The following is a 55,642-nucleotide window of genomic DNA, read 5'->3' as shown; positions in this document are numbered from 1 at the left end:
ACTTTGATATAGAAAAGTATAAAATTGATGAGTAAACCTCGATATCGCAGATTTGCAATCCGTGATTTAAATTTTTATATTGTATAAGCGTAGATTGGAAATTTTTTGAATGAGGTTCTTTGGTAGGGAATGTCACGGATTATAAACTCGATGTCGCGGATTTGCAATCCGTGACTTTAATTTTCATATTGTAAAAGCATAGATTGAAAATTTTCATGAACGAAGTTCTTTGTTAGGGAAATGTCACGGATTAGAAATCCGCGACATCGGTGTTTTAAACTAGTCATAGTTGATTACATATTCCATTCCCAGCTCTTCTACATCTATTTTTAAATTCAATGGTGATGGGATCAGTTTTAAAGTGCTTTCATTCATATTGGTTCCGGAAATTACACCTAAATTATTCTCCAGAGCAATTTCTATAAATGTACAAAAGTCTGAGAAATAATTATCCGTCTCTACATCCGCAGAATAGATGTTCTCTTTATCCAGCCACAAAAGCTGTAAATCTTCATTCGTTACCCAATTGATCAGTCCATTACAATTGGAATAGGAGGAATAAAATATACTTCCCAATCCGTTATTGGTAAAGTTGTCCATAATTTCTTCTGCCGTGGAATTGGGTGTTGCCATTACACAATCTGTGAATATGGTTCTCCCCAATATCAGATGAGGATTAAATGCAGCACATTCAGAAAAAATGATGAGAGTAAGAAGGGAATTGATGCTTTCGATAATCTCTCCATTAGCATTCTCAAAATCTCTTTCATCCTGAAAACGTTTTTCAATAAAATCTGTATACGATTCGTTGATGCTTTTTTCTCGGGTCATAATCTCGTACAGGGCTTCATGAAGTTTAAAGTCTTTATCTAAAAACCTGCTGAATTTTATTATTTCTGCAATTTCCTTATCAATTGTATCCTCGCGTCTGTAAAGTATTCTTTTTGCAAATTTCGAATTAAAATATTTATGGAGCAATTGTCCGTCGTTTTTAAGATCGGGCACAATTTCCGAGTAGAATTTTCTGTCGTCGAAATGATGTAAAGTATTCCATGATCCCATATTTTTTTGGATAATTAGATTAATCTTTAAAGTAAGTGGTAAATCCTGCCAAGATTATTTTTTATGAGAAATTGATCTTTTCATCCGATTTGATGAACAGATGTTTTCAAAATTCACAGTTAAATTATGACTGCGGAATATGCGGAAAATTAAAATCTGTTGAGGGTGAGTGTTTTTCAGCTCAAAAGTTCCGTTATTTCTTTATGTTCGCGGTTTTGCGCCAACAGGAGAGCGGTATAATCTTCTGCAACAATACTTTTATCTGCACCATTTTCCAGAAGTAATGTTACAATTTCCTTATGTCCCATTTCAGATGCTCGGTGTAAAGCGGTAAAACCACGGTCGTCTTTTGCGTTCACATCAGCTCCGAAATGTAACAGCATCTTTAAATGTTCTATTTTGTTGGATTGACTGGCATTCATGATCGGAGTTGCCCCCTGAATTGTTCTCGCATTTGGATCTGCACCAAGCTCCAATAACTTCCGTAAAGATTCTGTATTTTCCGGTGCAGTTGCCCAATGTAAAGGCGAAAGTCCGTCGCCGGCTAAAGAATTGATGTTTGTCCCATTATTGATCTGGATTTCAATTTCCTGTATGTTGGATTGTGCAACAGCAATATGCAGTAAAGAATGGGTGCGGAGCATTCCTCTGGGAGAGGCGGTAAAGTTCTCGTCAAAAGTTCCTACATGTGCTTTATTTCCATAACTAGAAAATGCCCAAAGTCCTGCCTTATATGTGTCGGATAAGAGTGTTTCAGGCAGAGGAGCCGGAGCAATTTCTTCCAGAACATGGCTTATAAGAAGAAAGTTTAAAAAAGTATTTGTAAAAGCTTCAGTTTCTCCTTCCGTAAATTCCCCGATAATCTGTTCGATGATTAGCTGATTATTCTTTTGCGAAGTTTTAGCAATAACAAAAACCTCTCTCAGCCAGCTTCTAACAAATATCAGATATTCTCCGTCGAAATAAATTGCCCATTTGTGCTCCATTGTTTCGGGTTTAAACAATACTCCCGGAGCCAAAGAACCATCAATTATAAATTTTAAACCTGATTCTACGGTTCTGCTGTTCTTAGGATTTATATTCCAAAAAGTTCTGCCATCCTCCGTACCGTAAGAAATAGCATTAGCAGCCATCTGCTGATTTTGAGAGGTTGAAATCATGGTCTGGCTTAAAGGTCTTAAGTCCAGAAGTTTTATATTCCATGGGTTATCGGCAGGTTCTATCCATGGCAGGATTTCTTCAGAACGTTGTGGTTCCGGCTGTTGTTTTTTGCCAAAAAGCTTTTTAAAGAATGACATGATCTTATGTTTTAATGAGAATAGTTTGAATTTCCTGTCACCCATTGGCTCATCAGGAGAATTTGAATAAATTTATACAATCTTGACACAAGAAAGTTATGATTTGTTGAACGAATAATACGTCACATAAGTCCAGTATACAGAAAGGGGAGTGATATCGTTTTTTATCTCCTGAAGCCAGTATATATCTTTAAAATCAAATACATTTTCAGGTTTTTTCTCCAGAATTTCGTCGATGTCTTTAGAGATATTGATGATTTCGTTGTAGAGTGCGTCGTTTTGCTCTTCCAGAGGATACATATCTCCAATAAGATCATAAACTTCTCCGCCTTCCATAAAAAACAGATCCAGCTCTCTTTCCGGATATTTTTCAAAGAAATCTTTTGTTTCCTGTCTGTATGATTTTATTGCTTCGGCATCAAGATGAGGCTGTGTCTGAAGGTAATCCAGAAAATCGTAAAATTTATTCAGCCCTTTTTGAAAGTTTGCTGTAATAACGATGGGAAGCTCAAAGTTCCATATTTTTGAAGTCGACGTTCCGGTTTCGGAACCCAAAACGATTTTATAGAACAGCGGAATTTCATTCGCCCATTCTGAAACATCACGAAATTTGTTTAATTCTTTGTTTGCACTGTATAAGTACGTTCTATTTGCCATTGATTATTAGTTTTTTTATTAGCTTATCCGTATTCTTTCAAAAGTATGTATTACTGGAATCTTATGCAAATAAAGTTTTAGCTATTACTCCGAATAAAGATTTTTAGAAATAGAAAATGCCACGGATTTCAAATCCGCGACATCTGATTATTTTTTCATTGGTTTTATTTCAGAAAATAATTATTGAACTGTGTAATAAAGCGGCAACATAATAAACTCCCGCCAATACAAATTTATATTTTATCAATAATCATATTATTTTTCATCTGAACAGGCATGCCAACAACGGTTTTGGCAGTCGTGCCAACATTTCATTTCATGATCATCTCTTGCAATTTCTTCATTGAAGGTTTCTAGATAGCGATCTTTTGTTTTATAGAAAGAATTTTTAAGATCTATTGCATCTTGCTCACCACGCATACCGAAGTACGGAAAATGGTGTAAATAATATCCAAAAACGGTGTCGCAATCCTGATGATAAGCTCTTGTATCTAATATGTGATAATGCCAAAACTTATCCATAATTTTATTTGGGACGATTCCTCTGCCATATTTTTTGCACAGATGAAGATATCTTTTGTATTCAATTTCAGCGCTGTCGCATTGCTCGTAAGTCCAGTTTTCACCTTCTTCCGGTTCCCGGAGTTTCATCTTAACCATTTCAAGGTCGAGATTGGCAATTACAGGATCAATGTTTTTTTCGTTAATTAGATAAGAAATTCTTTCTGTAGAGATTGGATTTGGATAAATTAAAACTGTTTTTTCCATTTTGTAATATTTTTTTTGATTTATGAATTGTGTGCTGTTAACCAAAATCTTTTCAGGAAACGATCTTTGCTTCCTTCAATTGGGGTTCTTCCGTGAAAAATTCTATGATTGTCTACAATAAGAATATCCCTTTCTTTTAAGTTTAGTTTAATAGGTTCGGTTTTTTTAATCAGTCGTTGAAATTCTAGCATTGCAGGGTTTTGCTTATCTTCATTTCTTACAAGCCAGAAAGAATAATAAAATTTTCTGTTTCCTTTTTCATCTGTTGCAACGAAAGGATAGCTTTCTTTGTCGTCAGGAAAAATTTTATGTTCAAAAAGTTCTATAGATTTAAGTTGTTGTTTACTGTCTTCCGAAAGCTGCTGATAAATTTTTTCTGCATCCATCAAAATACTGTCACCGCCTAAGTCCGTCTGTTTGTAGCAATACCAAATAATATATTTAGCTTTATGATGGTCGGTATGAAAATCAAGCCCATTGGAGGAAGTAACCATTCCTTTACTTTCAGGCTTTACAACAACGTCGGTTGTAAAAATTACTTGTCCTAAAGAGTTGATTAGTTCGTTTAACTGTTCTTCGCTTTGGTCGGTGAGATGAAGGAAGCCATTGTCTGAAATTTTTTTAATCATATTATACTATTTTGTGTTATTTTTTGTCAACTAATCCGGAAAGGGTAAATTTTCACTTTGAAAAGAGGCGGGAATTGTAATTTCTTGCGTATTTCTTTTCTTTAAAAGATAGAAAGATCGAAGTTTCGTGTTTTTAAATAGACATCGGAGATTCAGAATTCAAAATAATTTTAAAGGATAAAGGGATTGAATTGATCTCTCCTGAAACATTAGAAAATTGCCAAATTCTTTATTTACACCGCATAATAGTGTTTTGTTTGTCATTGATTATTAGTTTTTTGTAGTATTTCAAATGTATGTATTACGAAAATATCCTGCAAATAAATTTTCAAAAATCAGCGACTATAAATCTGTAAAATCATTTTTACAATTTATCCACCGTAATGATAATTTTGTTTTTCTTCTGCTGAATATTCACCATTTTTCCTTCTCCGAAGCCTATTTCATCAAGCCATTTTCCTCTGAGGCGGATTTCCGGAACGATGATAAGTTTGTTGCTGCTTTTCTGAAATCTTGAATAAATTTTAAGTTTTCTTGAATTCGTCATGGTGTTTAGTTATCTGATAAATTTGGTTTTGGTTATTTGTTTTTACATTTTTCTGGCTGTACAGGAGGAAGTTGTAAAAATTTATGAACTTCCTGCCTATACAAACCAAGGGTATATGATAAATTGTGTTTTTAATCTCTAAATAATCAATTTATTACGCGCTTTCATTAGCTTTCTGTTTATCGTCTTATATGCTAAAAATTACCAGTTTTCGAATCGAGATTCTGAGCAATAGCTTTTTATATTCTTTGAAGTATCGCAAAGGTATTTTTAGCGTAACTTGTTTTACAAATATAAAACAATTCTTGAAATATGTACTATAGTACATAATTTTTTTTAATGTTTTTCATTCACTTTGACTTATGAATGAATCATTAGACGAAATAGAAAGATTTGTTATAAAACGTATAAAAGAAATACGTGAAACAAAAGGTATTACTCAAGAAGAGTTATCTCTTTCGATTGGTAAGAACATAGGATTCATTTCACAAATTGAGGCTCCTTCTAAAAAAGCTAAATATAACTTAATTCATTTAAATTTAATCGCCATTGCATTAGGTTGTTCTATTAAAGATTTCTTTCCCAATGAACCAATTAAAGAGAAGAAATACGATATTAAAGAAATTAAAACGAATAAGTCCTGATGAAGTTTGAAACTTTTAAATTACTCGATATCGCGGATTTGTAATCTGTGATTTTAATTTTTATATTGTATAAGCATAGATTGCAGATTTTTTGAACGAGGTTCTTTGGTAGGGAATGTCATGGATTTAAAATCCGCGCTATCGGTCAGTTCTTTAATCATCCACCGTAATAATAATTTTATTTTTCTTCTGCTGAATATTCACCATTTTTCCTTCTCCGAAGCCTATTTCATCAAGCCATTTTCCTCTGAGGCGGATTTCTGGAACGATGATCAGTCGGTTGCTGCTTTTCTGAAATCTTGAATAAATTTTAAGTTTTCTTGAATTCGTCATGGTGTTTAGTTATCTGATAAATTTGGTTTTGGTTATTTGTTTTTACATTTTTCTGGCTGTACAGGAGGAAGTTGTAAAAATGCCTGAGCTTCCTGCCTATACAAACCAAGGGTATATGATAAATTGTGTTTTTAATCTCTAAATAGACAATTGATTTTATATTAAATGCTTTTATTCGACAAATATAACAAAAAATCACAATACTGGCATATATCCCAATAATATTTATTTTTTATAAATGCAATTTAGTTGAAAACATAGTATTAATGGATTTTCACAAAGACCTGCAAATTTTGATAGGAAAGCGTATTTCTGAAATTAGAATGAAAAATAACCAAACTCAACAAGATTTAGAATTTCTAACAGGTATTGATTCGGCAGAAGTAAGTAAATATGAAAAAGGAAAAAGAAATCTAACTTTGAAAACTATGATAAAGTTTGCCGTAGCATTACAAATTCATCCAAAAGAATTATTTGATTTTGACTTTGATATAGAAAAGTATAAAATTGATGAGTAAACCTCGATATCGCAGATTTGCAATCCGTGATTTAAATTTTTATATTGTATAAGCGTAGATTGGGAATTTTTACGAATGAGGTTCTTTGGTAGGGAAATGTCACGGATTAGAAATCCGCGACATCTGAGTGCATTGTAAAAGCTTTTTTTCGCCAAAACGTTAATTTTTTTATGGCTAAATTATTTTATTTATTGAAAAACTTCTTTAATCATGTTTTTAATAGTTAAGTTTTCTAATTTATTTGTAATAGGTGTAACATTGTCTATATTGTCTTTCCAATGCATTCCTTCATTATATACAATTCCCAATAAATAATGAGTTTCCGGTGAAAGAATTCCTATAGACAAAGCATAATCTAATTTTTCCCTAGTTTTCCATGTGTCCAAAAATGTCTGTTGAAATATTGGAGAAGTTATTTTATTAAATGCTATTTCTTCAATTTTTATTCTTACAGCGCCACAAATCGCAAATGGGCAATATTCTCTGTCATTTAAATAATTTGAGACTTCTTGATCCAAAAATAATTGAAAATTATTATTTTCTCCCCATAATTCACTCAATCCTAAACTTCTAAATTCTGATCTTTTCGTTATATGATTGGGATGATAATGCAAGAGATACTTTGAAACATCATCTTTAATTAAGATATCGTTTCTTTTACGTAAAAGATTAATTAGGTTTGGATTAATTGTGGCAGTTGATTTATTAAGAAAATATATTTTTTGATCACTAAAAGCATAATTTTTAAAATAAAGAGGATTTAAATGGGTTAAAATTATAGGGTAAATTCTTTTATTTGAATTCTTAAATTCTTTTATAAATAAAGTTATATAGTATTGGGCAGCGATTAAGTTAGCATCATCTAAATAATCAAATACTTCGTCAATTATTAAAATATTTGACATTTTTTTTAAGCTTCTTTGAGCTTTAAAAAGCATAGAAACAAATGTTAGTATATCTCTTTGTCCATTTGATATATCAATAGCTTTGGGAAACTTTATAACTAATTGTCCATTAGTTTGACTACTTCTAATTCCTTTCCATGTGCAGTTTAATTGTGATAATGTGGTGTCAAATCTTGATTTTTCTAAAAGGTAGTTTGAATACTTACAAGCATTTTTAAAAAGCTCTATATTTTCATTAAATAACCAAATGCATTGTATCGCTAACAAATATGATTTTATTTCTGAATGATTCCCTAGTCCTAAATCAAAATCATTTATTATAGATGCAATTGTGTTTAAATGTGGTATTTGTTGTAGGTTAGATAGCAAACTAGAATCAATCCAATTTAATAATTTGTCCACAGTCATAGTTGTAGGGTTTTCATTAATTTGACTGATAACATTATTAATTTTGTTTTGAAATGTTAATCCATTTGCTCTTTCTAATATCAAATAATTTTCACTAATCTTTTCAATTAAAATTTTATTTTGAAATAGTACTGTAGCATTTGGTAATATTTTTGAGTTTACACCAAATTTTTGTTTGTAGTTTCTATGATGATATTGAAAAGGAATATTAGGTGGTATACTATCAATCAATACTATATTATTAATATCTAAAACAGCGGTTGCTCTTCCTCCATATTGACTTCCAATACCTCTTGGTTTTAGTTGATTATTTATTACAAAATAATCAAGATGTGGATATATTGTATTTGTGCTTGCTGTCGCTTCTAAATTAAGTATTGTTCCGTCTATGGTTTGATACTCAATTAAAATTTTTGGTTGTAATGATATATTGTTCTCATGTAAATCATCTTCATTCAATTTTATTCTTCGCTGATTCATGGATTTAAATGCAATAGCAAAAGAACTTTTCCCAAATCCATTTGGTGCAACAAGAATGCTAGGTTTATTGGGTGTAATATTCAAATCAAAAGTTTTATTTGAAATACCCTTGATATTCTCAATTGTAATTTTTTTTATCATGGTTAATTAGTTGTATAATATTATAATAGATTTAAGTAGTTTTTCTTGCAAATAATTCTTTTTCAATGAGTGTTTTATATATGTCAGAAGATCAAAAATATATAAATTTTTATTAAAATTGATATGTATAATATTGGTTCTGTATAATAAAATGTATATTATTTATAATTAGTCACTAAATTAAAATATCGCTATAATATTTTCTTACGGAAAACCATAATTCAAACAAAAAACCGCTCTGAAAATCAGAACGGTTTTATATATAAATTGTCTCAGCGACACACTGTTACATCATTCCCGGCATTCCGCCACCCATTGGCATTGCTGGTTCGTCTTTTTTCACTTCTGTGATTACACATTCAGTTGTTAAAAGCATTCCTGAAACAGAAGCTGCGTTTTCAAGGGCAACTCTTGTTACTTTTGTAGGATCGATGATCCCTGCTTCAAGCATGTTTACATACTCGTCTGTTTTCGCATTGTACCCGAAATCTCCGCTTCCTTCTGCTACTTTAGCAACGATTACAGAACCTTCTCCTCCTGCGTTAGCAACGATTTGTCTCAATGGCTCTTCGATCGCTCTTTTTACGATCTTGATCCCTGTGTTTTCGTCTGCATTTGCACCGGAAAGGCTTTCTAGAGAAGCGATTGCTCTTACCAAAGCAACACCACCACCTGCAACAATACCTTCTTCTACAGCAGCTCTTGTTGCGTGAAGCGCATCGTCCACTCTGTCTTTTTTCTCCTTCATTTCCACTTCAGAAGCAGCACCTACGTAAAGTACAGCAACACCTCCTGCTAATTTAGCTAGTCTTTCCTGAAGTTTCTCTCTGTCGTAGTCAGAAGTAGTCGTTTCCATCTGAGCTTTGATCTGTGCAACTCTTCCTTTGATTTTGCTGTCGTCACCACCACCGTTTACAATCGTAGTGTTGTCTTTGTCGATAGAAACTTTTTCAGCAGTTCCCAACATATCCAAAGAAATGTTTTCCATTGTGAAACCTTGCTCCTCAGAAATTACCTGTCCTCCGGTTAAGATTGCGATATCTTCCAACATTGCTTTTCTTCTGTCTCCGAATCCAGGCGCTTTTACCGCAGCAATTTTAAGAGAACCTCTTAATTTGTTTACCACTAAAGTTGCCAAAGCTTCTCCTTCAACTTCTTCAGAGATAATTAATAAAGATTTTCCTCCCTGAGCGATTGGTTCAAGAACAGGAAGCAATTCTTTCATGGAAGAGATTTTTTTCTCAACCAAAAGGATGTATGGGTTTTCAAGTTCAGCCAACATTTTTTCAGGATTCGTTACGAAATACGGCGACTGATACCCTCTGTCGAACTGCATCCCTTCTACAACGTCTACGGTTGTATCGATTCCTTTAGCTTCTTCTACAGTGATAACTCCTTCTTTACCTACTTTTCCGAACGCTTCAGCGATTAAAGCACCGATAGTTTCGTCGTTGTTCGCAGAAACAGAAGCTACCTGCTTTACTTTATCTGTAGAATCTCCAACTTCCTGAGACTGAGCTTTTAAGTTCTCAACTACTGTTGCAACCGCTTTGTCGATTCCTCTTTTCAAATCCATTGGGTTTGCACCTGCAGCTACGTTTTTAAGACCTTCTCTTACGATAGCCTGTGCCAGAACAGTAGCGGTAGTAGTACCGTCTCCTGCGATATCATTGGTTTTGGAAGCCACTTCTTTTACCATTTGCGCTCCCATGTTTTCTACTCTGTCTTCAAGTTCGATTTCTTTTGCAACTGAAACCCCGTCTTTGGTAACGTGAGGTGCACCGAAAGATTTTTCGATCACCACGTTTCTCCCTTTTGGTCCTAAAGTTACTTTTACTGCATTAGCCAATGCATCAACACCTCTTTTTAAAGCGTCTCTTGATTCGATATCGAATTTTATTTCTTTTGCCATTGTTTTAAGCTTTTGGCGATTTGCTTTTAGCTTTTGGCTTTAGCAATTCGCGGTTTATTTTTTATAATTTGATTTTAATTTCCGTTAAGCCTGTTCCAAAGCGTGACAAGCTTCTTTTTTAGCAGGGTTAATTATTCTGAAAGATTTTGGTATTCATTTTCCTGAATGTAATCTAAATCTTTAGCAAGAATTAATTGGTTTTCTGCTTCGTTGGATGATTTCAGCGCAATATTGATGAAATTAGCAAACTTTTTATCTGAATTTCTTCCGCTTCCTTCCGAAATATTATATCCGATAGAAGCAAATGATCTCCTGACTTGAGAGGTCAACCCAAACATTTCTTCCTTTGGAAAATTTTTGGTTGAGGTATACATTTTTAAAGTCAGTTGATGGCTTAATTGCCAAACTTCAAATTTTTTGAAATCTCTCATTTACTATTTTCAATGCTGGAAAGCCATCTGCCAGAAGCAAAAAGCTATTAGCCAATTATTCCTAGTAAATCTCCCTCTTTTACAATTAAATAATCTTTTCCTTCTAATTTCAATTCAGAACCTGAATATTTCCCGTAAAGAACTTTGTCACCCACTTTTACAGTTGTAGGCTCATCTTTTTTGCCCGGGCCAACTGCCACAACAGTACCTTCCTGAGGTTTTTCTTTTGCGGTGTCCGGGATAATAATACCTGAAGCTGTTTTAGTTTCTGCAGCGATCGGCTCGATCAAAACTCTGTCTGCTAATGGTTTAAAGTTTACTGACATAATATATTTAATTTTTTAATTATTTCTGTGTTGTAATTCTCTAATTGTATGCCAACAGAGACAAAAGAAAATTTTGGCAGACTAATTTTTGCCGAGCGGAAATTTTGGCAGAAAAAAAAGCTTGCCGTTAGACAAACTTTTAATGAATTATTTCACAGATTCCATAACCATTTTTCTTCCGTCGGAATCTATTTCCTGTTTTAAAACCTTCCTTGTTGAAGAATCAATATAATACGTGACTACAGACTTTCTGTCCAGAATATCATCTGTTATTTTTACGATCCAGACTTTATCACCGTTAAGATCTCCTTTGGTTATATTTTCCACATATGCTTTTATAACGCCTTTTTTAGCAGCCGGATTATAATCGAAAATCGGCATTTCTGCGGATATATTTTCTTTTAAAGGCATAAATCTTATGATTGCGGGATAGGCATTGCTGTCGAAATATTCAGTAGAAATTTTTTCGTCGATAATGTCTTTTTTCTGTGCTTTTTTATCGAAATAATATCCTGTTGCTTTATTTTTTTCAAATTTAATCACCATGTCTCTCATCATATTGTATGAGGAATGATATATCGGCTGAAAATCTGAAATTCTAACCACCGTAGAATCCGTCCATGGTTTGTCCGGAGCCTGATTCATCTTTACCGTAGTTTTAAGAAGAAGTCTGTTTTTGTCTAACTTTTTTACCTCAGAGGTTATTTTCCCGATTTCCATTTTCTGATCACCTTTTTCGGCGTACCATACTGCATCGGAAATTTCATCTTTAATGTATTGCGATTCGAGTTTTACATTACTTGGAACAATGGTTTTCTGAGCAAAAAATTGGGCACTGCTCATTATTAAAAGGATCAGAAATAGTCTCATGATTTTTTAATAATAAGTAGTGCCCTTTATGTAAAAGTTACAGAACTTTTCGGCTTATTTTTTCCCTGCAGCCTGCATCGGGTTTACTCTTCCGTTAGAAGCGCCTCTTGCATTTCCTGCTTCTTTCTGTTTAAAGAGATCGAATTTGGAAACCTGTGCCGTTCCGCCGTCGTTGCTCCAGAAATTGTTGGAAGTATCAATATCGGCAGTTTCTCTCATCGGATCAAGCTGAACAGATTTTAATTTCTTTTCAAAATAATACGTTTTAGAAACTTTCTGCTCGTTCATTCTCCAGATCTGTGCAGAAGATTTGTCGGTAAGTTTTGTTCCGTCCTCAAAAGTAAATTCTAAAATAATCGGCATTACCAAACCTCCTTTGTTCACGAAATCGATCTGATAAGCGGTAAGATTTTTAAATTTATCTTTTTCTTTCTGCGTTAAAGGTTCAGTACCGTCGAATTTAGAAGTGTATTCTTTGTTGTTATCCACTTTTTCCTGACCTCTGTCGTATCTGTAATAGAAATCCTGTGCTTCCTTGTCTTTGTCTACGTAGAAAGTAATGTTTTTATCTTCTCTGTTTCTGATTTTTGAAATGTCTTCAAATTCGTTCAGGGCAGGTTTATCAACTTTATATTTATTTTCTTTGGCTTCTCTTGGAGCAGTATTCAGATCCGGAGCTGCAATCGTCACTTTATCAATCGCGATATCTACGGGATCAGTTCCATAGAACCATCCTCTCCAGAACCAGTCCAGATCTTCACCGCTTGCGTCTTCCATCGTTCTGAAAAAATCTGCAGGTTCAGGATGTCTGAAAGCCCATCTTTTCGCATAGGTTTTAAAAGCTTTATCAAAAAGTTCTCTTCCCATGATCGTTTCACGAAGAATATTTAATCCTGTTGCCGGTTTGGAATACGCATTCGGACCAAACTGAATAATATTTTCAGAATTGCTCATAATCGGCTCTAGTTGATCTTTCGGAAGTTTCATGTAATCCACAATCGTCCACGCCGGACCTCTTTTTGAAGGGAATTTATTATCCCATTTTTCTTCGGTAAGATATTCCACGAAAGTGTTTAATCCTTCGTCCATCCAGCTCCATTGTCTTTCGTCCGAATTAATAATCATCGGGAAGAAGTTATGTCCCACCTCGTGAATCACAACGCCCAACATTCCGTTTTTAATTCCCTCAGAATAGGTTCCGTCTTTTTCCGTTCTTCCGTAGTTGAAACAGATCATCGGATATTCCATTCCGTTTGCCGCTTCTACAGACTGCGCAACAGGATATGGATAAGGAATAGTAAATTCTGAATAGGTTTTGATCGTATGCGCAACCGCTTTGGTTGAATATTTTCTGTATAATCCATAAGCTTCTTTCGGATAAAAGCTCATTGCCATTACTTTATTGTTGTTTTCAGGAATCGTAACGCCCATTCCGTCCCACACAAATTTTCTTGAAGAAGTCCATGCGAAATCTCTCACGTCATTCGCTTCAAACGTCCATGTTTTTCTCTGCTTTGAATGATTTTTCTCCGCTTTTTTAGCTTCATCCAGAGTCACGATTTCTACAGGTTCAGTAGAAGTTTTAGACTTGTTGTATCTTGCTAATTGCTCAGATGTTAAAACCTGATCGTAGTTTTTACATTCTCCTGTTCCACCCACAACATGATCTGCAGGAACATTCATTGAAACTTTAAAATTTCCGAAAACCAGGGCAAATTCTCCTCTTCCTGTAAACTGATGATTCTGCCATCCGTGGAAATCGCTGTATACACACATTCTCGGATACCATTGCGTCATGGTGTAAAGATCGTTTCCTTCTTCAGGGAAGTTTTCGTAACCGCCACGACCGCCCATTTTCATTCGGTTTGGGATATTGTAGTTCCAGTCTACTTTGAAAACCAGTTTTTCTCCTTTTTTCAGAACTTTAGGAAGATCAATACGCATCATGGTTTTATTGACGGTATATTTCAAAGGATTTCCTGAAGCATCTGTTACTTTTTCAAGATTTACTCCATAACCATTATCGATTGCCGGAACTTCAGAAGCTTTCAACTGTTGGTCTGTTGCCGCTTTCGGAAGGGTAGAAGAGAAAGGGAAGTCCGCTTTCTTTACCGTTGACTGTTGATTCTCATCAAGCTGAAGCCAGATATAATCCAGATCATCCGGAGAATTGTTGTAATACGTAATGGTTTCAGAACCTTTTAAATTTCTTTTGTCTTCGTCCAGATATGCATTGATCTCGTAATCGGCTCTGTTTTGCCAATAGCCGTGACCGGGAGCTCCGGAAGCGGTTCTGTAGATATTGGGCGTAGGAAGAATGGTTCCTAACTGTTCGAATTTATTTCCGTGGTTGCTTCCCGGATTATTCTGAATATTTTGTGCGGTGAAACCTGTATACGCAAATACAGAAAGAGAAAGTATGGCAACTTTTAGTTTCATAACCGAAATTGTTTTAAAGATTTTCAAATATAATAATAAGTAGCTGAAAATTTGAAAATGTTTCAGCGTTAAAAAGGAATTCTTTCTAATGTCATTTTTAAGGATAAAGCAAATACGCCGGAAGAGACAAAAAGAATCCAGTCTTTCTGGTTCACTTTGAATAGTTTAAGCAAAATAAAGAGCAGCATTAAAATCCCGAAAACAATGGCAATCTGTCCCAATTCCAACCCAATATTAAACCCTAAAAGAGGAACGGCAATACTCTGGCTTTTGGCAATCATCACTCTTGCGGTATTCGCAAAGCCCATTCCGTGGATCAATCCAAAAATTAAGGCTAAATAATAATTGGCGTTATTCTGAGACTGTTTTTTATTTCGGATGAGAATATTATTCAGCGAAGTTAAAACAATCGTTAGCGGAATGAGAAATTCTATCCAGTCTGAATTGATTCTTATAATGTCAAAAGTGCTTAATGCCAAAGTAATGGAATGTCCTATGGTGAAAGCGGTGACAAGAATTAAAACTTTCTTTAGATCGTTAAAAGAATACACTGCAATTAAAGCCAGAACAAAAAGCTGATGATCGAGTGCATCCAAAGAAATAATGTGTTCCCAGCCGAGGTTCAGATAGAATAAAAAATCCTGCATTTTTCCAATATTATTTTTGAAACGCGATGATACAAAATTTATTTTAACTTTGTTATAAAATTCAATGGTATGCTTGTTAATATAGAATTAGAAAATGCTGAAGATTTTGTCTTTATCAAACAACTTTTAGAGAAAATAAAAGGAGTGAAATCTGTTTCTGTAAAAGAAGAGGAAGAATTTTATGAAGACGGAACACCAAAATGGTTTATTGATAAACTGGCAGATTATGCAGATCGTCTGGAAGATAAAGACATGGTTTCAGAAGAGGAGTTTTTTTCATATGCAAGAAAAAAAGCGTGCGAATTATATTCTCGAAAGTAGCTAGCCGGAGTTATGAAAATATTCTTGAGTTTCTCTCCCAAACGTGGACTGAGAAAGAGATCGGTATTTTTATAGATGAAGCAGAAAAAGTAACAAATCAATTGAAGGAAGGTAAATTCCTACTTTTTCAAAAATATTCTAAAGACATCCGTTCAGCATTAATCGGCAAAAAACACGTAAGAATGTTCTTCCGAAAAGAAAGCGAGACTAAAATTAAAGTTCTACTGTTCTTCGATATGCGACAAGATCCACAAAAAATACTTGAATTGTTACAATAATAATTTATTTTAACTTTGTGTAAAATCAATACAATGAACCTTACCATAGAAATAGATAATAAAGAAGATTATTTTTTCGTTAAGCAGCTTTTAGAAAGACTGAAAGGAGTAAGAATTGTAGAAAATAATTATGAAATGGTTGAAGGTCTGCCTTCTCATATTTTTGAAGAGATTGAAAAATATGGGGAATCTATGAAAGATGAAGACATGATCTCGAAAAAGGATTTCTTTAAGTTTATTGATGAAGAAATATGCAGATTGAATTCTCAGAAATAGCAAAAAAAACTTTAGCCGAAAATATCGAATTTCTTAAGAGAGTTTGGACCAATCGTGAAGTTGTTATTTTCTTAGAAGATGTGAAAAGAATAACAAATGATCTTGAAAATGGAAAATATTCTCAGTTTCAAAGTTCCTTTCACAAGACGAAAAGTGTTTTAATCGGCAAAAAACACGTAAGAATGTTTTTCCGAAAAGAAAGCGAGACTAAAATTAAAGTTCTTCTGTTCTTCGATATGCGACAAGACCCACAAAAAATCCTTGATTTATTACAATGAAAAAACTGTTTTTCTTCTTTTCCGTCTTAATAATATTTTTCTCTTTTACAAAGGCAAAACATCCTTATCATGTAGGTTCTGTAGAAATTAATTACAATCAGAAATCCAAAACGTTTGAAATTACAGGACGTTTTTTTCTGGATGATCTGGAAAACGGACTGAATAATAAATACAGCAAATCACTTCATTTCAACGATCCGAAATTCAAAGCACAGCTCAACGAATCTCTTAAAAATTATTCTGCGGAATATTTTAAGTTAAAAGGCAATAATAAATTTCTGAACGTTAATTATGTAGGCTACGAAGAAGATCACGAATCCGTTAATGTTTACCTTGAATCTGAAAAAATAGACAATCCTAAAAAAGTAGAAGCAGCGGTAAGTTTTCTGTATAATTTGTTTGACGATCAGATCAATATTGTTCACATCATTGTTAACGGAAACCGAAAAAGTGAAAAATTAACTTATCCGAACCGTTATTTGTTTCAGCAGTTTTAAAAATTAATTTTCGAGCTGTAAAAGCGCATTGATTCCTTTGGCGTGTTCTGATAAATCAGAAAAAAAATCATCATAACATTCCTGAAGAAAATCTTTATTTTTTAAAAAAGCTTCGTGAACGGGAATATCAATGTTTAAATATTTTGCTTTGTTCAGAACGTTTCTCATGCTGTAGCCGATGTTTTTATCGCAGCGGTAATTGTAAAGCCAATCGCCTTCTTCCATTTTTTCAAGCATGATTCTGAAATTTTCGGGAAGAAATTCATAATTTTCATTCAAAACACGGTAAACTTTTTGGGAATGATTTTTCCAGCCTTCCAAAGAGTTCAGACTTAAATCATTCGCTACAAAATAATCCATCGCAACATCCACAAAAGCTCCGGCATACAATCTTACCAAAGGCGCAAAAACTTTTTTAGCTTCGTGAATGGCGGGATGACCATCTGTAAACGTATCTATGGCGCGGTGTAAAGTAATGCCATCCTGAATATCTTTCGGAAAAGAATAACGGTCTCTGTTTCGGATAAAATCTTCCAGAAACTGACCGACAATCTGTCCGTCTGTAAAGGTAAGGAAGGAGTGCGCCAAATAATTCATAAACGAATATAGAAATTTTTAGCCAGAATTTCACCGTTGCGGTGTGTTTCTGCCCAAACTCCTTTTTCAGTTTCAGAATAGCTGAAATCGATGGGATGGATAATAATTTTTTCTTGGGAAAAAAGACTTACCAAAAGTTCGCCATCACCGACGGAACATTGTAACTGAACAGGAAAGGAAAACGGATTCTGAAGCTGCAGATCTTTATAACCGTAAACTACGGTACAGTCTGAACCTAAAGGTGTAAAACGCTCATGATCCTTATAAATATCTATGGAATGCGGATATCTTTCAATGATTTTTAAACCTGACTGTAATGCTAAAAAGTATAAAATTGAAGAAAACTGACAAATTCCGCCTCCAAAATCACTCGAAATATGATCTTTAATTAAATTTCTTCCTTCTTTAAAGCCATTACTTTTACTAGGCTTTCCGGTCAGTTTCCAGAAAGAAAAGACTTCGTTGGGATGAATAATGAGATGGTTGGTTTTTTCTCCGACAATCTTCAGATTATGAAGTTTGTTCTCATAAAATTCTCCTTTTTTTATGACCTGCCGAAGCTCAATTTTATATTCTCCGATGTTTTCGGAACTGTAGTCTTTTGAATAAACATATTTTGTTTTTCGTTCACCGAAATACCGCTGCAATAATTTCAACTGCAATTTCCAATGATGGGGAATCCATTTTTTTATCTGCTGTTTCATCGTTTTTCTAAAACAGCAATTTGATAGGAAGCCCAGTTTTTCAGAACGGTTTTACACAGAAAAATATCCAGAGACAGAAAATATCTTCTCAGTTTTTTCGGAATCCTGTGAATTGGGAACAGTAAAACTCCGGCTGTATTTTTAATTTTCCATCGTTTTCCGGATAATTCAGAAATTTCTTTGGGTGTAAAACTGTTTCCTGCGTGCCAATCTTCCTGTGGAGAAACAACTTTTCGTCTGTTTTTCGTAGGATAATCGAAAATTAAAGTTCCGTTTTTGATTAATTTCGAAAAGCATTCATCTAAAAAAGCTTCCGTTTCCTTTCTGTTTTGATGCATGATGACATGGAAACAGAAAATACAGTCAAATTCATCCACAAAAGGGATTTTTGAAATTTCTCCTTTCGTTAAAATTTTTTCAGGATATTTTTGTCGTGCAATATTCAGCATTTCTTCACTGAAATCTGCGCCGTGAGTGGCAAAATTCAGTAATCTTCCTGTTCCGCAACCTAAATCCAGAATTTTTAAGTAGTTTTTATTTTTAAAAAAGGAATTTAAAAAAGCTCTTTCCTGTTCATCGATGTATTTTCCGTAGGAATTCCCGAAACGGTTTTCGTCATAGGTTTTTGCAAGATGATTATAGTAATTGAGAATGTTGGTTTTCATCATTTAATATTTTGTGTTTTTAATTAAAATAATCTTTCATGAAAATCCTCAATTTTGCTTACTTCTTCTATTTTAATCCCAAATTTTTTCTTCGGTAATTTGTTCAGATTAGAAATGAAAATCTTTTCGTAGCCCAATTTCTCCGCTTCGGTAATTCTCTGTTCCGCCTGTGCAATCGGACGGATTTCGCCACTTAAACCAATTTCTCCCGCAAAACAGTAATGCTCGGAAATTGCAATATCTTCATTCGATGAAAGAATGGAAGCGACAACCGCTAAATCTAAAGCCGGATCATCGGTTTTTATTCCTCCGGTAATATTTAAGAAAACGTCTTTTGCTCCGAGTTGGAAACCTGCTCTTTTTTCGAGAACCGCGAGAAGCATATTTAATCTTTTGGCATCAAAACCAGTGGAACTTCTCTGCGGTGTTCCGTAAACTGCAGTGCTTACCAAAGCCTGAATTTCCAACAGCATCGGACGGTTTCCTTCCAAAGTTACAGCTACAGAATTTCCGGAAAGTTCTTCAAATTTTTTGGTGATTAAGATTTCCGATGGATTTTTAATTTCCTTTAAACCCTGAGAAATCATTTCATAAATCCCGATCTCGGAAGTCGATCCGAAACGGTTTTTGTTGGCTCTCAATAATCTGAAAAGATGATTTCTGTCGCCGTCGAAATTCAAAACCACATCCACCATGTGTTCCAGAACTTTCGGACCTGCAATTTGTCCGTCTTTCGTGATGTGACCTACCAAAAATACAGGAACATTGTTTTCTTTGGCGTATTTAATAATCTCATTGGAGCATTCGCGGATCTGGGAAACCGTTCCCGGCGAACTTTCAATCAGTTGTGACTGCAATGTCTGAATGGAATCGATAATCACAAAGTCGGGCTCCAGTTTTTTAGCTTCATGAAGAATTTTTTCCAGATTGGTTTCTGTAAACAAAAAGCAGTTGGGATTTTGGATATCAGTCAAACGGTCGGCTCTCATTTTAATTTGAGAAGCACTTTCTTCCCCCGAAACATAGAAAACTTTTTTCTTCATTTTCAAAGCCAATTGAAGGAGCAGGGTAGACTTACCGATTCCCGGTTCTCCACCGATCAGCGTAACAGATCCTAAAACAATTCCGCCTCCCAAAACCCGGTTGAGCTCTTCGGAAGGTGTTTTTATTCTCGGTTCTTCATTGGTTTCAACTTCTACGATATTGATGACGTGCTGTTTTGTTTTTGAAAAAGGCGGAGTCTTGTGTGAAGTTGTTTTTTCCACTACTTCTTCCACCAAGGTATTCCATTGTCCGCAGTTTTTGCACTGTCCCATCCATTGGGAATACTGGGTTCCGCAGTTCTGACAGAAATATGCTGTTTTGAGTTTTGCCATACTGCGAAGTTCAAAATTTTTTTTGAATTTTTCTTTCGAATTTTAATTAATTTTCGGCTATGAAAAATATCTTGCTGAAAAGTGCCCAGATTTTCGTGTTGATGACTTTTATAAACTTCATATTGAGTGTATTGATTTTATACATTTTCACATTATCTGGAGGAAGTTTTGGAATGCATTCTTTTTTAATACTTATAGAATGTGGTTTTGTTTCGGGTGTGTCATTTATAACAGTTATCATCTTTAAAAGAAATTATCATTCTGTCTTAAGTATGGCACTTCTGTTTGAAATTATTTATCTTATTTGTTTGATTTTGTCAGGCTTCAATCCTTTCGGAACAAAAGAGGAGCATATCTTCAGCTTATTAATTTATTTAAATTCATTGATTACATTTGGTGTAATCTGTCTTTTTAATTTTCTTTATTTAAAAATAATTACATCTGATTTAAAAAAATAAAATATATCAATAGTACGTTGTTATAAGCAACTTACCTTTGTACAGGAATTAATTCAAAATATTATATAATGAAAAAATTACTTTTAACTGTTGTATTTACATTACTCGGTGTTTTCAGTTTTGCACAGACAGACTGGGCTGTAGATCCGATGCATTCTTCTGCTAATTTCAACATCAAACATATGGGAATCAGCTTTGTGCAGGGAAGATTTGATAAGTTTGACGGGAAGGCTTCCACAAAGGGCAATACTTTAGAAAATGCAGACCTGAATTTTACAGTTGAGGTAAATACCATTAATACAGGGGTTGAAATGAGAGATAAGCATTTGAAAAGCGAAGATTTTTTTAGTGCGGAAAAATATCCGACGATGAGTTTTTCAACCATTTCTCTTACCAAAGATAAAAACAATACGTATACTTTAAAAGGAAAACTGACGATTAAAGATGTTACGAGAGATATTACAGTACCGGTAACTTTTGGCGGTGTTACAAAAAACCAGCAGGGAAAAGAAGTGATGGGAATTCAGGCAGCATTTAAAGTAAATCGTCTGGATTACGATATCAAATACGATCCTACCGGAGCAGGTATGGCTAAAGATGTCGATGTTAATTTGTATTTTGAGTTAACGAAGATATAGTTTTCATATATATCATTTGGTTTAGAAAAGGTTTTCAATTTATTGGGAGCCTTTTTTTTCTTATAATGCTTGTCCAATAAGAGTGTTATCATTAAAATCGAAATCTTTTATAATTGTGCAGTTTTTAATAATTACATCGCGAATATAAGCTTTTACAGATTTAGGTTTATTATCGGAAATTCTTGCATTATTTTTAAAAACTATAACTTCACAATGAGGATACATACACTCTGTAGGAGAATGAATGATTTTAAATGTAAATTGATCTACAGAGCCTTCAGGTGTAAAAGATTGTGATAAAATGTAATTTGAATTTATGCTAACTATTCCAAAATTAAAAAAATGGTCATCACAATTTTTAGCATTAACATTATACAGAACATCAATTGGACTAGAATATTTTTCTCTATTACATGAGTCATCTTTTATTGGAAAAATAATTGCTGAAATTTCTCTCTCATTAATTTTATTTTGATCTATTGGTATCCTGACTCTTCTATATAAGTTTTCATTTTCAAAATTTTCATCAATCGGTTTTCCCTCCCAATGTAAATTGTTTGGAATACAAATTTCATCGCATTTACTCATTCTTGATTATTGTATTTTTTTCTATGACTTGTAATAAATTAATAATTTGATCTTTTGTAAAATCCCATGCTTTTCGACTATTATTCTCATTATTACGAATCAATAAAACAATATCATTATCATGAAAAAACTCGATTAAAAAATAATTTTCTTGGTATAAAAATTCAATAAGATAACTTTCATTTGTTTCTTTGTGTTTAATTTTTTGAATATTTAAGTTTAAGAGATTAAGATATTTACTTGTAAATTTTGCACTAGCTAAAGCTTTATCTTCTTTTTGATCTTCTCTAATAATTTCATTATTATAAAATCTAATCATACTTGAGCTATTACTTCTAGGGAATATTCTTTTGCTTTTTCTTTTTTTGCCAAAAATTATTTTATTAAAATCAGATTTTCTTGCTTTTGCTATAATCATTCTAAAATTACTAATTCCATAGTATCCGTTATAAATAGGAATGTATAATTCTCTTATTTGGGAGTAAAGAGGCTTGTGGGTATTTTTAGAATTTTCTATAGATTTATTAATGTGTTCTTTATCTATTATTGACATTTTAATTTAACTGATAATCAATAGTAAATATAATGAATTATTTTATTGTGACAAAAAATTGACTTGTATCTCTTTTTCCCCTAACTTTGCACAAACCTAATCTAATGAGTAAAAAGAATACTAAGTACATCTTTGTGACAGGAGGTGTAACTTCATCTTTGGGAAAGGGAATCGTTTCAGCTTCTCTTGGACTTCTACTAAAATCGCGTGGCTTCAATGTAACTATTCAAAAGCTTGATCCTTATATCAATATCGATCCGGGAACTTTGAATCCTTACGAACACGGAGAATGCTATGTAACCGAAGATGGTGCGGAGACGGATCTGGATTTAGGTCACTACGAGCGTTACCTTGATGCTCCTACTTCCCAAAACAATAACGTTACGACAGGAAAAATCTACCAGACGGTAATCGAAAAGGAAAGAAAAGGAGATTTCCTTGGAAAAACTGTTCAGGTAATTCCTCATATTACGAACGAAATTAAACGCAGAATTAAAATCTTATCCAAACAGAACTACGATATCATTATCACAGAGATCGGGGGAACGGTAGGGGATATTGAATCTTTACCTTACATTGAAACAGTTCGTCAGTTGAAATGGGAACTGGGTGAGAAAAATTCTATGGTAATTCACCTTACTTTGTTGCCTTATCTGGCTTCCAGCGGAGAATTAAAAACAAAACCTTCTCAGCATTCCGTTCGTCAGTTGATGGAGAGCGGAATTATGGCGGATGTTTTGGTTTGCCGTACAGAACATAAGATCCCGAAAGATCAGAGAGCAAAACTGGCTCAGTTCTGTAATGTTCCTTTGGATAACGTGATCGAATGTAAAGATCTGGAAACGATCTATGAAGTTCCGATGTATCTTCAGAAACAGAATTTTGATGATGTGGTTCTTAAGGAATTAGATCTGAAAAGTGATAAAGAAGCGGATCTTAAGGACTGGAAATCATTCCTTAAAAAATTCCAGAATCCTAAAAAATCTGTCGAAATTGCGTTGGTTGGAAAATATGTTTCTCTTCAGGATTCATACATCTCAATTGCAGAAGCTTTCAAACATGCCGGAGCAGATCTTGAAACGGAAGTGAAAGTAAGATGGGTTTATAGTGGAGATTTAACTTCTGAAAATATTAAAGAAACTTTATCCGGAGTTAGCGGAATTTTGGTTGCACCGGGTTTTGGCGACAGAGGAATTGAAGGAAAAGTTCTTACGGCTCAATACGCAAGAGAAAATAAAATTCCGATGTTGGGAATTTGTTTGGGAATGCAAATCATGACGATTGAATTTGCAAGAAATGTTTTAGGGTACACTAAAGCGAACTCTATGGAATTCGATACTTCTACGGAGCATCCTGTAATTTCTTTAATGGAAGAACAGAAAAATGTTGTAGACAAAGGGGGAACAATGCGTCTTGGAGCATGGAAGTGTTCCCTGAAAAACGGTTCTAAATTAAACGAAATCTACGGGGCGAAAAATATTACGGAAAGACACCGTCACAGATATGAATTCAACAGCGATTACATTGGAGAATTCGAGAAAAACGGTTTCTTAGCAACGGGAACAAACCCTGAAACAGGATTGGTGGAAGCGTTGGAAATGCCGGATCATCCGTTTTATGTAGGCGTTCAGTATCACCCTGAATACAAAAGTACGGTGGCTACACCGCATCCTTTATTCAGAGCTTTTATTAAAGCATGTACTTCAAAATAAAGTAATTTAAAAATTACAAACGTCATAAATAAACTCAGACTGATTATTCTCAGCCTGAGTTTATTATATAGTAATGCATTAAAGAATAGAGTTTTGATAAAAAAACAGTATTTTTGTCGACTCGAAAATGTATAGCGTTTACTATATATTATTTAATAGGTAAAAATTTTAATTAAAGATAAAATGCAACAGAACAACGGACTCGATAAAAGTCAGATTATTAGTTTTGCGGTTTTATGCTTAGTTCTTTTCGGTTTCATGTTTTATTTCCAAAACAAACAATCGAAAGAAGATGCAGTAAAAGCTCAGCAGCAGAAAACTGAACAGGCTAAAAATGCCGTAAAACAGACTCAGGCAACCAATATCAATCCAAATGTAACTCCCGGTTCAATTCAGACGGCAACTCTGGCGAATAATGAATTGAAAATTGAATTCAACAGTTTAGGAGGGCAGGTTTCTAAAGTGGAACTTGCAAAATACAAGGCATACGATCATAAAACAGATAACGCAGATCTTCCGCTTTATCTGATTACAAAAAATAACTCCAACTACGGTTTTCAGTTTAAAGACAAAACAGGGAAAATTATCAATACTAAAGATTTAGTTTTTGCTCCTGTTGTCAATGGAAATGTTGCGACTTTAACGGCAAATTATAATGGTGCTGTTATTCAGTTTGTATATTCATTAAACAATAATCCAAAAGCAGAACTGAAAGATCAGTATGCTTTAGATTTCAAAGTAAGAACACAGGGACTGGCAAAAATTACGTCTGATAATAAAGCAGATTTTATCTGGGATTACAGTGTAAGAAACCTTGAGAAGGGTAGAGCGCAGGAACAGTCTCACTCAGAATTCTCGTATGCTTTCAATAATTATAAAGATTATGATTACGATGGAAGAACAACGATGGAAGAAGACAAAGAAACGCTTAACTGGATCGGGGTTAAACAGCAGTTCTTCGCTTCTGTAATTGAATCTAAAACAGGTTTTACCCAAAGCAAAGGAAATCAGGAAGCCATTGAAGAAGGGGAGTATCTGAAAAAATTAAACTATGAAGGTTTTGTTCAGATGACGGGAAGTGAACTGAATCAGGATTTCACGTGGTACTTTATGCCTTTGGATTTACCATTATTAAAAACATATGATAAAAACTTTGATGAAATTCTTCCTTTAGGATGGTCTTTCATCGGATGGATGAACCGTTATTTCTTTATGTGGCTTTACAGTGTAATTGCTGGATGGGGATTATCTGCAGGTTGGGTGATTTTCTTAATGACAATTATTGTGAAACTAATCTTATCGCCAATTATGTATAAACAGCACAAATTAAGCGCGATGATGAGAGTGATCCGTCCGGAAATTGATGAGGTAAATGCCAAATTCAAGGATGCAGATCCGATGAAAAAGCAGCAGGCTACGATGGAGGTTTATCGAAAAGCGGGAGTTAATCAGATGGCGGGATGTTTGCCGGCGTTGGTTCAGATTCCTATTTTCTATGCATTATTCCGTTTCTTTCCAAACTTTATTGATCTTAGAGGTAAAGGATTCTGGTTTGCAAAAGATTTAACGGCTTATGATGATTTGATAAAATTGCCTTTTAAAGTTCCTTTCCTTGGAGACCATTTAAGTGTTTTCGCTTTGGCCTGTACCGTGGTGATCTTAATTTACACCGTAATGACTTCAGGAAATATGCAGCAGCCACAACAGGAAGGTATGCCAAATATGAAGGTCCTAATGTACATCTTCCCGGTTACCTTCTTATTCTTCCTGAATACTTCAGCATCCGGTCTTTCCTGGTATTATTTCGTATCAAATGCCATTAACATCTTAATAATCCTTGTTATTAAATATGTAATTCTGGATGAGAAGAAAATCCATGCGCAGATTCAGGCAAATAAAGAAAAGCCTAAAACGGAAGGGAAATTCCAGAAACGTATGAGAGAGATGATGGAGAAAGCTCAGGAACAACAGAAATCTCAGGAGCAGCAAAGAAAAAAGAAATAGAATTTCTGAAAATATGAAAAAGAGAGGTAAATTTAATTTTGCCTCTCTTTTTTACTTCAAATATTCAATATTAGTCATATTTCAGTCTGAAAGACTGTCTGTGATATTTAGTCGGTCCGAATTTTATCAGAGCTTCCTGATGTTTTTTAGTAGCATAGCCAAAATTTGTGTTCCAGCCATATTCGGGATGCTCTTCATGAAGTTCGATCATTAATTTGTCTCTGTAATTTTTTGCTAAAATAGAAGCAGCAGCAATAGACAAGACTTTAGAATCTCCTTTGATAATACATTCATGAGGAATAAAATTGTAAGGATGAAATCTGTTTCCGTCTACTAAAATCAATTCAGGTCTTATTATTAATTTATCCAAAGCCTGATGCATGGCATGGATGCTTGCATTCAGTATATTATGCTGATCTATAAATGCGGGAGAAAGTTCTGCAACTGCGTAATCTTTAACATTATCTTTGATGTAGCTGTCAAGATCCATTCTTGTCTTAAAATTTAACTTTTTGGAATCGTTAACCAAATTTTGGTTAAAATTCTCATCTAAAATTACTGCAGCAGCTACCACAGGTCCGGATAAACAGCCTCGACCCACTTCATCACAACCTGCTTCAACATAAAAAATCGACCATTTTTTTATTAAATCCATAATTTTCGCTATTTCACCAAGGTAAAATCATGCAATATTAAAGATTTTTAACAAAATATTTGGTTACTTTAAGAAAGTTTTACATATTTGCAAATAATAAAAAATAATCAATTTAAATATGAAGAAATTAACAGCAAGTGTTCTACTTGTAGTTTTATCATCCTCTTTTGCTATGGTAAAAGCGCAAAATGGTGATACTCTAAGAACACAGAAAATTGAAGAAGTAGTTGTTACTGGCGCATTGGGTATTAAAAAGAGAGCAGATGAATTTACTGCTAGTAATAAAGTTGTTGGTTCTGCGGAACTTAATCAAGCAGCTAACCCTAATGCTGCTCAAGCTCTAATTGGTAAAGTTGGTGGTTTACAGATTAACACAACAAATAATTCAGTAGACTCTTCAACTAGAATAGTTTTAAGAGGTCCAAGATCTATAACGGGTAATAATCAAGCTTTAATTGTAATTGATAACGTAATATCAAGTTCAGCAGTATTCCAGCAGTTACCTCCGGAAATAATTGAAAATGTAAACGTTATAAAAGGTCCAGCAGGATCTGCTTTATACGGTGAAAAAGGTTCAAATGGGGTGATAATTGTTACCACTAAGCGTGGGGCAAAATCTGAGAAAATTCAGTTTAATATAACATCTTCTGTAGATATTTCTTCTGTATATAAATTACCTATTACACAAAATAGATATGGTAATGGAATTCAAGATGCAACCTACGGAAGTCAAGATTATGGAGGAACCAATTATGTTCCGTGGGAAAATACTTCTTGGGGACCTGCATTTTCTTCCTCTTTAGGTGGACAAATGGTTGCTTCCGGACTGCCAAATGCAGATGGTACTTTTGTAATGACTCCTTATCAATATAATAAAGATAACATAGGAAAGTTTTTTAAGAATGGGGTTATTATGCAGAATGGTGTTTCAATGAATGTTGGAGGTCCTGATTCTTATGCGTTCTTATCCATCAACAGAACTGAAAATGATTTCATGGTTGAAGGCGATAAACTTAAAAGAAATTCAATCCTTTTTAAGGGTGGAAAGAAGTTTGGGAAATTACGAATTGATGGGAATTTTAACTTAATTGATCAAAGAACAACACAAACTGATTCTAATTTATACGATGATTTAATTCAAACACCTAATACTGTTAATGTGAGAGATTTTAGGGATAGGGGGCTTGAAGGACATTGGACAGCATATGCACAGAATCCATATTGGACTATAGCGAATGTTAGGGATAACAGACAATCTACTTATTTTAATGCTATTATAGGTGTTGAATATGCATTTACAGATCATATTAGCTTATCATATAATGGTAACCTTAATACTTCCGCTTCTACAGGTACAAGTTATAATAATGGATTTGCTTTTGAAACCATTTATGATAATACTGGTACTGGTATAGACGGTTTAGGGTTACATGATTTTGGTCAAACGGATATAAGATCAAATTTTTTCCAAAGTACTAGCAGAACAAGAAATTATTATGGAGACTTAATGTTGAACTTCAATTATGAGTTATCAAGTGATTTTGGTTTAAAGGCTAATTTAGGAAATAATATTCAGGATAACTATAATACATATAATCAAGTTGGAGGATATGATCTTCAGACTCCTGGCTTCTATAATATTAATAATGTGTTAACTCCTGAGAAATTTTATAATTTATCAAACGGATTCATTAGAAATAGATCTTTTGCTGTTTTCGCTAACGTGGATTTATCATTCAGAGATTATTTATTTTTAAATGCAACTTACAGATATGAAAAAAGTTCTGTAACTTCAGATTATAAAATTCCAGATAATAATAAAGGATATTCTTATTATTCAGCTGGACTATCATTCATTGCTACCAAAGCATTCCCATCAATTAAAAATGATATACTTAACTATGCTAAATTGACGGGAGCCTATACAAGAACAGGAAATACATCAAATGTTGCTCCTTACGCAATTGATCAAATAGGAGTTTTCCCTACAGGTTACCCTTTTAACTCCTTATCTTCGTATATATTTGCAACATCGAAAACGTCAAGAGATGTAAAACCTGAATACCCTGAAACTTTTGAAGCAGGATTAAATTTAGGCTTATTTAAAGACAGGATCACTATTGAGGCTTCAGCTTATCATACTAAAACAGCTGATCTAATCACATTCGGAAATGTTTCTAATGCGTCTGGTATCGCAAGATTACAAGATAATGTTGGAGATATGACTAACAGAGGGTTTGATGTTGACTTGGGTTTAATTCCGATTAAAACTTCTGATTTCGAATGGAGATTGGGAGGATCATTTACCACTTATAAAACAAAAGTTACTGATTTGGGAGAAGGAATTGACGAGGTTAACTTGCTAAGCTATTCATCCCCGGCTGTAGGTATTTTTGCGATAAAGGGACAAGAAAGCCAAATGATTAAAGGTACAAAATATCAAAGAGATCCAAATGGAAATATAATTGTTGGTGCAAATGGAGTACCTTTAACAACTTCTACTTTTGAAGTATTAGGAAAAGTAAATCCTGATTACATTATTGGAATGACTACTTCAATTCGGTATAAAGGCTTTACATTATCTGGTGTAGCTGATTACAGAACTGGTAATAGTTTTGTTTCCATTACAAAAAGATTATTAGGCTTTACTGGTGGATTAGAGAAAACAGCAGAATTTGACAGATCGCAAGGATATATAGTTCCAGGTTCTGTTCAAAACACTGGTACTGCTGCAAACCCTATTTATACACCTAATAGTACACCTGTTTTAGGTCTTAATAATTATACTGGAGTTACTAACTATTTTACAGGTGCATATCTTTCAACAGGTGAGGAATTTGTAGTAGACGGAACAGCATTGAAAGTAAGAGAAATTGCACTTAGCTATAAAATTCCTTCTTCAGTGCTAAGTAATACATTTATTAACAGTATGACATTGGGAGTTTACGCAAGAAATCCTTTTGTTATATATGCAAAAGATAATAGAAATTATGCAGATCCAGAAACTTCAAGTACAACAGGAAATGCTGCTGGTGTAGCACTTACAGGACAGTATCCGACTGCGAGAAACTTTGGTTTCAACATTAATGTAACTTTTTAAAAAAAATTGAAAATGAAAAAATTTAAGATAATTGTATCCTTATTGTTAATAGGCGCAATGACGACATCTTGTAATGATTACTTAGATGTAAACGAAAATCCTAACCAAATTCACGAAGATGCACTTTCTCCTCAGTTAGTATTTCCGGGAGCCGTTTCACAGATTTACAGAACGCAGGCAAATACTATGATGCAATTCGGTAATGTGATGATGAATAGCTGGGCAGGTAATTCTTATGTTTTTGGTAGCCCATTTGCGAAAGAATATACACTGAGTGCTGTTGATAACTCTTTTTACAATGGTATTTGGAATGGAATTTATCTAAATGTTAATAACTTTGTATATATAGAAAATATTGCTAATGCTGATCATAAATATGATAATTATGTCGCTATGGCAAAAATTATGAAAGCGTATTACTTACAAACAATAGTAGATTTGTATGGAGATATACCATATTCAGAAGCTTTCAAAGGACAAGATAATCTTACTCCGAAATATGATAATGACGAGACAGTTTATCAAAGTTTATATAAAAATTTAGAAGAAGCTACTACATTAATACAAGCAGGGAACCCTGCAGCTTTGGTGCCTACTTCGGATGATATTGTTTTTCAAGGTAATATGACCAATTGGAATTCATTTGCTAATAGTGTTAAATTAAGAATGTTGCTAAGAATGAGTAAAGTAACAGGCACAATGGCAACATTTAGAGATCAAAAGTTAGCTGCTTTGAGTTCTGCAATTAATTCAGGACAAAGTTTTATATCGGTTGACGTATTGGAGAATCCAGGTTATTCACCTTCTTCAGATGATAATATGAATCCATTTTTCTTAACTTGGAGAATAAATTCAGCTTCAAGTGCGCCTCAAAACTATAGCTTAATTACAGTTTCTGAGCATATGGCTGTATCTTTAAATGGTAATCCAAATTCATTTTCCGAGTCTTATTATCAGAAATTCAATGCTCTTCCAGATCCAAGAAGATCTAGATTATTTACTACAGTTGCTTATACAGGTTTACCAGCAGGATCTTTGAAAGGTGTAAGACAAGGTGCAACACCTGGACAACCTGGAGCTCCTTCAGATCTTACAACAGTATCTAGATTGGCGAGTGGTAACTTTTCAGGTGCAGCTGCATTGTCGCTTACTTCTGGTAATAGAGGAGGAGTTATAATGTCTTTAGCAGAGAGTAAATTTTTACAAGCGGAAGCAGCACTTAGATATCCTTCATTATTTTCAGGTGCTCAAACAGCATTCAATGCAGGAATTAACGCTTCAGCTGTATGGCTAGGTCTTACGGCTACTAGTATGACTTCATATATTAATAATGCCAATACAAGACCAGGGCTTGGTTGGACTGGTACTGATGCTCAAAAACTTGAAGCCATAATGACGCAAAAGTGGATAGCATTAACTAACGTTAACCCTACAGAGATGTTTATAGAATATAATAGAACAGGCTTCCCAATTACACCATTGGCTACCAGTGCTTCTATGCCAAATAAACCTTATAGATTAATTTATCCTGTTTCTGAATATGTAGGAAATTCAGCAAATGTTCCAAACATTTCTAGCGCAGAGGCATTTACTAAGAATTCTAAGACTCCATTCTGGAATCAAAACTAATTTTTGCTAAGCAAATTTTAATACAAAACCGCCTTCGGGCGGTTTTTTTTACTTCCAAGTGTTAAAATTTATTTTTTCTGAAAAATAAATATATGTCACGCATTATATTTATTTATTATTTTAATAGATATTTTTTTAATTAATATTCTAAATGATTCATTATCAGTTATTAAAGGTATTTTTTTTATAAAGTTTTTTAATTTACTTAATATCACTTCTTTTTTTAATAAATAATAAAATTTGATGTAATTATTGTTAATGATATTTGTTAATTTGATTGGTTTTAACTTTTTTTATTAAATTATTTTGATTTATTAATGAGATTATTTGACTGAATGTTAAATTTAGCTAATTTTATTTTGTACTGAATGTAAAATTTCACATATTTGTGATTAGCAAATATAATTTGATATGAAGAAATTAACAGCAGGAATACTAATACTGGTATTATCCTCATCTCTAGCTGTGTCAAATGCTCAGCAAAAGAAGAATGATACGGTAAGAACACAAGAAATTGAAGGTGTGGTCGTAACTGCACTCGGTATTAAAAGAGATAAAAAATCATTAGGCTATTCTACTCAGCAAATCAAAGCTGATGCGATTACCGACGGTGTCAATACAGGTAATATTGCCAATCAGCTAGTTGGTAAAGCAGCAGGTCTGAATGTTTCAACAACAACCAACTTTGGAGGTTCTGCCAATATTGTAATCAGAGGTAATAAATCAATTGTCTCTAATAATCAGGCATTGATCGTTATTGATGGGGTTCCTATTGACAACAGAAATAACTTTAGCGAGAGGTATGACTATGGTAATAACCTTTCCGACATCAATCAGGCAGATATCGAAAGTGTTAACGTTTTGAAAGGTGCTGCAGCTTCGGCACTTTATGGTGAGCGTGCAGGAAATGGAGTTATCTTAATTACAACTAAAAAAGGGCGATCAAGAAACGGAAGAGTAGGGATTACGCTTTCTTCTGAAATTCAGGTGGGTTCGATCGATAAAAATACCTTTGCAAAATATCAGGATAAATATGGTGCAGGATATGGTCAATATTTTGATGAAGACGCTGCAGGAAATTTATATGCTCCATTTTATGACGATGCCTCTTTAGGAAATGCATTTAATCCGAATTTAATGGTCTATCAATGGGATTCTTATGATCCTAATTCTCCTAATTTTGGAAAAGCATACGCGTGGCAGGCTGCAAAACATACTCCCGCAGATTTTTTTGAAACTGCTACCAATTATGTAAATACAGTGAGTCTGGAGTCTGGTAATAATGATTCCAATATTTTGGTGAATTATACCAATTTCCTTTCAAATGGAGTTCTTCCTAATTCCGAGCAAAAGAAAAATACGATTTCGGCAAAATTTAATCATAAATTCAATGATAAATTTGATGTTACGACCTATGCTTCCCTTACATTGCAGGATACTAAAGGAAGAAACTCTACGGGATATGGGGATAATATTATTACAGGATTCAGACAATGGTGGCAGAATAACGTAGATATTTATTCTTTAAGAGATGCCTATTCTAATTCAGGAGGACAAAATGTTACATGGAACAGAGTAAGTGCTGATGACGGAAGTCCAAAGTACTGGAATAACCCATATTTTGACAGATATCAGAATTATCAGACCGATAAAAGAAACAGATTCTTTGGATATTTGATGCTGAATTATAAAGTGACTCCGGATTTAACGATCACAGGAAGAATGTCATCAGATACCTACGATCAGAAAAATGAAACAAGAAAGCAATTAGGAAGTATGCCTGAATCCTTCGGATTGTCTGGCAAATCTGTTTCTTCGGGATATGAACTTGAAAATATCCGTTCTTCAGAGATTAACTTTGATGTGTATGGTGCTTATAATAAAAAGTTCGATGATTTAAGTGTAACAGGGTTATTAGGGACTAGTTACAGAAGAAACTACATTGAAGCGGTTAGAAACTCTACAGAAGGAGGATTAATTTTACCAAACGTTTGGGCACTTAACAACACAGCAGAAGCTCCGTTACCTGCACAGGAAGATCTGGCTAAAAATGTAACAATGGGAGCTTATGCACAGGCATCATTAGGTTATAAAGACACTTATTTTGTAGAAGGTTCTTATCGTGTTGATAAATCTTCCAACCTTGCTCAGAACAGTAATGTGTATGGCTATCCATCGGTATCTGCATCAGTAATACTTTCAAATCTTGTTAATCAGGATTGGCTTTCATTCTTAAAGCTTAGAGGAAATTATGCTAAAGTAGGTAAGTCTACAGACAATTACAGATTGTTCGACCAATATACCATCTTAGGTATTTTCGGTAAAATTCCTATGGTAAGTGCAAATACTGTGAAAAATAACCCTAATCTAAAGCCCGAATCCTCAAATGAATATGAATTTGGTTTAGAAGGAAGCTTCCTTAAAAACAGAATAGGTTTTGACTTGGCCTATTACGACACCCGTACAATTAACCAGATTGTTAGAGCAGATGTTTCCAACTCGACAGGGTATGCTTCTCAATGGTTGAATGCAGGAGAAATCCAAAATAAAGGGATCGAATTATCTTTAAACTTAACACCTTTTAAATCGAAAAATTTCTCTTGGGATATAAATCTGAACTGGTCTAAAAACAAAAGCAGTGTACTTAAGTTAACCGAAGGATTAGATAATTTATTGCTGCAAAGTGTGCAGGGAGAAGTTTCTTATAATGCATTTGTAGGACAGCCTTTCGGAATTATTAAAGGAACAGATTATGTATACCTGAATGGTCAGCCGGTTGTAGAAGACGGAGTATATGCTAGAGCTGAAGATCAGGTTATTGGAAATATTAATCCGGATTGGATTGGTGGTATAAGAAATACAATCAGTTATAAAGGAGTAAGTTTAAGCTTCCTGATCGATGGACAGAAAGGTGGAGATATTTTCTCAACCGACCTTTATTATGGTTTAGGAACGGGAATTTATCCGGAAACCGATTTTCCGGACAGAAACAATGTTATTTTAGCAGGGGTAAATCCTGACGGAACTCCTAATACAACTCCGATTCCTTTAGCAGATACAGGAGAATTGATGGGAGGAATTTCTGTAATGCCGGCAAAAGCATTCATCTATGATGCTTCTTTCATCAAATTAAGAGAAGCTTCTTTAACCTTTAACTTACCAAAAGACTGGTACAGCGGAACATTTATAAACGATATGAAGTTCTCTATCATCGGAAGAAACCTTTGGATTATTCACAAGAACTTACCTTACGCAGATCCGGAATCAGGATTAAGAGCAGGTTTGCTTTCAAGAGGCTATTCAGTAGGAGCAATGCCTACCGTAAGAACTTTCGGATTTAATTTTACAGCTAAATTTTAAAAAAAATTCATGAAAAAAATATTTTTAATTATAGGAAGCGCTTTGTTGATGTTAACATCTTGTGAAGACATAGAATCCCTAAACGTCGATCCTAAATCACCTGTCGATAATCCGCCGAGTGGATATCTTTTCTCATCAGGCGTAGTTACTGGACTAAACCAGATGAATACTTTGAATGTTAACAGAAGTATATTCAGACACTTAACGCAACAGCTTGCCGATGTTACCTACAGAGAAGGGACAAGATATTCTTTCAGAAGGAGAGATGTTGCAGATGCGCATTGGAATCAGGTGTTTTACGCTTTGAATTCTCTTAATAAATCTAAAGAAATTATTGCCACAGAAACTCTGGATGCCAAAGTAAAAGCAAACAGATTGGCAATGATTGATGCGATGCAGGTTTACTTCTTTCAGATTTTGGTAGACAGTTACGGAAATGTTCCGTATTCTCAGGCTTTACAGATCGAGCAGTTTCTTTCTCCAAAATATGATGACGGAAAAACAATTTATCAGGATCTGATTAAAAGAATCAATGCAGATATCAGTGCATTGGATAACAGTGCTGCAGGATTTGGATCTGATGATGTGGTATACGGAGGAGATTTGGCTAAATGGAGAAAATTTATGAATTCTCTTAAACTGAAATTAGGGATGAATTTAGCGGATGTAGACGCGTCACTTGCAAAAAGTACGGTAGAATCAGCTTACAGTGCGGGCGTTTTTTCTTCCAATACAGACAGCGCAATCATTCAGTACCAGTCAACAGGATTGTTTACCTCTCCTTTATATGAAGATCTTGTACTTTCCGGAAGGGTAGATTTCTGTGCAACAAACCTTATTATCAACTATCTGAAGACCAATAATGATCCGAGAATTTCCAAGTATTTCACAACTGCTTTAAGCGGACCGAATGCCGGACAATATGTAGGAGGAACTTTTGGATTAAATCCTTCTGCGGCTCAGACTTTATCTTTAATTAATCCGTCAATATCTGTTGCCAACGGATTGGGGTATTTAACAGATTATGTAGAAATAGAATTTTTATTGGCTGAAGCAGCAGCAAGAGGGTATTCTGTAGGTTCAATAGCAACTCACTTTGATGCCGGAATCGGAGCATCTATGGATCACTGGAAAGTTAGCGCTACAGATAAAGCAGCATATTTAGCCACACATAATTATGCAGTACAGTCAGCAACAGGTAATCCTTGGAAAAAAATTATCGGGGATGAAGCTTGGATCGCAATGTACAACAGAGGATTTGAAGCGTGGACGTTCAACAGAAGATTAGACAACAGAACATATACACCTACTCCGCCTGTAAGAGTTTTATATCCTATCAAAGAATATTCAATCAACAGTGCAAATGTAGCCGCTGCATCCACAGCAATTGGTGGAGACGAGCAGACAACCAAAATATTTTGGGATGTAAATTAATACTCAAAATAGTTAATCATTCATATTTATTCCGCCTTCGGGCGGTTTTTTTATTTCCGTATATTTGCAGAGCAGAAAAAAGACTCATTCGTTTTTTAAATAACAGACAATGAATATTAAAAATATAATAGAAGAGAAACTTTCGGAGGTTATTTTAAATGTGTTTCAGTTGAAAGACATTACTCTGGAAGTTCAGGAAAATAAAACAGAATTTGAAGGAGATTTTACGATTGTTACTTTCCCTTTGGTAAAACAGTTGAAGAAAAATCCGGAAAGTATCGGCGTAGAATTGGGAGAAGCTTTAACAGAGCAGACCGAATTACTGGAAAGTTTTAATGTGGTAAAAGGCTTCCTTAATATTAAAATCAGAAATCAGTTTTTCGTAGACAATTTTACATCTGTTTATAATGGTTTCGACACTATAGAAAAGAAAAATGCTACGGTTATGGTAGAATATTCTTCTCCAAATACCAATAAGCCACTTCACTTAGGTCACGTAAGAAATAACTTATTAGGTTTTTCCGTTGCTCAGATCTTGAAAGAAGCAGGATATGATGTCATTAAAACGCAGATCATCAACGACAGAGGAATTCATATCTGTAAATCTATGCTGGCCTGGGAGAAATTCGGGAAGAATGAAACTCCGGAATCTACCAATACAAAAGGAGATCATTTCGTTGGGAAATATTATGTAGAGTTTGATAAGGAATTGAAAAATCAGACCAATACGATCTTCAATGATTTCAGAGTAAATAAATTTGATCAGTTTGACACTCCTAAAAAAGAGGAAGTTAAAGCATTAAACGAAAAAATAAATACTCTTGAAGCTAAGAAAAAAGAATTGCTTCAGACAGTAGATATTTCTGAACTTTCTGCATTGCATGAAGAGTTCGAAAAACAGTTCAAAGAAGCTTTAAATAATGATTCTTTGATTTCTGCTGTTCCTAAAAAAGTTGAGGAAATCATTTCCAAAAAGAATAAGGAAGAAAATATTTCTGACGAAAAAGAACTGGAAACCATTAAATCTCAGACTAAAGTTTTTCAGAGTATTTTTAAAGAAGTATTGGAAGTTGAAGGCAAACTTGAAGCTGAAAAATCCAATCTGAAAGAAATCTGTAAACCGGTAACCGAAATCATGAAAGAAGCGCAACAGATGCTTCTGGATTGGGAAAACGGAGACGAAAAAGTAAGAAACCTTTGGAACGAGATGAACTCTTGGGTTTACAAAGGATTCAACGAAACATACAACAGATTGGGCGTAGATTTCGATCAGGTTCAGTATGAAAGCAACACGTATATTTTAGGAAAAGATTTGATTCAGGAAGGTTTGGATAAAGGAGTGCTGTATCAGAAAGAAGACGGCTCTGTATGGTGTGATCTTACCGATGAAGGTCTGGATCAGAAATTACTGCTTCGTTCAGACGGAACTTCCGTGTACATGACGCAGGATTTGGGAACTGCGGTAGAGCGTTTCAAGCAAAACGATATTCAGAAACTGATTTATACCGTTGGAAACGAGCAGGATTACCATTTCCAGGTTTTATTTAAAATTTTAGGAAAATTAGGATATTCATGGGCAGACCAGTTGTATCATTTGTCTTACGGAATGGTGGAACTTCCGAACGGAAAAATGAAATCCCGTGAAGGAACCGTAGTAGATGCAGATGATCTGATGCAGGAAATGTATAAGGAAGCTAAAGCAATTACTACTGAATTAGGAAAACTGGAAGGTCTTACCGACGAAGAAAAAGAAGCTTCTTACGAAATTATTGGGCAGGCTGCGTTAAAATATTTCATGCTGAAAGTTGATCCTAAGAAAAAAATGCTGTTCAATCCGGATGAAAGTGTAGAATTTGCAGGAAATACAGGACCTTTCGTTTTATATACTTATGCACGTATTCAATCGGTATTATCTAAAGCTAATTTTGAATTTAAAACGACTTCAGATCTGGCTTTGAATGAATATGAAAAAGAACTTATTATGCTTTTGTCCAATTACAAAGGTACGGTAGAGAAAGCAGCAGAATTATTAAGTCCGGCATTCTTAGCCAATTATGTATATGATTTGGTAAAAGCTTACAATTCATTCTATCAGAGCAATCCGATTATCAGTCAGGAAGACGAAAATCTGAAACAGTTCCGATTAAATTTATCAGATCTTACGGCAAAAACTATAAAAAGATCATTAGGTTTACTCGGAATAAAAACCGTAAACAGAATGTAAAAATAAAACCTTCAGAACGCTCTGAAGGTTTTTTATTTTAAGCTTTTTCAGCATTTATTTTCTCTTTTAAACTTTCTTCATACAATTTCGCATCGCTCCATTTTGCGTGTTTCGATGGTAAAATGGTATATCCTTTTTTATAGGCGTAAACTTTCGTGTATTCCGCACCAAAGAAAATCAGCATACAGGAATAATTAATCCACATCATGATCAGAATCACGGTTCCGGCAGCTCCGAAAGCGGAAGTAGGTTTTGTGGTCCCGAAATAAAGACTGAGTAAAAATTTACCCAAAGTAAATAATATTGCCGTTAGAAAAGCTCCGTTCCAAACAGGTTTCCAACGCATTCTTACATCAGGAAGAATTTTAAACATCAATGCAAAAAGCAACATGACAATGGCAAAACCGATCACAAAATTCACCAACTGAACAATCAGATAGGTTTCCATCCCAAAATAATTCGTAATCCAGTTATTCAGAATACTGATCATTGAAGAAAGTACCATCGTAATCATCAGTAAAAAACCGATAATCAGGATCATTCCCAAAGAGTTGGCTCTGTCCAGTAAAAATTTCACGAATGCTTTCTGAGGAGTTGCCTGAACATCCCACAAATTATTAAGCGAGTGCTGAAGCTGAAAGAAAAGAGTAGTGGAACCGAAAACTAATGAACCGACTCCCACAGCTTTCATAAAAATATTTTCTCTGTCAATTAAAGCTCCTGCAATCATGTCCTGAATGCTTTTTGCAACATCTTTTCCCATGATTCCGCTGATCTGATTCGTGATTTCTCCGCGAATAGCCTCCTCACCAAAAAAATATCCTGCAATCCAGATGATGATAATTAAAAGCCCGGGAATTGAAAAAATAGCGTAATAGGCAAGACTTGCGGCATCACTTGAAGCCGAAGAGTTATTCCATTGTCTGAATGATTCTTTTAACGTTTCCCAGAAAAATTTTAATTGTTCGATCATTGATGGTTTGGTTTAGAAAGGATATCCGATGGCGATATTCAGGATAAGATTATCTTTTCTCCAGCTCGAATCTCCGAAATTAATTTTATCAAATGTCCATCTTTCGCCCTTTTCATAATAAGGAACGCGCAATGGCATGGCTAGATCCAGTCTCAGGATCAGGATAGAGAAATCAAGTCTCAGACCAAAACCTGCGCCTACAGCCATTTCGCTTAAAAATTCTTTAGAAAATTTAGCTCCCGGTCTTTGGGAATCTTCATTAATCAGCCATACATTTCCGGCATCGGCAAACAAGGCAACATTTAAAAATTTATAGAGATTGGCTCTGTATTCCGCATTCAGTTCAAGTTTTACATCCCCCGACTGATCAAAATAATATCCCGGTTTAATGGTTCTAGGATCAAAACTTCCCGGTCCTAAAGTTCTTGCACGGAAGGCTCTCACACTGTTGCTTCCTCCGGAGAAAAACTGTCGGGAAAAAGGAATATACTCCGAATTTCCATAAGGATAGGCAACTCCCGCAATAGCTCTTGTCGCCAAAGAAGTTTTTTCATTGAATTTATGATAGAACCTGAAATCATTCTCAATTTTGGCAAACTGACTGAACGGAACACCGAAAATTTTTCTTTCTTTATCTTTTTCAACATTCGCTCCTGTAATCAAACCGGTTAAATTTCCTGCAAGATCCAAAGTTCCTTTATAATAAAAAGTATTTGGCTTCTGGAGCATCGTGTTGGTATACGTATAGGAATAAATCGGTCCGAATATCAACTGAGGTTTTACCACTCTTGCTAAAGCATCGTTATTTTGAGAGATCTCTCGATAAGCATCTGTAATATTTGCCGGAGAAACATACGTGATGTCAAAAATCTTCAGATCATGTTCTTTTCGTGCGTTTTCTTTCCAATTGTACCCGAAAGATCCCGTAAAAGTATTGAGGGAATAATATTCTGTTCTGTTCTGGAATTCGTAGCCTACCGAAATATTGGTTCTCGGAACAAATGCGCTTGAAGAATTAAATCTGAAAGGCGCAACAATCCTCGGAATCGAAAGTTGCGCATTCGCTCCCGTTCTGAAAATATTTTTCGCATTTTCAGGACCTCCGATCTGGAAATCAAAAGCACCGTAAACAGAAGCTTTAAACTGTTCGGCGCCGCGGAAAAAATTACGGTTAGTCCAGTTAAGATTCACTTCACTTCCGGCGTAATTTGCAGAATTGGTTCTTCCCAAAGCTTCCAGACGAAGCGACTGAAGCTCTCTCGGAGTCAGAAGATAATACGTGTCAAATTTATGTTGTAAAGAATCTGAAACAATGAATTCATTTTTCACAAATTTGAAGACACCAAGACTGATGAGTCTGTTCAGCGTAAGATTATGATTCGTTCTGTTGTACAGATCTCCTTTTTTAAAATATAATGCCCTGTCGAAAATTTTCGGTTTAAATTTATTCTGAGGATCGATAACGTAGATATCGCCGTGTTCATATTTCTGAAGCGAATCTGTGTTCATCGGGATCGAATATTTTCCTTGTTTTACATCCTGAATACTGTAATTCGGGAAAACGATTACTTTATCAATGCTGAATTGTTGCGTAGACAGATCCGGAGTATTATCCTTCAGCTTCACATTCAGTTCCACCTTGTGGTTTTTGCTTACCGTACTGTCTGCCTGAACAATGAGATTGTCCGGATGGAAATAATAAAACCCTCTTTCTTTCAGTCGGTTATCTATTCTTTCTCTTTCAGCTTTTATCACATCCAGATCAAAAGGATTTCCCTGCTTCAAAAGCGTATTGTCTTTCAGATTCTGGATTTCCTGATTCACCAGTGAAGAATCTTTCTGGAATTTTACATTGCTGATCAGATATCTTGCTCCCGGTTTCAAAGTATAAATTACTTTGGCTTTTTTATTTTTGGAAACCGTATCATAGGTAGCTCTTGCATTGAAATATCCTTTGTTTTCAGAATAATTAACAATGATGTCTTTATTGAATTCGCGGTCTACATCACCCAGCAAAACAGGTTTTTCTCCCACTTTATATTTCAGCCAGTAATTGAAGCCTTTTTCTTTTTTCGGCTCTTTGGCGATGTTATAAAAATACAGTTTAGGTCTTAATCCTAAAAATGAAGAGTTCGGTTTGGGAGTCAGTTTATCCTGAAGCGCACTCTGAAGATCTTTCTTTTCCTTTTTCGGCAAAGTATCGTTTTTAATCTTCACTTCCGCACCCGTGTAAAGCATCTGTCCTTTCTTCAGAAATCTTGTATTGCTGCAGGAAAGTGTTGCGGAAGCCATTCCGCAGGTGATTAAAAATTTAAAATAGGTCTGATAACTTTTTTTCATTTACTTAAATTCTACAACTTGGTTTTGTTGGTTTTTTCTGGATTCCTTCTGCTTTCTGTTTTTAGATTTCTGGAAAATATCGCGGAACTTGTCATAATCCAAAGTGATGATAAATCCTACGCCTGTTTCTACGATCTGCCCCTGAAGCGCAACCTGATATTCGTTCTTACGGTATGCGCGAAGCATGTATCTTCCGTCTCTGGAAAGGCTGTAATCCACCGTTACGTCTCCTGCGATATTCGTCATGTTTTCATTTTGCCGCGCTTCTCCTTCCAGTGCGAAATTACTTCCTACAGAAACTTTCAGACGGTCGTTCAGTAATTTTTTACTTAACCCTACATTCAGGTCTGTTCTCGTATTTTTAGATCCTGTAGAATAATCTTCAGAAGATTCAAGATCAAAATTAAGATCCACTCCTTTAATAAGATCCGAGGCAAGATTATTTAACTGTTGGGAAAGAATTTTACTCACACTCTGTCTTGCCAACATTTCTCCCGAAAGTCCCGCTCCGGATTCAAAAGGATTTTCCCCGATAAATCTGTTGAGAAGAAGCAGTGCGAAAACCTGTTTGTTCATTTCAGATTCCTGAGTTCTCAACTGGGCAAGTTTCTGATCCACAATATCTGTAACCGTGGAAGAAACCGCGTTATTTTTTTCGTCTGTCGTAATATCAAAAGTAATTACAGGTTTCAGCAGTTCGCCTTTCATTTTCAGTAACGTGCTGAAAGGAATTCTCTGCTTAAACTGATTGAGTGTAGAAGCCTGTTCTCCGCTGATCTGCTGTTCCACAAGATCAATTGGGGCGGCTTCGGTTTTATAGACGGCGGTAATATCCAGATTTGCCGTTGTCGGTTCTCCGGTCCATGTAATCGTACTTCCTTTCTGAATATCAAATTTACGTTTCAGAACACTTACCGTCATTTCATAACTTCCGGATTCCACTTCATAGACTCCGACAAGCGTGGTTTTTCCCGATGGATCGACGCCGCCCGTTAATTCCGCTTCCCCCTGAAGTTTCACAAAATCTCCGTTGGCTTTATCAATCAGTAAAGACATTTTTGCTTTCTTACTGATTTCGATGTTCACACTTACGTCCATTCCTTTAATTTTGCTCTGGGAATTTAATGAATCTGCTTGTACAGTCTTATTTAAAACAACCTGATCCTGATCGATAAATTCTACAATTCCGTCTCTTTCCTGAAGCGTAGGAGAAGACTGCGGAAGCACAAAAGTAAAGTCGGTGTTGTCTGCAACAGCCAGTCTTCCGTCCACCTTCGGCAAATTTAAGTTTCCGCGGATGTGTAATCCTGCATCAATAGAGAGAACGCCGTACATAATGGCATCGTTGGATTTTTCAGAATTCACTACTTTGAAATTCTGTGCATCTACATCAAGATTAAAGGCAAAATCTCTGTATGTCTGCGTAAGAACCTGTCCGTCCACTCTAAGCGCGTTTCCGTCTTTATCTTTAATTTTAAAATTATCAAACTCAATTCCGCGATTGGTAAAGTTTATTTCGTCATTCAGTTTTCTGAAATCACTTCCTGTTTTTGCTATTTCCAAACCTACATCATTGAATTTTACTTTACCTAAAATATTCGGTTTGGATGCTGTTCCTGTAATCTTCAGGTTTCCGGAAAGATACCCTTCTGTATTGTTTATCGCATTCATCGAGAATCCCTGTACAGATTTCATCTGAAGCTGATTGATCGCCATATTCATATCGAATGTGCTGGAAGAAGTATTGTAATCTCCCAGAATTTTCACATCGTTATTATTTCCGGAAAGCGCAATATCCGCATTCAGTAGATTCGGAGCATTATTATTGACTTTTATGGCAAGATTTCCTACCGGATTTCCGTAGACAATCAGATCAGATACATTAAGATCCGAAGTGAAGGTCATGTTTTTCGTAATATTTTTAAGCTGAGCCGTTCCGTTGATCGTTCCTCTTGCCAAAACCGTATCTTTTTTAATTAATTCGGTGATGGTTTCAATCTTAAAATCCTTCAGAGAAACATTCAGCGGAGCATTCGGAGTCTGGCTTTCGGATTGTAAGGCAATTTCGCTTCCTGCGTTGGAAAGTCTGAAATTATCTGCCAGAATTCCGTTTTTGCTGATCTGTATTTTATTTCCTTCAGAAACCGTCCAGTCAGAATAATTTAATTTTAAACCATTCGGATTTAAAGAAATTTCCGTGATGTCGTTCAGTGATTTTGCATTTCCGGCAATCAGGAACTGGGTAACCTCTTTCTGGTCTTTCGTGGTGATGCTATAATTGATGATATTATTGGCAATATCTCCTGTAATTCCTACTTTATTCAGTGCAAAGCTGGAACTTTTCAGCCCTGCAACATAAAGATTATATTGCAAAGCATTATTTTCATTCGTTACTTTTATGGTGGCATTTTCAATAGAATTTTCACCGTAAAGAACCTGCGGAATCTGTCCGTCGATCTCAATTTTCTGAGAATCTGCGTCATAATTTCCGTTTAAATTAATGGTTTCAAAACTTTTCAGTTCCGGGACAAATTTTCTGATCAGATCATCATTTTTAATTTTTGCATTGAAGGTGAAAAACTGTCCTGCCTGAATTTTCTGTGCTTTTCCGGGTTTTTGGAACTGATAATATTGGTTGACTGTATTCGATAAAGCTCCGAAAATCTGCGTCAGTTTATATTTTCCTTTTAATTCGACATCTGCAATCTGGGAATTGAAAATAATATGGGTGGAATCCGCAGTTGAAGACGCTTTTAAATTCACTTCCTGAATCGGGTATACTTCTTTGGTATCCGAAAAAGCAAAGTCTTTTAAATTCAGATAACCGTTCAGATTGTCGGGATCGAGATTAGAAAAATCTCCGTCGATTTTTCCTGCAAGAATCATCGGATCTTTATAGAATCCCAGTTTGTTGAGGTCTAATTTTATCACTTCTCCGTTTACTTTTACCGTCGGATTTTTTTCGTTGTACACTCCGGAAGCGGTTAACATCAGGTTCGCATTCGGATCTTTTGAATTTAAAACAACGTTATACACACCGTGGCGGATTTTTCCGGTAAGATTCATGTTCTGATAACGGTATCCTTTGTAAACAGCCGAAGCAACATGACCTTTAAGATCGGCATTGGCATTTTTAAAATCGAAACTTTCTCCTTTCGCGTAAATCTGTGCAGAAATGGCTCCGATTTCTTTATTCTGGATGATTTTCCCCAACTGAAGTCCCTGAAGATTGGCTTTTACATCATACAGTTCCCTGTTTTTTCTGCGCATATCCACATTTGCCTTAACGGAAGCATTTCCAAGCGTAGAGTAGAGGTTAAGGTCTGTTGTAACCACTTTCGTAGTTCCTTTTGCAATTCCTTTGATGCTGAAATTGGAAGGCAGCGAAATATTTTTCGGAATTGTATTTTTGGGAACCAGATTGTAAATGGTTTTTGCGGATGAAGATAATTCTGCTATTTTCAGATCGTAATACAACTGATCCGGATTCATTGCATTCTTCACTCTTCCTGATGCGGCAACCCGTAGCTGATCGATACCTGAAATTTTCAGATTGTTAATCAATAAATCATTGACACTTCCTTTTACATTGGCATTAACATTTAAAACCGCATTGGGATATTTGTTGAAAGGCGTGGTATTTCTTAAGGTCGGAACAATATTCAGAATATCCGAAAATCCGATCTTTGAATCTTTGATGTTGGCTGAAATCTGTACTTCTCCTAAATTTGAGCTTAACTGTTCTATTGAATTGTAATTTAATACGACCTCATCGCGAAGAATGGTTTTCGGTGTCTGCAGATAAAGATCTTTTAAATAAGCCTGTTTATCATTATACACAAAATCTGTATTGAATTTCTGGATATCCAGTCCTCTTGCTTCCTGAATTTCTGCGGAATTTACGTTTCCTGCAAAAGTGTTGTCCTGCATTTTAAAGCTTTTGACTTCAAGATTGAGTTTGGAAAAATTCAGGTGATTGAAATCCATTCCCTGTTTGGTAGGAGCAATTGCGGTATTGTTGTAGGCGACTTTTACATCATTTAAAACAAATTTTCCTAAAAGAAGACTGAGTGCTTTTTCTTTTTCCGAAGGTTTTGAAACTTCCGGCTCCGTTTTCGGATTGGCATTTTTCGCAGGAAGATATAAATTGGCGTTAATATCGGCTCCAGAAAGGAAAACATTATCCACATTGTAGGCATTGTTTTCCAGATCGAGTTTATTTACTTTCGTGCTTAATTCTTTGAATAAAACTTTAGCGAAAGTTTTGGTATTGTCATCTCCGTAATCAATGTTGAAATTAGTGAGTTTAATTCCTCTTAAGCCAATCTGCATGGGCTTTTTGTTATTAAGAGAATCGACTTTTTTCTCTACTTTTTTGGAAATTTCTTCTACAAGATCCTGCTTCAGTTTCAGTTTTAAGCCGTCTAAATTGATGTCGTTGACGGCGTAAGAATTCTTTTGAAGATCAAATGTTTTTACCCTTGTATCAAAAGATTTAAAGTAAAGCTGAATATCATTTCTGGATTGCTGATCGTTGAAGGTAACACCGATGTCTTTCAGATTGATTTTATCTAAAGAAATAATGAACGGTTTGGACGCACTTTCTTCCTTATCGCTTGTTGCAAAAGCATCCAGAATATAATCGAAGTTAAATTTTCCGTCGGGTTTTCTCGCCACGTTGGCTCTTGCTCCTTCCAGATCTACAGACGTAATATCTGCGGTGGAATTGATGAGTTTAAGCATATTTAAACCTACATTCAGTTTTTTTACCGCCAAAAGGGTGTCGATATCCTGACCTTTCAGATAAAGGTTTTCCATCACAAGACTGTTGGGAAAGCCTACGTAGACTCTTTCGAGACTAACTTTTGTTTTGATTTTTTTCTCCAGATAAACAACCAGTTTGTCTTTGATAAAGTTCTGAACAACAGGAAGTCTTAAACTAAGTACTAATAACGAAAAAAATACCAGTATGGATATAATGGTAATTGCAAAACGCTTTAAGAGTTTTCTTTTATTGATTTTCAGTTTCAAAAGTGATCGGGTTTATAACAAATATAACAATACTTACCGTACTGTTACTATGTTGTGGTACACTTTTTCTTAATACAAAAACCCTGCCTCGACTGCCAATTATGGAATTTAGTTTAGTTTATTGTCAAGTGAATAGTTGAAAATGGCAGTCAAGGCTCGGGTTTGAATTGTTTAAAAAGCCCCCTTCTTAATCATTTTTCTGTTGAAAAGGTTTAGCAAAAATGAAAATTCAAAATGTTTAGTTAGTGTATGGATAGGGGGCTTGGCATGGTTTAAGTGTTGAGATAATTATTTTTTATTCGTTTCCGTTCTCCCATTTTACCTGTTCGCCTTGTGGGGCAGCACCGCCCTGAGCCGGAGTAATAGGAGGGGTTTCCTGATTGATGTGATAAATATAGGCTGCAATTTTTTCGGCATCTCTTCCGGTAATGGTTCCTTCTTTAATCAGAGGTCTCATCGTAGGATTATTAGGTGAACCGTTTTCCAGCATCCAGATTACGTTTTTAAACAGGCTTTTCTGTTGTACATTAATCCAGTGTGTGTCTGTAAGGTTAGGGCCAATTCCGCCTTTTCCGTTTTCTCCGTGGCAGGTTACGCAGTTTGTTTTAAATAATTCCTGACCTTCCGCGATGTTGTCTGCACTGTATTTTGCAGTTTCCAGTGTTACCTGCGGTGCGGTTTTTTCAAACTCAGCAATAGAAGCAAGCATTGTTTTGGTTTCTGCATTCAGTTCTGCATCGGGATGCGCATAATCTGTGAAGGTAAAGGCAATTAGATATACCGCACAGAAAATACACCCGAAGTAGAATAAACCGATCCACCATTTTGGAAGAGAATTGTCCAGCTCCGTAATTCCGTCGAATCCGTGATCGATAAGAATATCTTTTTCCTCTGTTGCAGACTGCTTTTTGAATGCCGAATTCCAGAGTTTCTGAAAGTAAGGTGTATTTTTATCTTTAATATAGGCTGCTTTTTCTTCGTCAGATAATTTCTTAAAATTTTCACCTTCAATTAAATCTCCGATGGAATTCATAATCAGGAGAAGAATAATGGCAATAAGCATTAATCCCCAGAAAAAAGGTGAAGAAAAATATCCTGAATCGTGCGCGAACATTTCGAACGCCATAATCGTTAAACCTACTGTTACGAGAATGTAGATTGAAATCGGGGTTCTTGTTTTCATGTCAATTTAATTTAAATTATTCTGCACTTGCAGTTTGAATCTGAGTGGTTTTGATGTCTGTTCCTAATCTTTGCAGATAAGCAATCATGGCTACGATTTCTCTTTTTTCCAGCGGAACGAATGAAGCTCCTTTTGCAGCACGGTCTTTTTCCACCTGATCTTTCACATCTTTCGCTTCAGAATAAATTCTTTTCACAATACCATTTGCCTGATTGTCTGCCCACTGATTGGCGGAATCTATTTCTGCTTTTGAATAAGGAACGTCAAAGTAATTTTTCATTAATTTCATCTTGTCTACCGTCTTTGTTCTGTCCAGTGTATTGCTGATCAGCCAAGGGAAACGCGGCATAATAGAACCCGCTGAGGTAATTCTTGGATTATACATGTGTTTGAAATGCCATGAATCCGGGTTTCTTCCACCTTCTCTCTGCAGATCCGGTCCTGTTCTTTTAGATCCCCAAAGGAATGGTCTGTCGTAAACAAATTCTCCTGCTTTAGAATACTGTCCGTTTTTGCCTTCAAATCTTACAATTTCATCACGGAAAGGGCGGATCATCTGAGAGTGACAGGCGTTACAGCCTTCGCGGATGTATAAATCTCTTCCTTCCAGTTCCAACGGTGAGTAAGGTTTTACTGCCGTAATGGTAGGAACACTCTGTTTTAAGGTTAATGTCGGGATAATTTCTACCAAACCTCCGATGGCTACTGTAATGAAAGCCAATATTGCCATAACTCTCGGGGTTCTTTCGATCCATAAGTGGATTCCTTCGCCTTCTTTTCTTGCAGATCCGATGTTTGCCAGTGCCGGAGCTTCTGCCGGAACGTTTTTCTGGAAAGATCCTGCTCTGACGGTTTTGATAACATTCACCACCATTAAAATGGCTCCTGAAATATAGAACAGACCTCCTAAGAATCTCATTTTATAGTAAGGAATAATTGCAGTTACGGTATCCAGCCAGTTTTTCCAAACTAAGGTTCCGTCCGGATTGAACTGTTTCCACATTAATCCCTGTGTAAATCCTGAAATATACATCGGAACGGCGTAGAAAATAATTCCTAAAGTTCCCAGCCAGAAATGCCAGTTGGCTAGTTTTCTGGACCAAAGCTGTGTTCTCCACATCACCGGAATCAGATAATAAACGATACCGAAAGCCATGAAACCATTCCATCCTAATGCTCCGATGTGTACGTGACCGATTACCCAGTCTGTATAGTGGCCAATTTTATTTAAAGATTTTGTTGCTAAAAGAGGACCTTCAAAGGTTGCCATTCCGTAGCAGGTTACCGCAACGACGAAGAATTTTAAGATAGGATTTTCTCTTACTTTGTCCCAAGCTCCTCTCAAAGTCAGCAATCCGTTCAGCATTCCTCCCCAAGACGGAGCGATCAGCATGATGGAGAAACCTGTTCCCACCGCCTGTGCCCAAGCCGGAAGCGCCGTGTATTGTAAATGGTGTGGTCCTGCCCAAAGGTAAACGAAGATCAGAGACCAGAAGTGAATGATTGATAATTTGTATGAAAATACAGGTCGGTCTGCCGCTTTTGGTAAGAAATAATACATTAAACCAAGAACCGGAGTTGTGAGTACGAACGCTACCGCATTATGACCGTACCACCACTGAACCAAAGCATCTTTAGCTCCTGCGTAGATGGAATAAGATTTCCATGTAGTGAAAGACAACGGAACTTCAAGATTATTGAAGATGTGAAGCATCGCTACAGCAAGCCACGTTCCCATATAAAACCAGATGGCTACATAAAGGTGTCGCACCCTTCTTTTGGCAATGGTTCCGAACATATTGATCCCGAAAATCACCCATGAAACAGTAATTAAAATATCAATCGGCCATTCGTGTTCTGCATATTCTTTTGAGGTGTTGATTCCCATAAGGAAAGTAATAACCACAGAAACAATCATGATCTGCCATGTCCAGAAATGAATCCATGATAAAGTGTCGCTGTACATTCTTGTTTTAAGAAGTCTCTGCATACTGTAATATGCACCGCAGAAAAAGGAATTACAGACGAAAGCGAAAATTACAGCACTCGTATGCAGCATTCTGATTCTCCCGAAACCTAAAGCTCCCTGAGTATTAATAAGTCCCTGAATATTTCCAGATACTAAACTTTTAATCGTTGTATCATCGGTTCCGAATAAAAATTCCGGAAGCTCAGGATAAAAAAGCATCAGCGCAGCAGTAAGCCCGAGTAAAAAACCCACCAAACCGAATGCGATTGTAGCATAGAGGAATGCTCTGACAATATTATTGTCATAATTAAATTTTTGCGTCTCCATAATTCCTATTGTGTTGTACTGAAGTTGATATTTTTCTATTAAAGCCTAATTCTACAAACAAATTTTAAGGTAATATTTAAATATCATGTAGTGTAATAATGTTTTGACAAAGGTATTTACTAACTTTGTGTAAGTCTAATAGATATACTTCTAAAATATACCGAAAACTACTAAAAACAAGAGAGATGAAAATATGCGGACAAAATATCAGGAAAATAAGACGAAGTAAAGATTTTACTCAGGAATATATGGCTTTTGAGATGGGAATTTCTCAGAAAGCCTATTCTGATATCGAAAATTCCAAAGTGAAGATTAATCTGGAAATCCTTACCAAAATTTCTGATATTTTAGAAATTAAACCTTCTGATATTTGCAGTATTTCAGATAAATGCGGTAATGGTTTTGAGGATAAGTATAATGATCTGGTAGAATATATGAAAAAGAACGGAATTGAAGTTCCTAAAGAATATTTATAAATATTGTTAGATATAAAATCGGAAAGGCTGCTTTTTTTTGAGGTAGTCTTTTATTTTTAAAATAAATTAAAAACGGAGAAAATAAAAATTTATTAAAAATAACGAAGCTGAAATTCTGAAAAAAAACAGAAACAAAAAACCACCCTTAAAAAGGATGGTTTTTGTAGACTCACAGGGACGAAAACCGTTTTTATATCAACCGTTGTCAATCTCTTTGTTTTTAATGGTTATAGCCTTATTTTATTGGTTTTCCTGATAAGGTAAAATAAAGTGAAATAAAGATAAATAAAATTTTTTTCGGGACATATTCGGGATTTTATTAAATTAGCATAAAATTTAAAAGAATGAAAGTAATGTATTTTATAAAGAAGCGACAAAACCCGATTTCAAGAATTTATATTCGGCTTTGGGAGAGTAAGAAATATGATTTTACAACCTCAACGGGATTGCAGATTAATTACAATTACTGGGATTCGAAAAATGAGAAAGTAAAAAATAAAATAGAGGCTTTAGATAAAGATTTTGTTAATACGAAGCTTTTGGAATTAAAAACGTTCATTGTCGAAAAATACAACATTGATTATAACAGTGGAGAGGTGATCGGTAAGGACTGGCTAAAGACAAAAGTTGCCGTTTTCTTCAATCGGGTAGACGAAAGCAATCCTGAAAAGCTGTATTTCTCAAAATGGATTGAGAGATTTGTCAGTAATGCTCCGAATAAGCTGTACAGGGGAAAGAAATTAAGTCCCCGTACGGTTTTAGCGTATACCACGATGTTAAATCATGTTTTACAGTATGAAAGCTATAAAAAGACAGATTTAAAGCACTCGGATATAACATTGTCTTTTTATTACGATTTTATCAATTATTGCCGTGATGTAAAAAAGCTGTCTGAAAATACAATCGGAAATGTTGTAAAATATGTAAAGTTTTTTTGTGGTTGTATAGATTTTGAAGGTCTGCCAATCTCTAAAGATTATAAGCACAAAGAATTTGTAAAACCAAAGGAACAGGCACAGGATATTTATTTAACGTTTGTAGAGATAGAAAAGTTATTCAGACACGATTTTTCGGAAACGCCCTATCTTGACAATGCCCGTGATTTATTGATAATAGGACTTAATACAGGTCTCAGGGTATCAGATTTTATGCGTTTGGACTTATCGCACATCAAAGACGATACGATAAGGATTAAGGCACAGAAAACGGGCAAATTTGCCGAAATTCCAATAAATAATCAAATAGCACATACTTTGGAAAAGAGAGGCGGAAACCTTCCTAAAGCTATTTCAGAACAGAAATTCAACGAGTATATCAAAGAGATTGGCGAAGCAGTCGGGTTTACCCAGAAGGTGAGAGGCGCAAAAATGGAATGTATAAATAAAAAAGAAGCAGAAACCGCAGGAATAGAAAAAGTATTCAGGAAAGTATCGGGAACGTTTCCGAAATATGAACTAATGACCTCCCACATTTGTCGCAGATCATTTGCTACCAACCTGTACGGAGAGATTCCTACCCCTGTCATTATGTCAATCACGGGACACGCCACAGAAACCCAGTTTTTAACCTACATTAAGAAAACGAATGCCGAAAATGCTGAGGTTCTTAGAAATTTCTACAAACGAAGTGCAGAGAAAAAAGGATTGGAAACGACTTTAAAAGTAGTTTAAACAATATTTAAAGATTTTTTTATGAAAAAATTGAAACAACTGTATAACAGCAATGATGATTTTAAAAGAAAGGACAAATACTCTTCCATTTCTTATAACATGACCCGTTTTGATGAGGCACACAAAGAGTTGGATAAAACCTATTATATTGAAAATGATGTAAAGCGTTTAGATAGGATGCGTGAAATATTAAATAATGGAATAACCAAATCGGGCTATGTTCCCCCTCGTGAGGATTATTTAGAGATTCAAAAGTATTTTGATGATATAATAGAGTTTAATAAAAAAAAAGAGAATTGCCGTCTTTTTTATAGTATTTGGGTCTGGGAAAGTGTAAAGCGAGAATTAGAAATAAAGTGTTATTTGGACGTTATTATACAAAAGGCAGACAGGATTGCTGAAAAGAGTATTTTTGATGCCGTATGTTATCTGATCGATCAAAAATATATCTATCATAAAAATGTTTTAGACCAGCCAAAAGATGATTTACTGTTAAGGGAAGAGATAAATATGCTGATTTTTGATTATTTACAATTGAAAATTAATGAATTAACCCAGAAAGAAACGCCCGAGAGTAGTACAGAGAAAATAATGCGACCGAAAAAGCCCTTTGTTTGGAATTCAAGCAAAATGAGTTTCGGGACACTCTTCGGCGTTCTTTTCAATAGCAATATTATTACAGGAAATAAGACAGATTTTATAAACTTTATTACAGAAGTTTTTGAAGGAGTACCTGCAAAGAGTACGTTAAAAGGGAATATCTATTTAAAAACTGATGATGAGAATGAAAATAAAAAATATTATTGTACAGGAACGGTAGATTTACTGACGGACTGGCTCGAATTTTTAAAATCTACCCCACAAAATAAAAATAATTCAAAGGGATAAATTTTTAATTAACACTGATCGATAAAGGGTTTTGACTACTCTACAAAATGACACCACAAAATAATGTGGTGTTTTTTTGTGCCTTTTAGTTTTCAAAATTTGCCTCCATAATTGTAAAATTAAATAAAATGAATACAGTAAAAATTGAGGTAAACGGATTAGACATTACCGCCCTTGCAGAAAAGATTGAGAATCTTACCCATGCCCTTAACGGAAGCATGGTAACGAAACCCGCAGAACCAGCCATTGAAAAACTGATAACACGGATAGAGGTTGCCAAAATGCTCGGGGTAACTCTTCCCACCGTCTACGACTGGACGAAAAAAGGAATAATTACAGCTTACCGTATCGGCAACCGTGTACGCTACAAAGAAACCGAGATCATGCAGACCTTAACCAATAACAGAATCTAAATTTTAAAAATTATCACAATGAAACATTACACACACTTTTTGCCAAAAAAAACTTTAAGAATGGTAAAGACAGGAAAACAGGCAAACGCACTGAATTATGAGATCGAGGAAACCCAAAGGAAATTAAACCGCCTTACCAGAGACAGGGACGAACTGGAATCCGAAATTTATAAGGAAACAGCATCTTATCACGGCTTCGGTACTTTGGAAGTCATAAAAACCGCCAAAGCAAAAGCAGATCATTACAACAGTGTAAGAACCACCAATCAGAACCCGAACCAGACCAAAACCGCCCAATAGATTTACTGACATGGAAATTATCAAAATTCAAACCACAGAAAACGGACTGCAAAGCATATCTGCGAAGGATTTATACAGGTTCTTTGAAATTAAAACGGATTTCAGCCACTGGATTAAACGAATGCTGAATTACGGATTTATTGAAGGGGTGGACTTTTACACATTTTCAGGCGAAAGTGAACCAGCTTCCTTAATAACAGATCATGTTTGCCCGTCAAAAATGACGTGCAAAAAACAAAGAGGAGGACACAATGTTAAAGAATATGTTTTGACTTTGGATTGCGCGAAAGCGATTGCAATGGTGCAACGTTCCCCAAAGGGAAAAGAAGTAAGAACCTATTTTATTGAAGCCGAAAAAAAGTTTAAATCAATTGCTACCCCTGAGCAGATCAGGGAACTGTACAGCCGTGTTTCGGAACTTGAAAACAGACAGATTGATTACACGGAAGACTGGACGGTAGACCGATATTTAAGAACGTGTAATTTATTATCGGGAATTACCAGTACCCACCGCCAGCAATTAGGGAAATTATGCGCCAAAATGTACAGACGGGATTACGGAACGTCTCCCAAAAAAGTACCGCACCCGTCCTATACAGGCGGACAGAATGTTTATCCTTACCCTCTTATCAATAGCGTATTTAAAGAATGGAAAAAGAAACCTTAATGCAGTTACTCGATGAGGTGGCAACGCTTCGGGAAATAGCAAAATACCTGCAATGCAGGATTTCAAAAACAATGATAGAATTAAAGATTAACGAACTGCAACATCTTGCAGAAACTTTTTTAAGCGAAGAAACCGAATAAAGCAGTACAGAATCCATGATTGACGGCGTTAAATTATTGTGCAACCTCAACCCCCGTGAATGGACAGATAACAAAAATCTGTCCTTCCGTTCGTGGACAGATACCCAGACGGGAGAGGTTACAGGCAATAACAGGCACGCCAATATCAACGGACTGCACCTGTCCATCGTGGAAGGCAAAAAAGCAACGTATTGCAATGTTCGGGGTTCTCTGCCTTTGTATTTCACGGGAGGCGATACCAACGCCACAGACTACCATTTCAGGGACTTTTTAACCACTGCCCAGCTACTTGATGATAATTTGAAAATAGTTTCTGAAAACGCGGTTTTACAGGGTTTTGAATTTGGGGTGAATATCAATCTGCCCTTTGATACAAAAAAACTGTATGAGTGTATAAAATCCTACAAAATGCATTCTTTCGAACAATATAGCGAAAAAGGGAAACGGATGGGAATGGTCTTTGAAATGCAACAATACAGGGTTAAGATTTATGATAAAGAAATGCAGGTAACGGGGAAACATTCCCGACTGCTGAGGTTTGAAATCAGCGTTAAGAAAATGAACTGGGTTAAGAAACTGGAAATTAAAACGCTTGCAGACCTTAAAAACAAAGCCGTCTGGGCGAAACTTTCAAAGATTCTGCTACACGCTTGGGACGAAATTGTATTCATAGACAAATCATTACGGTACAGACCTATGACCAACCACCAGCAAAAGAAGTATTTGCGCTTTTTGGATGTTTCCTATTGGTGCGGACTGAATAAGAACACGTATCACAAAGCCAAAAACGATCTGCAAAAATTACAGTCTTTATTTGAAGGCAAAGAAAATACAAAACAGCTTATCGCAAACCTCATCGGGGAAAAGTGCCAAAACTTAGCAACGGAAACACAGGGGGAAAGA

The 55,642-nt window shown here is 35.2% G+C and carries 48 protein-coding genes; 22 read left to right on the top strand and 26 right to left on the bottom strand.

Annotated elements, in window-relative coordinates; all coding sequences use genetic code 11:
* Positions 1 to 279 precede the first annotated feature (279 nt).
* The 6 genes from DD829_RS16680 to DD829_RS16655 form a co-directional block, all read right to left on the bottom strand.
* Positions 280 to 1,062, bottom strand: a complete 783-nt coding sequence (locus DD829_RS16680; RefSeq protein ID WP_108411418.1) for a hypothetical protein — start codon at positions 1,060 to 1,062, stop codon at positions 280 to 282.
* A gap of 176 nt (positions 1,063 to 1,238) precedes the next feature.
* On the bottom strand, positions 1,239 to 2,360 hold the full coding sequence (locus DD829_RS16675) for an ankyrin repeat domain-containing protein (RefSeq protein ID WP_165796738.1): 1,122 nt from the start codon (positions 2,358 to 2,360) through the stop codon (positions 1,239 to 1,241).
* Positions 2,361 to 2,456: 96 nt separating this feature from the next.
* Positions 2,457 to 3,017, bottom strand: a complete 561-nt coding sequence (locus tag DD829_RS16670; RefSeq protein WP_108411416.1) for a hypothetical protein — start codon at positions 3,015 to 3,017, stop codon at positions 2,457 to 2,459.
* Between the two features lie 255 nt (positions 3,018 to 3,272).
* On the bottom strand, positions 3,273 to 3,785 hold the full coding sequence (locus tag DD829_RS16665) for a glycine-rich domain-containing protein (protein WP_108411415.1): 513 nt from the start codon (positions 3,783 to 3,785) through the stop codon (positions 3,273 to 3,275).
* A 20-nt stretch (positions 3,786 to 3,805) separates the two neighbouring features.
* On the bottom strand, positions 3,806 to 4,414 hold the full coding sequence (locus tag DD829_RS16660) for a TauD/TfdA family dioxygenase (RefSeq protein WP_108411414.1): 609 nt from the start codon (positions 4,412 to 4,414) through the stop codon (positions 3,806 to 3,808).
* Positions 4,415 to 4,778: 364 nt separating this feature from the next.
* A complete protein-coding gene (locus DD829_RS16655; RefSeq protein WP_108411174.1) occupies positions 4,779 to 4,961 on the bottom strand; it encodes a SymE family type I addiction module toxin in 183 nt (60 codons plus the stop codon).
* 362 nt (positions 4,962 to 5,323) lie between these two features.
* Between DD829_RS16655 and DD829_RS16650 the strand changes: the two genes are divergently transcribed.
* The gene (locus DD829_RS16650) at positions 5,324 to 5,605 is read left to right on the top strand and encodes a helix-turn-helix domain-containing protein (protein ID WP_108411173.1); all 282 of its coding nucleotides are present in this window, start codon (positions 5,324 to 5,326) and stop codon (positions 5,603 to 5,605) included.
* A 153-nt stretch (positions 5,606 to 5,758) separates the two neighbouring features.
* Here the strand turns inward: DD829_RS16650 and DD829_RS16645 are convergent, their stop codons facing one another.
* Positions 5,759 to 5,938 (bottom strand): SymE family type I addiction module toxin, encoded by a 180-nt coding sequence (locus tag DD829_RS16645; RefSeq protein ID WP_108411172.1) that lies wholly within the window; start codon positions 5,936 to 5,938, stop codon positions 5,759 to 5,761.
* A gap of 266 nt (positions 5,939 to 6,204) precedes the next feature.
* Here DD829_RS16645 and DD829_RS16640 point away from each other — a divergent pair, with 266 nt between their 5' ends.
* Positions 6,205 to 6,456 (top strand): helix-turn-helix domain-containing protein, encoded by a 252-nt coding sequence (locus DD829_RS16640; protein WP_087707305.1) that lies wholly within the window; start codon positions 6,205 to 6,207, stop codon positions 6,454 to 6,456.
* Positions 6,457 to 6,644: 188 nt separating this feature from the next.
* On the opposite strand, the gene DD829_RS16635 is transcribed toward DD829_RS16640, so the two are convergent.
* From DD829_RS16635 to DD829_RS16605, 7 genes are all read right to left on the bottom strand, one after another.
* Positions 6,645 to 8,390 carry a hypothetical protein gene (locus tag DD829_RS16635; protein ID WP_116547951.1) on the bottom strand — a complete coding sequence of 582 codons (1,746 nt, stop codon included), beginning with the start codon at positions 8,388 to 8,390 and terminating at the stop codon, positions 6,645 to 6,647.
* 286 nt (positions 8,391 to 8,676) lie between these two features.
* Complete coding sequence (gene groL, locus DD829_RS16630) at positions 8,677 to 10,302, bottom strand: chaperonin GroEL (RefSeq protein ID WP_076390782.1); 1,626 nt, start codon at positions 10,300 to 10,302, stop codon at positions 8,677 to 8,679.
* Between the two features lie 131 nt (positions 10,303 to 10,433).
* A complete protein-coding gene (locus tag DD829_RS16625; protein ID WP_108409548.1) occupies positions 10,434 to 10,733 on the bottom strand; it encodes a four helix bundle protein in 300 nt (99 codons plus the stop codon).
* Between the two features lie 47 nt (positions 10,734 to 10,780).
* Positions 10,781 to 11,059 (bottom strand): co-chaperone GroES, encoded by a 279-nt coding sequence (gene groES, locus DD829_RS16620; protein WP_029295711.1) that lies wholly within the window; start codon positions 11,057 to 11,059, stop codon positions 10,781 to 10,783.
* Between the two features lie 147 nt (positions 11,060 to 11,206).
* The gene (locus DD829_RS16615) at positions 11,207 to 11,929 is read right to left on the bottom strand and encodes a hypothetical protein (RefSeq protein WP_108409187.1); all 723 of its coding nucleotides are present in this window, start codon (positions 11,927 to 11,929) and stop codon (positions 11,207 to 11,209) included.
* Positions 11,930 to 11,983: 54 nt separating this feature from the next.
* The gene (locus DD829_RS16610) at positions 11,984 to 14,368 is read right to left on the bottom strand and encodes a M1 family metallopeptidase (protein ID WP_108409188.1); all 2,385 of its coding nucleotides are present in this window, start codon (positions 14,366 to 14,368) and stop codon (positions 11,984 to 11,986) included.
* A 68-nt stretch (positions 14,369 to 14,436) separates the two neighbouring features.
* Positions 14,437 to 15,015, bottom strand: a complete 579-nt coding sequence (locus DD829_RS16605) for a HupE/UreJ family protein (protein WP_108409189.1) — start codon at positions 15,013 to 15,015, stop codon at positions 14,437 to 14,439.
* A gap of 69 nt (positions 15,016 to 15,084) precedes the next feature.
* Between DD829_RS16605 and DD829_RS16600 the strand changes: the two genes are divergently transcribed.
* The 4 genes from DD829_RS16600 (at position 15,085) to DD829_RS16580 (ending at position 16,665) form a co-directional block, all read left to right on the top strand.
* Complete coding sequence (locus DD829_RS16600) at positions 15,085 to 15,336, top strand: hypothetical protein (protein WP_108409190.1); 252 nt, start codon at positions 15,085 to 15,087, stop codon at positions 15,334 to 15,336.
* A complete protein-coding gene (locus DD829_RS23745; RefSeq protein WP_116547950.1) occupies positions 15,312 to 15,614 on the top strand; it encodes a hypothetical protein in 303 nt (100 codons plus the stop codon). The genes DD829_RS16600 and DD829_RS23745 overlap by 25 nt, the downstream gene beginning before the upstream one ends.
* A 33-nt stretch (positions 15,615 to 15,647) precedes the next feature.
* The gene (locus tag DD829_RS16590) at positions 15,648 to 15,890 is read left to right on the top strand and encodes a hypothetical protein (RefSeq protein WP_108409192.1); all 243 of its coding nucleotides are present in this window, start codon (positions 15,648 to 15,650) and stop codon (positions 15,888 to 15,890) included.
* Positions 15,891 to 16,164: 274 nt separating this feature from the next.
* A complete protein-coding gene (locus DD829_RS16580; RefSeq protein WP_108409194.1) occupies positions 16,165 to 16,665 on the top strand; it encodes a DUF6702 family protein in 501 nt (166 codons plus the stop codon).
* Between the two features lie 3 nt (positions 16,666 to 16,668).
* Here the strand turns inward: DD829_RS16580 and DD829_RS16575 are convergent, their stop codons facing one another.
* The 4 genes from DD829_RS16575 to radA are packed head-to-tail and all read right to left on the bottom strand — an operon-like array spanning position 16,669 to position 20,007.
* Positions 16,669 to 17,262, bottom strand: a complete 594-nt coding sequence (locus tag DD829_RS16575) for an ACP phosphodiesterase (protein ID WP_108409195.1) — start codon at positions 17,260 to 17,262, stop codon at positions 16,669 to 16,671.
* Entirely contained in the window at positions 17,259 to 17,966 is a 708-nt protein-coding gene (locus DD829_RS16570; protein WP_108409196.1) for a VanW family protein, read from the bottom strand. Before DD829_RS16570 ends, DD829_RS16575 begins: the two co-directional genes overlap by 4 nt.
* Positions 17,963 to 18,634 (bottom strand): class I SAM-dependent methyltransferase, encoded by a 672-nt coding sequence (locus tag DD829_RS16565; protein WP_116547949.1) that lies wholly within the window; start codon positions 18,632 to 18,634, stop codon positions 17,963 to 17,965. The genes DD829_RS16570 and DD829_RS16565 overlap by 4 nt, the downstream gene beginning before the upstream one ends.
* Positions 18,635 to 18,654: 20 nt before the next feature.
* Complete coding sequence (gene radA / locus DD829_RS16560) at positions 18,655 to 20,007, bottom strand: DNA repair protein RadA (protein WP_076390791.1); 1,353 nt, start codon at positions 20,005 to 20,007, stop codon at positions 18,655 to 18,657.
* 526 nt (positions 20,008 to 20,533) lie between these two features.
* On the opposite strand from radA, the gene DD829_RS16545 reads away from it, so the two are divergent.
* On the top strand, positions 20,534 to 21,103 hold the full coding sequence (locus tag DD829_RS16545) for a YceI family protein (protein ID WP_108410995.1): 570 nt from the start codon (positions 20,534 to 20,536) through the stop codon (positions 21,101 to 21,103).
* A 60-nt stretch (positions 21,104 to 21,163) separates the two neighbouring features.
* On the opposite strand, the gene DD829_RS16540 is transcribed toward DD829_RS16545, so the two are convergent.
* Both DD829_RS16540 and DD829_RS16535 read right to left on the bottom strand, forming a co-directional pair.
* Positions 21,164 to 21,691, bottom strand: a complete 528-nt coding sequence (locus tag DD829_RS16540; protein ID WP_116547948.1) for a hypothetical protein — start codon at positions 21,689 to 21,691, stop codon at positions 21,164 to 21,166.
* Positions 21,684 to 22,244 carry a hypothetical protein gene (locus tag DD829_RS16535; protein WP_116547947.1) on the bottom strand — a complete coding sequence of 187 codons (561 nt, stop codon included), beginning with the start codon at positions 22,242 to 22,244 and terminating at the stop codon, positions 21,684 to 21,686. The genes DD829_RS16540 and DD829_RS16535 overlap by 8 nt, the downstream gene beginning before the upstream one ends.
* A gap of 104 nt (positions 22,245 to 22,348) precedes the next feature.
* Between DD829_RS16535 and DD829_RS16530 the strand changes: the two genes are divergently transcribed.
* Positions 22,349 to 23,956 (top strand): CTP synthase, encoded by a 1,608-nt coding sequence (locus tag DD829_RS16530; protein WP_116097087.1) that lies wholly within the window; start codon positions 22,349 to 22,351, stop codon positions 23,954 to 23,956.
* A gap of 183 nt (positions 23,957 to 24,139) precedes the next feature.
* Positions 24,140 to 25,960: a membrane protein insertase YidC gene (yidC, locus tag DD829_RS16525; protein WP_116547946.1), complete on the top strand. Its 1,821-nt coding sequence runs from the start codon at positions 24,140 to 24,142 to the stop codon at positions 25,958 to 25,960.
* A 70-nt stretch (positions 25,961 to 26,030) separates the two neighbouring features.
* Here yidC and DD829_RS16520 read toward each other — a convergent pair whose 3' ends face one another.
* Positions 26,031 to 26,615 (bottom strand): ribonuclease HII, encoded by a 585-nt coding sequence (locus DD829_RS16520; protein ID WP_076390797.1) that lies wholly within the window; start codon positions 26,613 to 26,615, stop codon positions 26,031 to 26,033.
* Positions 26,616 to 26,733: 118 nt separating this feature from the next.
* Between DD829_RS16520 and DD829_RS16515 the strand changes: the two genes are divergently transcribed.
* The 5 genes from DD829_RS16515 to argS all read left to right on the top strand — a co-directional run bounded on the left by DD829_RS16515 (position 26,734) and on the right by argS (position 38,362).
* The gene (locus tag DD829_RS16515; RefSeq protein WP_116547945.1) at positions 26,734 to 29,715 is read left to right on the top strand and encodes a SusC/RagA family TonB-linked outer membrane protein; all 2,982 of its coding nucleotides are present in this window, start codon (positions 26,734 to 26,736) and stop codon (positions 29,713 to 29,715) included.
* A 12-nt stretch (positions 29,716 to 29,727) separates the two neighbouring features.
* A complete protein-coding gene (locus DD829_RS16510) occupies positions 29,728 to 31,344 on the top strand; it encodes a SusD/RagB family nutrient-binding outer membrane lipoprotein (RefSeq protein ID WP_108408879.1) in 1,617 nt (538 codons plus the stop codon).
* A 411-nt stretch (positions 31,345 to 31,755) separates the two neighbouring features.
* Positions 31,756 to 34,704, top strand: coding sequence for a SusC/RagA family TonB-linked outer membrane protein (locus tag DD829_RS16505; RefSeq protein ID WP_108408880.1), 2,949 nt, complete (start codon positions 31,756 to 31,758; stop codon positions 34,702 to 34,704).
* A 9-nt stretch (positions 34,705 to 34,713) separates the two neighbouring features.
* A complete protein-coding gene (locus tag DD829_RS16500; protein ID WP_108408881.1) occupies positions 34,714 to 36,138 on the top strand; it encodes a SusD/RagB family nutrient-binding outer membrane lipoprotein in 1,425 nt (474 codons plus the stop codon).
* Positions 36,139 to 36,247: 109 nt separating this feature from the next.
* Positions 36,248 to 38,362: an arginine--tRNA ligase gene (gene argS / locus DD829_RS16495; RefSeq protein ID WP_108408882.1), complete on the top strand. Its 2,115-nt coding sequence runs from the start codon at positions 36,248 to 36,250 to the stop codon at positions 38,360 to 38,362.
* Between the two features lie 37 nt (positions 38,363 to 38,399).
* Here the strand turns inward: argS and DD829_RS16490 are convergent, their stop codons facing one another.
* From DD829_RS16490 to ccoN, 5 genes are all read right to left on the bottom strand, one after another.
* A complete protein-coding gene (locus DD829_RS16490) occupies positions 38,400 to 39,335 on the bottom strand; it encodes a YihY/virulence factor BrkB family protein (protein WP_108408883.1) in 936 nt (311 codons plus the stop codon).
* Positions 39,336 to 39,347: 12 nt separating this feature from the next.
* Entirely contained in the window at positions 39,348 to 41,675 is a 2,328-nt protein-coding gene (locus DD829_RS16485) for a BamA/TamA family outer membrane protein (protein ID WP_108408884.1), read from the bottom strand.
* Positions 41,676 to 46,706, bottom strand: coding sequence for a translocation/assembly module TamB domain-containing protein (locus DD829_RS16480; protein WP_108408885.1), 5,031 nt, complete (start codon positions 46,704 to 46,706; stop codon positions 41,676 to 41,678).
* Between the two features lie 295 nt (positions 46,707 to 47,001).
* Positions 47,002 to 47,889, bottom strand: coding sequence for a cbb3-type cytochrome c oxidase N-terminal domain-containing protein (locus DD829_RS16475; protein WP_076390805.1), 888 nt, complete (start codon positions 47,887 to 47,889; stop codon positions 47,002 to 47,004).
* Positions 47,890 to 47,905: 16 nt separating this feature from the next.
* Positions 47,906 to 50,185, bottom strand: a complete 2,280-nt coding sequence (ccoN, locus tag DD829_RS16470; protein WP_108408886.1) for a cytochrome-c oxidase, cbb3-type subunit I — start codon at positions 50,183 to 50,185, stop codon at positions 47,906 to 47,908.
* A gap of 185 nt (positions 50,186 to 50,370) precedes the next feature.
* Between ccoN and DD829_RS16465 the strand changes: the two genes are divergently transcribed.
* The 8 genes from DD829_RS16465 to DD829_RS16435 form a co-directional block, all read left to right on the top strand.
* Positions 50,371 to 50,661: a helix-turn-helix domain-containing protein gene (locus DD829_RS16465; protein ID WP_076390807.1), complete on the top strand. Its 291-nt coding sequence runs from the start codon at positions 50,371 to 50,373 to the stop codon at positions 50,659 to 50,661.
* Between the two features lie 344 nt (positions 50,662 to 51,005).
* Positions 51,006 to 52,331, top strand: coding sequence for a tyrosine-type recombinase/integrase (locus DD829_RS16460; RefSeq protein ID WP_116547944.1), 1,326 nt, complete (start codon positions 51,006 to 51,008; stop codon positions 52,329 to 52,331).
* Positions 52,332 to 52,352: 21 nt separating this feature from the next.
* Entirely contained in the window at positions 52,353 to 53,219 is an 867-nt protein-coding gene (locus tag DD829_RS16455) for a hypothetical protein (protein WP_116547943.1), read from the top strand.
* 128 nt (positions 53,220 to 53,347) lie between these two features.
* Positions 53,348 to 53,632 (top strand): helix-turn-helix domain-containing protein, encoded by a 285-nt coding sequence (locus DD829_RS16450; protein ID WP_108410284.1) that lies wholly within the window; start codon positions 53,348 to 53,350, stop codon positions 53,630 to 53,632.
* An 18-nt stretch (positions 53,633 to 53,650) separates the two neighbouring features.
* Entirely contained in the window at positions 53,651 to 53,932 is a 282-nt protein-coding gene (locus tag DD829_RS16445; RefSeq protein ID WP_123906908.1) for a hypothetical protein, read from the top strand.
* Between the two features lie 10 nt (positions 53,933 to 53,942).
* Positions 53,943 to 54,599, top strand: a complete 657-nt coding sequence (locus DD829_RS16440) for an antA/AntB antirepressor family protein (protein WP_108410282.1) — start codon at positions 53,943 to 53,945, stop codon at positions 54,597 to 54,599.
* Positions 54,581 to 54,739: a hypothetical protein gene (locus DD829_RS23740; RefSeq protein WP_165796650.1), complete on the top strand. Its 159-nt coding sequence runs from the start codon at positions 54,581 to 54,583 to the stop codon at positions 54,737 to 54,739. Before DD829_RS16440 ends, DD829_RS23740 begins: the two co-directional genes overlap by 19 nt.
* A gap of 15 nt (positions 54,740 to 54,754) precedes the next feature.
* On the top strand, positions 54,755 to 55,642 hold an 888-nt coding region (locus DD829_RS16435; RefSeq protein ID WP_194294699.1), incomplete at its 3' end, for a hypothetical protein.

This window comes from Chryseobacterium sp. HMWF035 (assembly GCF_003094695.1).
In the GTDB taxonomy this organism is placed as follows: domain Bacteria; phylum Bacteroidota; class Bacteroidia; order Flavobacteriales; family Weeksellaceae; genus Chryseobacterium; species Chryseobacterium gambrini.
The sequence above is the reverse complement of the archived record's forward strand: the minus strand, read 5'-3'. Positions and strand labels throughout refer to the sequence as shown.

Excerpts from the sequence above, each read along its gene's own strand:
- DD829_RS16680 (WP_108411418.1), bottom strand. The coding sequence starts at position 1,062 with ATGGGATCATGGAATACTTTACATCATTTCGACGACAGAAAATTCTAC.
- DD829_RS16675 (WP_165796738.1), bottom strand. The coding sequence starts at position 2,360 with ATGTCATTCTTTAAAAAGCTTTTTGGCAAAAAACAACAGCCGGAACCA.
- DD829_RS16670 (WP_108411416.1), bottom strand. The coding sequence starts at position 3,017 with ATGGCAAATAGAACGTACTTATACAGTGCAAACAAAGAATTAAACAAA.
- DD829_RS16665 (WP_108411415.1), bottom strand. The coding sequence starts at position 3,785 with ATGGAAAAAACAGTTTTAATTTATCCAAATCCAATCTCTACAGAAAGA.
- DD829_RS16660 (WP_108411414.1), bottom strand. The coding sequence starts at position 4,414 with ATGATTAAAAAAATTTCAGACAATGGCTTCCTTCATCTCACCGACCAA.
- DD829_RS16655 (WP_108411174.1), bottom strand. The coding sequence starts at position 4,961 with ATGACGAATTCAAGAAAACTTAAAATTTATTCAAGATTTCAGAAAAGC.
- DD829_RS16650 (WP_108411173.1), top strand. The coding sequence starts at position 5,324 with ATGAATGAATCATTAGACGAAATAGAAAGATTTGTTATAAAACGTATA.
- DD829_RS16645 (WP_108411172.1), bottom strand. The coding sequence starts at position 5,938 with ATGACGAATTCAAGAAAACTTAAAATTTATTCAAGATTTCAGAAAAGC.
- DD829_RS16640 (WP_087707305.1), top strand. The coding sequence starts at position 6,205 with ATGGATTTTCACAAAGACCTGCAAATTTTGATAGGAAAGCGTATTTCT.
- DD829_RS16635 (WP_116547951.1), bottom strand. The coding sequence starts at position 8,390 with ATGATAAAAAAAATTACAATTGAGAATATCAAGGGTATTTCAAATAAA.
- groL (WP_076390782.1), bottom strand. The coding sequence starts at position 10,302 with ATGGCAAAAGAAATAAAATTCGATATCGAATCAAGAGACGCTTTAAAA.
- DD829_RS16625 (WP_108409548.1), bottom strand. The coding sequence starts at position 10,733 with ATGAGAGATTTCAAAAAATTTGAAGTTTGGCAATTAAGCCATCAACTG.
- groES (WP_029295711.1), bottom strand. The coding sequence starts at position 11,059 with ATGTCAGTAAACTTTAAACCATTAGCAGACAGAGTTTTGATCGAGCCG.
- DD829_RS16615 (WP_108409187.1), bottom strand. The coding sequence starts at position 11,929 with ATGAGACTATTTCTGATCCTTTTAATAATGAGCAGTGCCCAATTTTTT.
- DD829_RS16610 (WP_108409188.1), bottom strand. The coding sequence starts at position 14,368 with ATGAAACTAAAAGTTGCCATACTTTCTCTTTCTGTATTTGCGTATACA.
- DD829_RS16605 (WP_108409189.1), bottom strand. The coding sequence starts at position 15,015 with ATGCAGGATTTTTTATTCTATCTGAACCTCGGCTGGGAACACATTATT.
- DD829_RS16600 (WP_108409190.1), top strand. The coding sequence starts at position 15,085 with ATGCTTGTTAATATAGAATTAGAAAATGCTGAAGATTTTGTCTTTATC.
- DD829_RS16590 (WP_108409192.1), top strand. The coding sequence starts at position 15,648 with ATGAACCTTACCATAGAAATAGATAATAAAGAAGATTATTTTTTCGTT.
- DD829_RS16580 (WP_108409194.1), top strand. The coding sequence starts at position 16,165 with ATGAAAAAACTGTTTTTCTTCTTTTCCGTCTTAATAATATTTTTCTCT.
- DD829_RS16575 (WP_108409195.1), bottom strand. The coding sequence starts at position 17,262 with ATGAATTATTTGGCGCACTCCTTCCTTACCTTTACAGACGGACAGATT.
- DD829_RS16570 (WP_108409196.1), bottom strand. The coding sequence starts at position 17,966 with ATGAAACAGCAGATAAAAAAATGGATTCCCCATCATTGGAAATTGCAG.
- DD829_RS16565 (WP_116547949.1), bottom strand. The coding sequence starts at position 18,634 with ATGATGAAAACCAACATTCTCAATTACTATAATCATCTTGCAAAAACC.
- radA (WP_076390791.1), bottom strand. The coding sequence starts at position 20,007 with ATGGCAAAACTCAAAACAGCATATTTCTGTCAGAACTGCGGAACCCAG.
- DD829_RS16545 (WP_108410995.1), top strand. The coding sequence starts at position 20,534 with ATGAAAAAATTACTTTTAACTGTTGTATTTACATTACTCGGTGTTTTC.
- DD829_RS16540 (WP_116547948.1), bottom strand. The coding sequence starts at position 21,691 with ATGAGTAAATGCGATGAAATTTGTATTCCAAACAATTTACATTGGGAG.
- DD829_RS16535 (WP_116547947.1), bottom strand. The coding sequence starts at position 22,244 with ATGTCAATAATAGATAAAGAACACATTAATAAATCTATAGAAAATTCT.
- DD829_RS16530 (WP_116097087.1), top strand. The coding sequence starts at position 22,349 with ATGAGTAAAAAGAATACTAAGTACATCTTTGTGACAGGAGGTGTAACT.
- yidC (WP_116547946.1), top strand. The coding sequence starts at position 24,140 with ATGCAACAGAACAACGGACTCGATAAAAGTCAGATTATTAGTTTTGCG.
- DD829_RS16520 (WP_076390797.1), bottom strand. The coding sequence starts at position 26,615 with ATGGATTTAATAAAAAAATGGTCGATTTTTTATGTTGAAGCAGGTTGT.
- DD829_RS16515 (WP_116547945.1), top strand. The coding sequence starts at position 26,734 with ATGAAGAAATTAACAGCAAGTGTTCTACTTGTAGTTTTATCATCCTCT.
- DD829_RS16510 (WP_108408879.1), top strand. The coding sequence starts at position 29,728 with ATGAAAAAATTTAAGATAATTGTATCCTTATTGTTAATAGGCGCAATG.
- DD829_RS16505 (WP_108408880.1), top strand. The coding sequence starts at position 31,756 with ATGAAGAAATTAACAGCAGGAATACTAATACTGGTATTATCCTCATCT.
- DD829_RS16500 (WP_108408881.1), top strand. The coding sequence starts at position 34,714 with ATGAAAAAAATATTTTTAATTATAGGAAGCGCTTTGTTGATGTTAACA.
- argS (WP_108408882.1), top strand. The coding sequence starts at position 36,248 with ATGAATATTAAAAATATAATAGAAGAGAAACTTTCGGAGGTTATTTTA.
- DD829_RS16490 (WP_108408883.1), bottom strand. The coding sequence starts at position 39,335 with ATGATCGAACAATTAAAATTTTTCTGGGAAACGTTAAAAGAATCATTC.
- DD829_RS16485 (WP_108408884.1), bottom strand. The coding sequence starts at position 41,675 with ATGAAAAAAAGTTATCAGACCTATTTTAAATTTTTAATCACCTGCGGA.
- DD829_RS16475 (WP_076390805.1), bottom strand. The coding sequence starts at position 47,889 with ATGAAAACAAGAACCCCGATTTCAATCTACATTCTCGTAACAGTAGGT.
- ccoN (WP_108408886.1), bottom strand. The coding sequence starts at position 50,185 with ATGGAGACGCAAAAATTTAATTATGACAATAATATTGTCAGAGCATTC.
- DD829_RS16465 (WP_076390807.1), top strand. The coding sequence starts at position 50,371 with ATGAAAATATGCGGACAAAATATCAGGAAAATAAGACGAAGTAAAGAT.
- DD829_RS16460 (WP_116547944.1), top strand. The coding sequence starts at position 51,006 with ATGAAAGTAATGTATTTTATAAAGAAGCGACAAAACCCGATTTCAAGA.
- DD829_RS16455 (WP_116547943.1), top strand. The coding sequence starts at position 52,353 with ATGAAAAAATTGAAACAACTGTATAACAGCAATGATGATTTTAAAAGA.
- DD829_RS16450 (WP_108410284.1), top strand. The coding sequence starts at position 53,348 with ATGAATACAGTAAAAATTGAGGTAAACGGATTAGACATTACCGCCCTT.
- DD829_RS16445 (WP_123906908.1), top strand. The coding sequence starts at position 53,651 with ATGAAACATTACACACACTTTTTGCCAAAAAAAACTTTAAGAATGGTA.
- DD829_RS16440 (WP_108410282.1), top strand. The coding sequence starts at position 53,943 with ATGGAAATTATCAAAATTCAAACCACAGAAAACGGACTGCAAAGCATA.
- DD829_RS23740 (WP_165796650.1), top strand. The coding sequence starts at position 54,581 with ATGGAAAAAGAAACCTTAATGCAGTTACTCGATGAGGTGGCAACGCTT.